General features: G+C 61.4%; 51 protein-coding genes (2 of these 51 running past the window's edge). 24 read left to right on the top strand and 27 right to left on the bottom strand.

Annotated elements, in window-relative coordinates:
• The 5 genes from QTL94_RS25685 to ubiA form a co-directional block, all read left to right on the top strand.
• A protein-coding gene (locus QTL94_RS25685) for a sensor domain-containing diguanylate cyclase (RefSeq protein ID WP_289803483.1) crosses the window boundary here: on the top strand, positions 1–464 show its 3' portion. It extends 1,114 nt beyond the left edge of the window; the window shows 464 of its 1,578 coding nt (coding positions 1,115–1,578); the start codon falls outside the window, past its left edge; its stop codon occupies positions 462–464.
• A gap of 161 nt (positions 465–625) precedes the next feature.
• Positions 626–2,935, top strand: a complete 2,310-nt coding sequence (locus QTL94_RS25680) for a Tex family protein (protein WP_289803482.1) — start codon at positions 626–628, stop codon at positions 2,933–2,935.
• Between the two features lie 135 nt (positions 2,936–3,070).
• Positions 3,071–4,330 (top strand): cyclopropane fatty acid synthase, encoded by a 1,260-nt coding sequence (locus QTL94_RS25675; protein ID WP_289803481.1) that lies wholly within the window; start codon positions 3,071–3,073, stop codon positions 4,328–4,330.
• Between the two features lie 55 nt (positions 4,331–4,385).
• The gene (locus QTL94_RS25670; protein WP_289803480.1) at positions 4,386–4,967 is read left to right on the top strand and encodes a histidine phosphatase family protein; all 582 of its coding nucleotides are present in this window, start codon (positions 4,386–4,388) and stop codon (positions 4,965–4,967) included.
• A 91-nt stretch (positions 4,968–5,058) separates the two neighbouring features.
• Positions 5,059–6,018 (top strand): 4-hydroxybenzoate octaprenyltransferase, encoded by a 960-nt coding sequence (gene ubiA / locus QTL94_RS25665; protein ID WP_289803479.1) that lies wholly within the window; start codon positions 5,059–5,061, stop codon positions 6,016–6,018.
• A gap of 57 nt (positions 6,019–6,075) precedes the next feature.
• Here ubiA and QTL94_RS25660 read toward each other — a convergent pair whose 3' ends face one another.
• Positions 6,076–6,642 (bottom strand): DUF6101 family protein, encoded by a 567-nt coding sequence (locus tag QTL94_RS25660; protein WP_289720170.1) that lies wholly within the window; start codon positions 6,640–6,642, stop codon positions 6,076–6,078.
• 300 nt (positions 6,643–6,942) lie between these two features.
• Here QTL94_RS25660 and QTL94_RS25655 point away from each other — a divergent pair, with 300 nt between their 5' ends.
• Positions 6,943–9,684: a DUF1217 domain-containing protein gene (locus QTL94_RS25655; RefSeq protein WP_289803478.1), complete on the top strand. Its 2,742-nt coding sequence runs from the start codon at positions 6,943–6,945 to the stop codon at positions 9,682–9,684.
• 44 nt (positions 9,685–9,728) lie between these two features.
• Here QTL94_RS25655 and QTL94_RS25650 read toward each other — a convergent pair whose 3' ends face one another.
• The 3 genes from QTL94_RS25650 to QTL94_RS25640 form a co-directional block, all read right to left on the bottom strand.
• Entirely contained in the window at positions 9,729–11,159 is a 1,431-nt protein-coding gene (locus QTL94_RS25650) for an FAD-binding oxidoreductase (protein WP_289803477.1), read from the bottom strand.
• Between the two features lie 19 nt (positions 11,160–11,178).
• Positions 11,179–12,153, bottom strand: coding sequence for an L-threonylcarbamoyladenylate synthase (locus QTL94_RS25645; RefSeq protein WP_289803476.1), 975 nt, complete (start codon positions 12,151–12,153; stop codon positions 11,179–11,181).
• Between the two features lie 126 nt (positions 12,154–12,279).
• Entirely contained in the window at positions 12,280–12,888 is a 609-nt protein-coding gene (locus tag QTL94_RS25640; RefSeq protein ID WP_289803475.1) for a DUF6656 family protein, read from the bottom strand.
• A gap of 414 nt (positions 12,889–13,302) precedes the next feature.
• Between QTL94_RS25640 and QTL94_RS25635 the strand changes: the two genes are divergently transcribed.
• A complete protein-coding gene (locus QTL94_RS25635) occupies positions 13,303–14,547 on the top strand; it encodes an aromatic ring-hydroxylating oxygenase subunit alpha (protein ID WP_065690234.1) in 1,245 nt (414 codons plus the stop codon).
• 658 nt (positions 14,548–15,205) lie between these two features.
• Here QTL94_RS25635 and QTL94_RS25630 read toward each other — a convergent pair.
• Complete coding sequence (locus tag QTL94_RS25630; RefSeq protein WP_289803474.1) at positions 15,206–16,213, bottom strand: glycoside hydrolase family 25 protein; 1,008 nt, start codon at positions 16,211–16,213, stop codon at positions 15,206–15,208.
• Positions 16,214–16,361: 148 nt separating this feature from the next.
• Here QTL94_RS25630 and QTL94_RS25625 point away from each other — a divergent pair, with 148 nt between their 5' ends.
• A complete protein-coding gene (locus QTL94_RS25625; RefSeq protein WP_289803473.1) occupies positions 16,362–16,874 on the top strand; it encodes a BA14K family protein in 513 nt (170 codons plus the stop codon).
• Positions 16,875–16,924: 50 nt separating this feature from the next.
• Here the strand turns inward: QTL94_RS25625 and QTL94_RS25620 are convergent, their stop codons facing one another.
• Positions 16,925–17,920 carry a transporter gene (locus QTL94_RS25620; protein ID WP_289803472.1) on the bottom strand — a complete coding sequence of 332 codons (996 nt, stop codon included), beginning with the start codon at positions 17,918–17,920 and terminating at the stop codon, positions 16,925–16,927.
• 215 nt (positions 17,921–18,135) lie between these two features.
• On the opposite strand from QTL94_RS25620, the gene QTL94_RS25615 reads away from it, so the two are divergent.
• The 4 genes from QTL94_RS25615 (at position 18,136) to QTL94_RS25600 (ending at position 25,050) form a co-directional block, all read left to right on the top strand.
• Positions 18,136–19,911 (top strand): acyl-CoA dehydrogenase family protein, encoded by a 1,776-nt coding sequence (locus tag QTL94_RS25615; RefSeq protein ID WP_289803471.1) that lies wholly within the window; start codon positions 18,136–18,138, stop codon positions 19,909–19,911.
• A gap of 9 nt (positions 19,912–19,920) precedes the next feature.
• Entirely contained in the window at positions 19,921–20,673 is a 753-nt protein-coding gene (locus QTL94_RS25610) for a crotonase/enoyl-CoA hydratase family protein (RefSeq protein WP_289803470.1), read from the top strand.
• Positions 20,674–20,871: 198 nt separating this feature from the next.
• Entirely contained in the window at positions 20,872–22,959 is a 2,088-nt protein-coding gene (gene mcpU, locus QTL94_RS25605) for a methyl-accepting chemotaxis protein McpU (RefSeq protein ID WP_289803469.1), read from the top strand.
• A 267-nt stretch (positions 22,960–23,226) separates the two neighbouring features.
• Entirely contained in the window at positions 23,227–25,050 is a 1,824-nt protein-coding gene (locus QTL94_RS25600; RefSeq protein ID WP_289803468.1) for a HAMP domain-containing methyl-accepting chemotaxis protein, read from the top strand.
• Positions 25,051–25,113: 63 nt separating this feature from the next.
• Here the strand turns inward: QTL94_RS25600 and QTL94_RS25595 are convergent, their stop codons facing one another.
• The 3 genes from QTL94_RS25595 to QTL94_RS25585 form a co-directional block, all read right to left on the bottom strand.
• On the bottom strand, positions 25,114–26,364 hold the full coding sequence (locus QTL94_RS25595) for a class I SAM-dependent RNA methyltransferase (protein WP_289803467.1): 1,251 nt from the start codon (positions 26,362–26,364) through the stop codon (positions 25,114–25,116).
• Positions 26,361–27,107 carry a TlyA family RNA methyltransferase gene (locus QTL94_RS25590; RefSeq protein WP_289803466.1) on the bottom strand — a complete coding sequence of 249 codons (747 nt, stop codon included), beginning with the start codon at positions 27,105–27,107 and terminating at the stop codon, positions 26,361–26,363. The genes QTL94_RS25595 and QTL94_RS25590 overlap by 4 nt, the downstream gene beginning before the upstream one ends.
• 72 nt (positions 27,108–27,179) lie before the next feature.
• Positions 27,180–27,566, bottom strand: coding sequence for a hypothetical protein (locus tag QTL94_RS25585; protein ID WP_289803465.1), 387 nt, complete (start codon positions 27,564–27,566; stop codon positions 27,180–27,182).
• A gap of 144 nt (positions 27,567–27,710) precedes the next feature.
• Between QTL94_RS25585 and QTL94_RS25580 the strand changes: the two genes are divergently transcribed.
• The 3 genes from QTL94_RS25580 to QTL94_RS25570 all read left to right on the top strand — a co-directional run bounded on the left by QTL94_RS25580 (position 27,711) and on the right by QTL94_RS25570 (position 30,863).
• A complete protein-coding gene (locus QTL94_RS25580) occupies positions 27,711–28,094 on the top strand; it encodes a VOC family protein (RefSeq protein WP_289803464.1) in 384 nt (127 codons plus the stop codon).
• Positions 28,095–28,340: 246 nt separating this feature from the next.
• Positions 28,341–30,281 carry a methyl-accepting chemotaxis protein gene (locus QTL94_RS25575; RefSeq protein WP_289803463.1) on the top strand — a complete coding sequence of 647 codons (1,941 nt, stop codon included), beginning with the start codon at positions 28,341–28,343 and terminating at the stop codon, positions 30,279–30,281.
• Positions 30,282–30,464: 183 nt separating this feature from the next.
• Positions 30,465–30,863 (top strand): VOC family protein, encoded by a 399-nt coding sequence (locus QTL94_RS25570; RefSeq protein WP_065689702.1) that lies wholly within the window; start codon positions 30,465–30,467, stop codon positions 30,861–30,863.
• Positions 30,864–30,920: 57 nt separating this feature from the next.
• Here QTL94_RS25570 and dxs read toward each other — a convergent pair whose 3' ends face one another.
• From dxs to QTL94_RS25550, 4 genes are all read right to left on the bottom strand, one after another.
• Positions 30,921–32,843 carry a 1-deoxy-D-xylulose-5-phosphate synthase gene (gene dxs / locus QTL94_RS25565; protein WP_289803462.1) on the bottom strand — a complete coding sequence of 641 codons (1,923 nt, stop codon included), beginning with the start codon at positions 32,841–32,843 and terminating at the stop codon, positions 30,921–30,923.
• 105 nt (positions 32,844–32,948) lie between these two features.
• Positions 32,949–33,872, bottom strand: a complete 924-nt coding sequence (locus tag QTL94_RS25560; RefSeq protein WP_289803461.1) for a pirin family protein — start codon at positions 33,870–33,872, stop codon at positions 32,949–32,951.
• A gap of 130 nt (positions 33,873–34,002) precedes the next feature.
• The gene (locus QTL94_RS25555; protein ID WP_289803460.1) at positions 34,003–34,254 is read right to left on the bottom strand and encodes an exodeoxyribonuclease VII small subunit; all 252 of its coding nucleotides are present in this window, start codon (positions 34,252–34,254) and stop codon (positions 34,003–34,005) included.
• 2 nt (positions 34,255–34,256) lie between these two features.
• Positions 34,257–35,192 (bottom strand): histone deacetylase family protein, encoded by a 936-nt coding sequence (locus QTL94_RS25550; RefSeq protein ID WP_289803459.1) that lies wholly within the window; start codon positions 35,190–35,192, stop codon positions 34,257–34,259.
• A 155-nt stretch (positions 35,193–35,347) separates the two neighbouring features.
• Between QTL94_RS25550 and QTL94_RS25545 the strand changes: the two genes are divergently transcribed.
• Positions 35,348–35,749 (top strand): acyl-CoA thioesterase, encoded by a 402-nt coding sequence (locus tag QTL94_RS25545; protein ID WP_065689706.1) that lies wholly within the window; start codon positions 35,348–35,350, stop codon positions 35,747–35,749.
• Here QTL94_RS25545 and QTL94_RS25540 read toward each other — a convergent pair.
• The 3 genes from QTL94_RS25540 to QTL94_RS25530 are packed head-to-tail and all read right to left on the bottom strand — an operon-like array spanning position 35,746 to position 37,616.
• A complete protein-coding gene (locus tag QTL94_RS25540) occupies positions 35,746–36,309 on the bottom strand; it encodes a biotin transporter BioY (RefSeq protein WP_289803458.1) in 564 nt (187 codons plus the stop codon). The genes QTL94_RS25545 and QTL94_RS25540 overlap by 4 nt on opposite strands.
• Before the next feature lie 24 nt (positions 36,310–36,333).
• Positions 36,334–36,942, bottom strand: a complete 609-nt coding sequence (locus tag QTL94_RS25535; protein ID WP_065689708.1) for an energy-coupling factor transporter transmembrane component T family protein — start codon at positions 36,940–36,942, stop codon at positions 36,334–36,336.
• A complete protein-coding gene (locus tag QTL94_RS25530) occupies positions 36,942–37,616 on the bottom strand; it encodes an energy-coupling factor ABC transporter ATP-binding protein (RefSeq protein ID WP_289803457.1) in 675 nt (224 codons plus the stop codon). Before QTL94_RS25530 ends, QTL94_RS25535 begins: the two co-directional genes overlap by 1 nt.
• Positions 37,617–37,774: 158 nt before the next feature.
• Between QTL94_RS25530 and QTL94_RS25525 the strand changes: the two genes are divergently transcribed.
• Both QTL94_RS25525 and QTL94_RS28510 read left to right on the top strand, forming a co-directional pair.
• The gene (locus tag QTL94_RS25525) at positions 37,775–38,965 is read left to right on the top strand and encodes a winged helix-turn-helix domain-containing protein (RefSeq protein ID WP_289803456.1); all 1,191 of its coding nucleotides are present in this window, start codon (positions 37,775–37,777) and stop codon (positions 38,963–38,965) included.
• Positions 38,966–39,087: 122 nt separating this feature from the next.
• Positions 39,088–39,432 carry a KTSC domain-containing protein gene (locus QTL94_RS28510; protein ID WP_083199255.1) on the top strand — a complete coding sequence of 115 codons (345 nt, stop codon included), beginning with the start codon at positions 39,088–39,090 and terminating at the stop codon, positions 39,430–39,432.
• A gap of 49 nt (positions 39,433–39,481) precedes the next feature.
• Here QTL94_RS28510 and ribB read toward each other — a convergent pair whose 3' ends face one another.
• The 3 genes from ribB to QTL94_RS25505 all read right to left on the bottom strand — a co-directional run bounded on the left by ribB (position 39,482) and on the right by QTL94_RS25505 (position 44,984).
• Positions 39,482–40,585: a 3,4-dihydroxy-2-butanone-4-phosphate synthase gene (gene ribB / locus QTL94_RS25515; RefSeq protein ID WP_065689711.1), complete on the bottom strand. Its 1,104-nt coding sequence runs from the start codon at positions 40,583–40,585 to the stop codon at positions 39,482–39,484.
• 10 nt (positions 40,586–40,595) lie between these two features.
• The gene (gene aroC / locus QTL94_RS25510; protein ID WP_289803455.1) at positions 40,596–41,693 is read right to left on the bottom strand and encodes a chorismate synthase; all 1,098 of its coding nucleotides are present in this window, start codon (positions 41,691–41,693) and stop codon (positions 40,596–40,598) included.
• A 156-nt stretch (positions 41,694–41,849) separates the two neighbouring features.
• Positions 41,850–44,984 (bottom strand): bifunctional diguanylate cyclase/phosphodiesterase, encoded by a 3,135-nt coding sequence (locus QTL94_RS25505; RefSeq protein ID WP_502944185.1) that lies wholly within the window; start codon positions 44,982–44,984, stop codon positions 41,850–41,852.
• A 282-nt stretch (positions 44,985–45,266) separates the two neighbouring features.
• Between QTL94_RS25505 and QTL94_RS25500 the strand changes: the two genes are divergently transcribed.
• Positions 45,267–45,527, top strand: a complete 261-nt coding sequence (locus QTL94_RS25500; RefSeq protein WP_065689714.1) for a DUF1344 domain-containing protein — start codon at positions 45,267–45,269, stop codon at positions 45,525–45,527.
• A 7-nt stretch (positions 45,528–45,534) separates the two neighbouring features.
• On the opposite strand, the gene QTL94_RS25495 is transcribed toward QTL94_RS25500, so the two are convergent.
• The 4 genes from QTL94_RS25495 to QTL94_RS25480 form a co-directional block, all read right to left on the bottom strand.
• Entirely contained in the window at positions 45,535–46,125 is a 591-nt protein-coding gene (locus QTL94_RS25495; protein ID WP_289803453.1) for a histidine phosphatase family protein, read from the bottom strand.
• An 84-nt stretch (positions 46,126–46,209) separates the two neighbouring features.
• Positions 46,210–47,028, bottom strand: a complete 819-nt coding sequence (gene fabI / locus QTL94_RS25490) for an enoyl-ACP reductase FabI (RefSeq protein ID WP_065689716.1) — start codon at positions 47,026–47,028, stop codon at positions 46,210–46,212.
• Between the two features lie 122 nt (positions 47,029–47,150).
• Positions 47,151–48,320: a DnaJ C-terminal domain-containing protein gene (locus QTL94_RS25485; RefSeq protein WP_289803452.1), complete on the bottom strand. Its 1,170-nt coding sequence runs from the start codon at positions 48,318–48,320 to the stop codon at positions 47,151–47,153.
• 255 nt (positions 48,321–48,575) lie between these two features.
• Positions 48,576–49,034 (bottom strand): RT0821/Lpp0805 family surface protein, encoded by a 459-nt coding sequence (locus tag QTL94_RS25480; RefSeq protein WP_289803451.1) that lies wholly within the window; start codon positions 49,032–49,034, stop codon positions 48,576–48,578.
• Between the two features lie 66 nt (positions 49,035–49,100).
• Here QTL94_RS25480 and pdxH point away from each other — a divergent pair, with 66 nt between their 5' ends.
• The gene (pdxH, locus tag QTL94_RS25475) at positions 49,101–49,721 is read left to right on the top strand and encodes a pyridoxamine 5'-phosphate oxidase (protein ID WP_113524304.1); all 621 of its coding nucleotides are present in this window, start codon (positions 49,101–49,103) and stop codon (positions 49,719–49,721) included.
• 28 nt (positions 49,722–49,749) lie between these two features.
• Here the strand turns inward: pdxH and QTL94_RS25470 are convergent, their stop codons facing one another.
• The gene (locus tag QTL94_RS25470; protein WP_502944184.1) at positions 49,750–50,802 is read right to left on the bottom strand and encodes a polysaccharide deacetylase family protein; all 1,053 of its coding nucleotides are present in this window, start codon (positions 50,800–50,802) and stop codon (positions 49,750–49,752) included.
• A 225-nt stretch (positions 50,803–51,027) separates the two neighbouring features.
• Between QTL94_RS25470 and QTL94_RS25465 the strand changes: the two genes are divergently transcribed.
• Together QTL94_RS25465 and QTL94_RS25460 are read left to right on the top strand one after the other, a co-directional pair.
• Positions 51,028–52,353: a D-alanyl-D-alanine carboxypeptidase family protein gene (locus QTL94_RS25465; protein ID WP_289803449.1), complete on the top strand. Its 1,326-nt coding sequence runs from the start codon at positions 51,028–51,030 to the stop codon at positions 52,351–52,353.
• Between the two features lie 70 nt (positions 52,354–52,423).
• A complete protein-coding gene (locus tag QTL94_RS25460) occupies positions 52,424–52,735 on the top strand; it encodes a nucleoside triphosphate pyrophosphohydrolase family protein (protein ID WP_289803448.1) in 312 nt (103 codons plus the stop codon).
• Positions 52,736–52,738: 3 nt separating this feature from the next.
• Here the strand turns inward: QTL94_RS25460 and QTL94_RS25455 are convergent, their stop codons facing one another.
• From QTL94_RS25455 to QTL94_RS25445, 3 genes are all read right to left on the bottom strand, one after another.
• Entirely contained in the window at positions 52,739–53,236 is a 498-nt protein-coding gene (locus QTL94_RS25455; RefSeq protein WP_289803447.1) for a GNAT family N-acetyltransferase, read from the bottom strand.
• Positions 53,237–53,251: 15 nt separating this feature from the next.
• Positions 53,252–54,667, bottom strand: a complete 1,416-nt coding sequence (gene tldD, locus QTL94_RS25450; protein ID WP_289803446.1) for a metalloprotease TldD — start codon at positions 54,665–54,667, stop codon at positions 53,252–53,254.
• 84 nt (positions 54,668–54,751) lie between these two features.
• Positions 54,752–55,339, bottom strand: coding sequence for an invasion associated locus B family protein (locus QTL94_RS25445; protein ID WP_065689725.1), 588 nt, complete (start codon positions 55,337–55,339; stop codon positions 54,752–54,754).
• Positions 55,340–55,676: 337 nt separating this feature from the next.
• On the opposite strand from QTL94_RS25445, the gene coxB reads away from it, so the two are divergent.
• Both coxB and ctaD read left to right on the top strand, forming a co-directional pair.
• On the top strand, positions 55,677–56,570 hold the full coding sequence (gene coxB / locus QTL94_RS25440; RefSeq protein ID WP_065689727.1) for a cytochrome c oxidase subunit II: 894 nt from the start codon (positions 55,677–55,679) through the stop codon (positions 56,568–56,570).
• 19 nt (positions 56,571–56,589) lie between these two features.
• On the top strand, positions 56,590–57,671 hold the 5' portion of the coding sequence (gene ctaD / locus QTL94_RS25435) for a cytochrome c oxidase subunit I (RefSeq protein WP_065689728.1). It continues 619 nt past the right edge of the window; 1,082 of the gene's 1,701 nt are visible here — the first part of the coding sequence; the start codon lies at positions 56,590–56,592; its stop codon lies beyond the right edge, outside the window.

The following is a 57,671-nucleotide window of genomic DNA, read 5'->3' as shown; positions in this document are numbered from 1 at the left end:
GGCAATTCGAGCAGCTTCGAACCGATGGCTTCGCCGCATTGGCTGTCATCGATATTGATCATTTCAAAACGATCAACGACGTAAACGGGCACAGCGTCGGAGACGAGGTGCTGAAGGCCGTGGCCGACGCGCTCCAAGCCGGCCCAAGTGTTCGCGCTTATCGCCTTGGCGGCGAAGAATTCGTGCTTCTTCTGCGCGGCGATGATGCGGACACCCAAGCCGAGCTTCGGCGCCAGGCGATTCCCGCGATTGTCGCCCGTACGGTGTCGGGCCTCGGGCGGCCCGTAACCGCCAGCATGGGCGTGACGGGTCTTTTCGGTAGCGAGGACTTCGTGACACTCTATGAACGGGCCGACAAGCTGCTGTACGAAGCCAAGAGCGCGGGGCGAAATCGAACTCGGAGCGCAATCAAGGCGACGTCGGCGCCGAAGCCCTTGCCGAGCGACCGCGCGATGATCGCCTAGCGAGGTAGGAAAGGTCGACAGAGGGGCGGAGTGCAACGTTCCGGCGCTAGACCGCCTATAACCCGATCGCTACTCTTCCGCTGTGGAAACCCGACTAGGGCATTGCCTTGCCGCTTTTCGCCGCTATGGTCCCGCAACTTTCGTGAAACGCAGGAACTCTCATGGCCGCTGATCTTCGTTCGCTTGCCGCTGTCATCTCCTCTGAAATCAACGCCCGGCCGGATCAGGCCAAGGCGGCGATCGAGCTGCTGGACGAAGGCGCGACGGTGCCTTTCATCGCGCGCTACCGCAAGGAAGTGACCGGTGGGCTTGATGATACGCAGCTGCGCAATCTGGCGGAACGACTGGTCTATCTGCGCGAGCTGGAAGCGCGCCGCGACACGATCGTGGAGTCGATCACCGGCCAGGGCAAGATGACAGACGAGCTCTCCGGCAAGATCGCCGGCGCGGCCACCAAGGCGGAGCTCGAGGATCTCTATCTCCCCTACAAACCGAAGCGCCGCACCCGCGCCGAGATCGCCCGCGAGCGCGGCCTCGGTCCCTTGGCCGAAGCCATCCTTGCCGATCGCTCCAAGGAACCCGCGACGCTGGCGGAGAGCTACATCACCGCCGATGTGCCCGACGTGAAGACCGCGCTCGAAGGAGCGCGCGACATCGTTGCCGAAGGCATCGCCGAAAATGCCGAACTGCTTGGCAAGCTGCGCGCCCACATGCGCAGCGCCGCCTTACTGAAGGCCAAGGTCGTCGATGGCAAGCAGGCCACGGGCGAGAAATTCTCCGACTATTTCGACCATTCCGAGCGCTGGGCAACCGCGCCCGGCCACCGCGCGCTGGCCATGTTGCGCGGCTGGAACGAGGAATTGCTGACGCTGACGATCGAGGCCGACGCCGAGACCGTATCGCCAAACAAGCCGGTCGAGCGGATGATCGCCGCTGCCTACGAGATCGGCAACAGCCGCCCTGCTGATCGCTGGCTGATGGAGGTCGCCAGCTGGACCTGGCGCGTGAAGCTATCCATGTCGCTGTCGCTCGACCTGATGCGCGAGCTTCGCGAACGCGCGGAGGAAGAGGCCATCCACGTCTTCGCCCGCAATCTCAAAGATTTGCTGCTGGCGGCCCCTGCCGGCTCGCGCCCCACCATGGGTCTTGATCCGGGCATCCGCACCGGCGTCAAGGTTGCCGTCACCGACGCCACCGGCAAGGTGATTGCGACATCCACCGTCTATCCGTTTCAACCGAGAAACGACGTGCGCGGCGCCCAGATCGAGCTCGCTTCGCTGATCCGCAAGCACAATGTCGAGCTGATCTCGATTGGCAACGGCACCGGCAGCCGCGAGACGGAGAAGCTGGTTGCCGACATGCTGGCCGACCTTCCGGCGCCGAAGCCGACGAAGGTCATCGTCTCGGAAGCAGGAGCATCTGTCTATTCCGCATCAGAGACCGCCGCGCTTGAGTTCCCAAATCTCGACGTGTCGCTGCGCGGTGCCGTCTCCATCGCCCGCCGCCTGCAGGATCCGCTGGCCGAACTCGTCAAGATCGAGCCGAAGTCGATCGGCGTCGGACAGTATCAGCACGACGTCGACCAGCAGAAGCTGTCGCGTTCGCTTGATGCCGTTGTCGAAGATGCGGTGAATGCCGTTGGCGTCGATCTTAACACCGCCTCCGCGCCATTGCTCTCGCGCGTTTCCGGCCTGGGTGCCTCGATTGCCGACGCGATCGTCAAGCACCGCGATAGCGAAGGCCGCTTCGAGACCCGTCGCGACCTGCTCAAGGTTGCCCGCCTCGGCCAGCGGACGTTCGAACAATGCGCCGGCTTCCTGCGCATTCGCGACGGCAAGGAGCCGCTCGATGCCTCTTCGGTTCACCCGGAAGCCTATGGCGTTGCCAAGAAGATCGTGGCTGCCTGCGGCCGTGACCTGCGCTCGCTGATGGGTGATAGCGCGGCTTTGAAGTCGGTTGATCCGCGCCAGTTCATCGACGAGAAGTTCGGCTTGCCGACGGTGAAGGACATTCTGGCGGAACTCGAAAAGCCCGGCCGCGACCCACGCCCAAGCTTCAAGACGGCGACGTTCGCCGAAGGCGTCAACGAGATCTCGGACCTGAAGCCGGGGATGATGCTCGAAGGCACCGTAACAAACGTCGCTGCCTTCGGCGCCTTCGTCGATATTGGCGTCCATCAGGACGGTTTGGTTCACGTCTCCCAGCTTGCCGATCGTTTCATCAAGGATCCTCACGAAGTTGTGAAAGCGGGAGATGTCGTCAAGGTTCGGGTCGTCGAGGTCGATGCGAAGCGCAAGCGCATTGGTCTGTCGATGCGCAAGGACGATGGCTCACAGGCTCCGGCGCCACGCGGCGAGTCGCGCGGAAATCCGCCGGTTCGCGGCCAGAATGACCGCCGTTCGGCGCCTTCGAAGCAGGAGAGCCAGGGTGCATTCGGTGCCGCCCTGGCCGAGGCCATGAAGCGGAAATAAGCGCTTAGCAGGCAGATTTGCAAAAATGTCACACTTCGGCGACCATGTTGCCGAGGTGCGAAATACGGCGCTTGTAAGGCGGGAGAGAGGTACTAAGTTGAGGGGACTATCCTGTCACATTGCGAGGCCTTATTCATGGCGTCGGCATTCTTATCGATTGTCCAAAAACTCATCCGCAAGGGTAATTTGAAGCTCACTCTCGCCAATGGCGAGACGCACAAGGTAGGGGACGGAACCGGTGAACTGGTGATCGTCCGCATCGCCGACGAGGAAGCGGAAAAACTGATCCGCCGCGACCCGACCCTCAAACTCGGCGAAATGTACATGGACGGCCGGTTCATTCTCGAACAGGGCAATATCTATGACTTTCTGGAGATGGTGAAACAGAACACCACCAACGAAATCTTCGATATCCCGATGGCGGCCCTGCTGATCGGCCGCATCGCCCTGCAGCAACTGAAGAGCCGGTTGCCGATCAATCACAATAAGCGCAACGTTGCCCACCACTACGACCTGTCAGAGCGTCTGTTCGAACTGTTTCTCGACGAGGACTGGCAGTATTCCTGTGCCTACTTCAACCCTCCGGGTATCAGCCTCGAGGAGGCGCAAGTCGCCAAGAAGCGCCACATCGCGGCCAAGCTGCTTCTGGAGCCCAACCAGCGCGTCCTGGAGATCGGTTCAGGCTGGGGTGGCATGGGCATGTACCTTGCCGAAGCGACCCCCGGTCTCGATCTCACCGGTATCACGCTCAGTGAAGAGCAGCTGAAGATCTCCCGGCAGCGTTCGGAAAAGCGGGGCCTTGCCGATCGCGTTCGCTTCGAACTGCAGGACTACCGGACGATGACCGGCCAGAAGTTCGACCGTATCGTCTCGGTCGGCATGTTCGAGCATGTCGGCATCGGTAACTTCGGCAGGTTCTTCAAGAAGGTACATGAGCTGCTTGCCGATGATGGCGTGATGGTCCTGCATTCGATCGCCCGCCCGAAACCGAGCTTTGGAACCAACGCCTTCATCGAAAAGTACATCTTCCCGCAAGGCTACGTTCCGTCGATCGGCGAGACGTTGCCGCCGATCGAGAGTGCTGGCCTGCTGGTCAGGGACGTCGAAGTCCTGCCGTTGCACTACGCCTACACGCTGCGCCATTGGCGCGAGCGCTTCGTGGCCCGCAAGGCCGACGCGGTCGCACTCTATGACGAACGCTTCTTCCGCATGTGGGAGTTCTATCTGGCGGGGTCCGAGATCGGCTTCCGCTGGGACGAACTGTTCATCATGCAGATCCAGATCTCCAAGAACCAGTTCTCCACCCCCGATAACCGCAACTACATCGCGGAGAACGAGACGAAGCTGAAGGAGTTCGAGGCAACGCGCCCGCCTTTGGAAAAGGTGATACTGTAAGCCACCGGGAAGGCGCGGCACGACCGCGCCTTTTCTTCTTGGAAAGGGCGAACGCATGAGCAGCGCATTTCCCGAGATCCATCTCGTCCGGCATGGCGAAACGGAATGGAGCCTTTCGGGAAGACATACCGGACGAAGCGATATTCCCCTCACGGCCAATGGCGAGGAGGCTGCGCGCAAGCTCGCCGCGCGCCTTGAAGGCCTCTCCGTCTCGGCGGTGTGGTCGAGCCCGTCGCAACGGGCAAGAAACACCTGCCGGCTTGCGGGGTACGATACCGATGCCGTCATCAAGCCGGATCTCGCTGAATGGGACTACGGCGCCTATGAGGGAATCACTACCAAGGAAATCCTTGCCGGACGGCCCGGCTGGCAGCTGTTCCGCGACGGCTGCCCGAATGGCGAGACCGTAGCCGATGTCGGCGCAAGGGCGGACAAGATCATTGCCGAGCTCCGCCAGGCCAACGCCCCGATTCTGATCTTCTCGAGTTCGCATTTCCTGCGTGTGCTCGCGGCCCGTTGGCTCGGGCTGCCCGCGCAGGATGGCTCGCGCTTCATCCTCGACACCACCAGCATCAGCATCCTCGGCTACGAACATGATTTGACCGAGCCGGTCATCAGACGGTGGAACCAGCGATAAAGCTTTCGCGGCTTTCTGCCGGGCGCGCGTATTGTCGCGGACCGTCGGGCTATACCTTGACCATCCGCTTCGCGCGTCGCTAGATGGCCGCATGCAACAGATCGGCGGAATCAACGGGCGCGTTGCGGACGCGCCTTCCAACAACTGGGTTTACAGGGTTTTGCCCCCGTGGCTCTGGCCCTATGCGCAGCTCGCGCGCTGGGACAGGCCGATCGGCTGGCAGCTGCTGATGTGGCCTTGCTTCTGGTCGGCGGCGATGGCGGCAAATGCCGCTGCTCATGTCGGCCTGTTTTCCGGTGGCCAGCTGATTTTCCATCTGATCCTCTATTTCATCGGCTCCGTTGCCATGCGCGGCGCCGGCTGCACCTACAACGATCTCGTCGATCACAAGATCGATATGGAAGTGGCGCGCACCCGCTCGCGACCCTTGCCGTCGGGCCGCGTGACGCGCGCGCAGGCCAAGCTGTTCATCGTGCTGCAGGCATTGGTCGGGTTACTGGTCGTCCTGCAGCTCAACTGGTTTTCCGTCATTCTCGGCATCGCGTCGCTGGCGATCGTCGCGCTCTATCCCTTCGCCAAGCGCTTCACCGACTGGCCGCAATTTTTCCTCGGGCTCGCCTTTTCCTGGGGCGCGCTGATGGGGTGGGCCGCCATTTTCGGCAGCCTCTCGCTTGCACCCATCCTGCTTTACATCGGCGCGGTGGTCTGGACGATCGGTTACGACACGATCTACGCCCATCAGGACAAGGAAGACGACGAGCTGATTGGCGTACGCTCCACCGCTCGACTGTTCGGTGACAAGACCAAGCAGTGGCTGGTCGGGCTTTATGGCCTGATGTTGATCCTCACCTTCGCGGCCTTCGTGCTCGCAGGCGTCGGCGTCATTGCCTATCTCGGCCTGCTGATCGCCGCCGGCATGTTCGCCTGGCAGATCGTCACGCTTGATATCAACGATGCCGATCAGTGCCTGGCTCTGTTCAAGTCGAACAATCGCGTCGGTCTGATCATCTTCGCTGGTCTGTTCCTGTCGTTGTTGTTCGTTCTGCCGTAGGCCACGAACGCAAAAGCCCGGCGCGATGGCCGGGCTTTTTGATCCGATCGGTACCGCCTAGCTGCGGGCGATGATTTCCTTGCCTTCGATCTTCATCGCGACGCCGAGCTTGCCGGTCGTGCGGCGCACAAGGAAGCGGGGGCGGCGGTTGGCGAAGTAGGAGTGGCGGCGGCGTGGCTTCAGCGTGTTGGTGCGCAGGTCGCCGAGGTGTTCTTCCAGCGGGCGGGCAACGCCATCGGCTTCGACCATCAGCATCGGGATGCGGAAGGCCTCGGACCAGCCGCGCCAGTCGGCGGCGATATCCGAAAGGTCGTGGGCGACCAGCAGCGGAACGCAGAGTTCCGGGTCTTCATGGTGCAGTTCAAGCGTCACGGTCACTTCGCCGTTGCCATGATCGATGGCGCGGGCGGCAACACCCTTGAAGGCGCGCTTCGGCAGGGCGATCGAAAGCGGCAGTCCGCTCGAGGGAAGGATCTTGCGCAGGATGGCGCCGCGTTCGTCGATCGTTATGCTGACGTCACTTGTGGAGTCGTGAATGGCGTAGCTCACCTGCTGAGGAAAGCGCGACGGATCGAGACGCAGTGTCGTTCCAGCCCATGCGGGCTTCATAACGGTGTTGTTCATGTTCATTTCTACCCTTGTCTTACCTGAGAGCCGGTTTCCGGTCTTCTCCTCGGGGCTTTTCGCCCTCTATGGCTGAACAATAGGCGCCGCCTGTTCGAGACAGCTTAAAAATCGCGGTTAAGAAAACTTTGCCTCCTTGGATGGTTATCAAAACCGAACGTGGCAAGGTTTCCGGAGGGTGAACGCGGCCTGTGCCGTTTTGCGACGGGCCGGGGGTAAGTCTCGGGTAAGGTTTTCATAGCAAAATGAGGCAGAACCTATGCGTCATTCTTTGAAGACTTTGCCGAAAAAGGGCGTCCCATGATTTCCGCTTCGATGGCCTACAATATTCTGTCAGGCGACATGCAGAAGAGCCTCGACCGTGTTGCCTCGCAGGCGACGGTCAAGCGGGATGCCGATTACTACAAAGAGAACATCAATAAAGTCAAAGACGTAGACGATTTTCTCGGCAATTACCGTCTTTATAGCTATGCAATGAAGGCCTATGGTCTGGAGGACATGACCTACGCCAAGGGCTTCATGAAGAAGGTGCTCGAAAGCGACCTGACGGATGCCAAGAGCTTCGCGAACAAGCTGACCGACACCCGCTACAAGGACTTCGCTGCTGCCTTCAACTTCAGCGATACGACGTCGGACGCGCAGAGCAGTGCGCAGGAAGATGACCTGATCGGTCTCTACACGCAGTCTTTCGCAGACGAGAGCAAGGCAGCGTCGACCGAGACGACCTACTACAGCAATGCGATCGACAAGGTGCAGACCGTCTCCGGTCTCGTCGGCGACAGTCGACTGCGCAACTATGTTCTCAAGGCCTACGGCATTGATCCGACCTATGTTTCAACGGACTTCCTGAAGCAGGTGCTGACCAGCGACGTCAGCGATCCGACGAGCTTTGTGAACGTCAACGGCAATGCCAAATACAAGGCGCTGGCGGCGCAGTTCAGCTTCAATGCTGATGGCACGGTCAACGGCACGGCCCAGACAGACACCCAGAAGAACGCCGTCATGGAACAGTATAACCTGACCGCGCCGTCGATCGTGACGCCCGCCGCTGCCGATTACAACAAGGCCTACTATCTGTCCAAGATCGGGACGATCACCAATGTGACCGATCTTTTGGCCGATAGCCGGCTGACGTCCTACATCAAGACAGCCTTCGGCATGGGCAGCAGCTTCAGCAATGCGGCGCTCAAACAGGTCCTCATCAGCCCCAGCTACGCGCATTCGCTCAACTTCGATGCGGTCAATCAGGCGTTCAATTTTAACTCGGACGGCACGATCGCAACCGGCACGTCGACCTACACGCCGCAGAGCTCCGAGCAGCTATCGGCCATGCAGAGCAAGGCTGATAGCAACGCTAGCTATTACCAGACGAATATCGCGAAGGTCACCAATGTCGATGACCTGATCTCCGACACCCGGCTGACGAGTTACATCAAGAATGCCTACGGGCTCTCACAGTCGCTGAGCGATGCGGATCTGAAAAGCATCCTGACGGATTCCACCTATGCCACTGCACACGGATACGATGCCGTACGCGCGGCGTTCAATTTCAACGCCGATGGCAGCGTAGCGGACAACACGTGGGCGCAAACGACCAGCCAGGCTCGCCAGACTGTGACGCGGGTCAGCGACAACGAGGACTACTACAAGGGCAAGATCAGCACGATCGCCAATGTCGATAGCCTGCTCGCCGACCAGAAGATGACGAGCTTCATCAGGGCCACCTATCAGGTGCCGTCCAGCCTGAGCGATGCGGATCTCAAGAGCGTTCTCACCGACCCGGATTTTGCGGCGAGCAACGGCCTCGACAGCCTCAACGCGGCATTCAGCTTTGCGGCTGACGGATCGGCGGCCGCCTCGTCCGGGCCGCAGAGCATCGGACAGCTGGCGACCATCACCACATTCTATAACGCCCGTTACGAGAACGTTCAGCAGCAGGCGATTGATGATGCTGTCTCCAACTACAAGGAGCGGCTGGCCGACGGCAAGGTCAACAAGATCGACGACTTCATGCGTACCAACGCAACGGCCGATCAGGACAAGTCGAACGACAGCCTTCCCGATCCCTATCAGATGGCGCTCCGCGCCTACGGTCTGACAGAGAATGATGTGTCGCGCACGATGATGCGCAAGCTGCTGGCGAGCGACCCGTACGATCCCAAGGGCTATGTCGCATCGCTGAAGGATGATCGCATCACCAACATGGTGCGCGCCTTTAACTTCGGCACCGACGGCAAGATTGCGCCGGAAGTCCAGGCGCTGTCGCCAGCCGTGATGGCCAAGTACGCGACCGACTACAAGTCTCGCGCGCTCATGGGCATGAGTGATGGCGCGCTGAAGGACAAGGCCTCGAAGGATGCCACGACGGCGGTCAACGATTTCGGCAACGGCATGGCCGAGGTGCGATCGCTCGATGACTTCCTGTCCAACGACAAGCTCACCAGCCTTGTTCTGAAGGCAAACGGCCTCGACCCAAAAAAGTACGACAAGGATACGCTGAAGAAGATCTTCACGTCCGATCCCACCGATCCGAAGAGCTACCTCAACACCAAGGCGGCATCCATCTTCAAGGAGATCGTATCGGACTTCAACTTCGATACCGATGGCAACCTGACGCGCGCGAAGATCGGCAAGATCCAGAACACCGGCGCGGAAGATCGCACACAGCAAAGCTATGTGCAGCAGACGCTTGAAACGCAGGAAGGCGAAACGAACGACGGCGTCCGTCTGGCGCTCTATTTCGCCCGCAAGGCGCCGGATATCACCTCGCTTTACACCCTGCTGGGCGACAAGGCGCTGTTCCAGGTGATCACGACGACCTTCAGCCTGCCGAGCCAGATCTCCAGCATGGACGTCGACAAGCAGGCAACCATGCTGAAGAAGTTCGTCAATCTCGACGATCTCCAGGACCCCAAGAAGGTCGACAAGCTGATGAAGCGCTTCACCGCGATGTACGATCTCGCAAACAACACGAGTTCGTCTCCGGCTCTGACCATCCTCACCAATGGCGGCACGACGACCAGCAAGGGCCTGTTGGGCTAAGCCGGGCAGGCCGAGATCCGCGCGCCGGGCGGATCGTCGTGTGATCAGTCGATATTGATGACCTTGCCCGGGTTCATGATATTGGCCGGGTCGAAGGCACGCTTGATCCTGCGCATGAGATCGATCTCGATGCCGGGCCGGATCGACGCAAGTTCGTCACGCTTCAGCTGGCCGATGCCGTGCTCTGCCGAAATCGAGCCGCCGTGGGTCAGCACCAGCCCGTGCACGATATGGTTCATCTCGCGCCAGCGTGCGAGGAACGCCGCCTTGTCGGCTCCGATCGGCTGGGAAATGTTGTAGTGGATATTGCCGTCGCCCATATGGCCAAAGGCGCAGATCCGGGCGCCGGGCATCGCCGCCATGACGGCTTCGCCGGCTTCTCGCATGAACAGGGGGATGGTCGAGACGGGCACCGAAACATCGTGCTTGATCGATCCGCCTTCCGGCTTCTGGGCATCCGACATGCTCTCGCGCATGTGCCAAAGGGCTTTCTGCTGCGCGACCGATGCGGCGATCGTCGCATCCTGGACGAGGCCAGCTTCGAAACCCTGCTCGAGCAGCGCGTTCATCATGCGTTCGGCGGTTTCTGCTGAATCGGATGTCGAGATGTCGATCAGCACATACCATGGATGCACGGATTCCAGCGGATCGCGCACGCCGTCGATGTGGCGGGCGGTGATCTCGACGCCGAAGCGGGGCATCAGCTCGAAGCCGGTCAGAGAGGTGCCGCAGAGACTGGAGGCGAGATTGAACAGCGCCAATGCGTCCCCGACGGAACTCAGGCCGGTGAAGGCCACCTGCTTGCCGAGCGGCTGCGGGAAGAGCTTGAGCACCGCGCCGGTGATGATGCCGAGCGTGCCTTCCGCGCCGACGAAGAGATCGCGCAGATCATAGCCGGTGTTGTCTTTCTTCAGACGGCGCAGCCCGTTCCAGATCTCGCCCGTCGGCAGCACGACTTCCAGCCCGAGGCAGAGATGACGCATGTTGCCATAGGCGAGCACTGCGGTACCGCCGGCATTGGTCGAGAGATTGCCGCCGATGCGGCATGAGCCTTCCGAACCGAGCGACAGCGGGAAAAGCCGACCATGCACCTCGGCGGCCTTCTGTACGTCAGCAAGGATCGCGCCGCCATCGGCGACCAGAACGTTCGCGACCGGATCGACATCGCGCACCTTGTTCATGCGCTCGAGCGAGATGATGATGTCCGCCTTGCCTTCGCGTGGCGTTTGACCGCCGACGAGGCCGGTGTTGCCGGTCTGCGGCACGACCGCGGTGCCCGTTTCGGTGGCGAGCTTGAGGATCGCCGATACTTCCTCGACGTTGGCCGGTTTCAGCAGGAGAGGGGAGGAGCCGTGGTAGAGACCGCGGTTCTCGATCAGGTGCGGGGCCAGATCTGCCTCGCTGCGCAATGCGTATTTGTCACCGACGATGGCCGTGAAACGGTCGAGAAGTTCGGGGGTAACGGTTGCGCTCATCGAGCCTTGATCCTCTTGGTTATTCTCTCGGAGCCGCGGCACGCCGCAGCCGGTCATTAATGGCCTCGCCCAGCCCTTCATCGGGGATGGTGGAAAACGCAATGGTCGCCGCGCCGCTGGCGTCGGCCTTCTTCATGTAGTCGAACAGGTTGGCGGCCGCTTCCGCAAGGTCGCCGTCACGACTGAGGTTGAGGACGATCCTGGCGTCGTCGGAGCCCGGCACCTTGGTCGTGCCGAAAGCGATGAGGGCTTCTCCAGCCACAATCTGCGTTGCGTCGAGGCGGACGGCCGCACCCGGTGCATAATGCGAGGCGAGCATTCCGGGCGCCTCGATTGCGGCGGACGCCTTCTTCGAGCGCAGCAGCTTCTGTCCGGCGACGCGTTCGATCTCGGAGGCCGGCAGCCCGCCGGGACGCAGCAGCCTGAGCTTGCCATCCTCGACCTTTACGATCGTCGACTCGACGCCCACGGCGCTTGCGCCTGCATCGAGGATGAGCTTGATCCTGCCGCCGAGGTCCGCCTCGACATGATCGGCGCTGGTGGCGCTGATCTTGCCCGAGGTATTGGCGCTTGGCGCGGCGAGCGGTCGGCCGAAGGCGCGGATGAGCTCGCCAGCAAAGCCCTTGGGTACGCGGATGCCGACGGTATCGAGGCCGGCTGTTGCCAGCGCGTGAATGTGGCTCTCGGCCTTCAGCGGCAGAACGATTGTCAGCGGGCCAGGCCAGAACGCTTCCGCAAGCGCGCGAGAGACAGGGTCGAACACCGCATGCTCTTCGGCCATCGCGAGATCGGACATGTGGCAGATCAGCGGGTTGAAGCGCGGGCGGCCCTTGGTCTCGTAGATCCGGGTGATGGCGGCGGGATTGGTGGCGTCGGCGGCAAGGCCGTAGACGGTCTCCGTCGGGATCGCGATCGGGAAGCCTTCGCCGAGCACCGCGCAGCCGGCATCAATGGCCTGCTGCCTGTCTGTTGTGATGTCGATGATATCAGCCATGTGCCGCCCGGATTTCCATCCGGCAGTCCATAGGCCTTCCGCGCGCTGCGATCAATATCAGAGCTGGCGGATGATCCCGATCAGAGCGGGCGAATGATCCCGATCAGAGCGGGCGAATGATCCCGGTCAGAGCTGGCGAATGATCTCGCGGAGCTGTTCGTTGCGGGCACCGAGCAGCAGCACGTTCTTGATGGCGATCTGCGGATCGTGGGTGCGGAAAAGCAGGCCGTTGCCGCGCACCGTGCGATCGATCGTCATCTTCTCCGCGGTGTGCTCGCCCGGCCGGATGGCGACGGCGAAGTACATGCGGGAATACTGGACATCGATACGCTCGAAGAAGTTGTCGTTGTCGCCGATGTCGGCATAGAAATTGGCGATGTAGAATGCCCAGCTGACATCTTCGTATTGGGCAAACTTCGTCCGCGCCGCCGTTACGTGACAGTAGCCGAGATGCGGACTGTCCTTCAGTGTGCGATGGAACACCATCTTTGGAAACTGGATCGAACGGTGAAAGCCGTTGATGTTCTGGTGCGTCTTCACGCCGGCGGTCTGCAGCTTGCGGCCGGTTGCCTCCGCCACTTCGTCATGCGTGAGATAGCGGCGCTCGGCGGCGAGCCAGTGTGCCCGGTGTCGCGTGATCTTGCCTGTGCGCAGGAATTCGGAATGCGCGACAACAGGCGATTTGTCCTGCTCGGTCGTATCGTTGTTGACGTCGAAGTAACGAAGTTTCGCCATGGTCCGCATTCCGCATGCTGCTGCTATGGCGGCAAGGATAGGCAATCATGCTTAACGGCCTGTTAAGCGCCCCGTGTGCCTGTCCCGGAGTAAGAAATCACAGTACACCATGTCGCAAACAGGATGCCCTATGCTGAGCAGCCGACGCTTCGCCATCAAGCTCAGTGGTTTTGCCATGTCGCAATTGCCAATAACTGCTTTATTCTCCGCGTGGATGCCGGATCTGCGTGGCGATCCCGCGATACCTTGCTGCCTGTCGTCATTTTCGAAGCCGATGTCGCTTTACAGCCACGAGCCCGGCATACGCGATGATTAAATGTAACTCATGAAGAAGGTCTCCTGGCGGAGAGGGAGGACGTGCTTCCTGCCTCTTCGTCCTCGACAGGAACAGTTCGACCAGACGAGGATATGCAGATGGATATTCGCAGCAACGCGTTGCGGCAGCTCAAGAACCGGCGCGAAGGTTTCAGCCTGGAGCAGCCTTTCTATATCGACGAAGACTACTTCAAGCTCGATATGGAGATGATCTACTACCGCGACTGGCTGTTCATGGGCCATGATTGCGAGCTGCCGAAGCCTGGCGCCTATTTCACGGTGCAGATCGGTCAGTATCCGGTGGTGATCGTTCGCGGTCGCGACAACGTCATTCGCGCTTTCCACAACAGCTGTCGTCATCGCGGTTCGCGCGTCTGCACCAAGGAGCACGGCTCGTCTGTCCGTCTCGTCTGCCCCTATCACCAGTGGACCTACGACCTGGATGGCACGCTCGCCTTTGCCCGGCACATGGGCGACGACTTCGACAAGACCGGCTACGGTCTGAAGCCCGTCCACTGCGAAAACTTCGCGGGCTACATCTTCATCTGTCTCGCCGAAAAGGCGCCGGACTTCCAGCCGGTCCGCGACATGGTCGCCCCCTACATGCTGCCGCATCATCTCAAGGACGCGAAGATCGCGTTCCAGAGCACGATCATCGAAAAGGGCAACTGGAAGTTGGTCTGGGAAAACAACCGCGAGTGCTATCACTGCGCCGCCAACCACCCGGAACTCTGCCGCACCTATCCCGAGGCGCCGAGCGTTACGGGTACGGACGGTGGTGCCGATGATCCTGAAATCGCCGGCCACTGGGCGCGTTGCGAGGCGGCGGGCCTGCCGAGCAAGTTCCAGATCTCGCCCGACGGCCAGTTCCGTACAGCCCGCATGCCGCTGATCGAGGATGCCGAAAGCTACACCATGTCGGGCAAGCGCGCCGTCAGCCGTCCGCTGTCGGAGGACGTCACGATTGACCGGATCGGCACCATGCTGCTCTTCCACTACCCGACGACGTGGAACCATATTCTCGGCGATCACGCGATCTCCTTCCGCGTCCTGCCGCTGAGCGCCAACGAGACGGCGGTCACGACCAAGTGGCTGGTCCACAAGGATGCGGTCGAAGGCGTCGACTACAACCTCGAAGAACTGACTCACGTCTGGACGGAAACCAACGACCAGGACCGCCGCATCGTGGAAGAGAATGCCTTCGGCATCCACTCGCCAGCATACGAGCCTGGCCCTTACTCGATGCTGCACGAAGGCGGCGTCATGCAGTTCCTCGAATGGTATGGGAACTTCATGATCAATCGCCTGCAGGGCGATCAGGCAAAACTGTCGGTCGTCGCCTGACGAAACGCCGGGACCGGCTCCGCTCTCCAGCGGAGCCGCCGTCGCGCCAAGTTCTGGCGCGGGAGCAGTCGTGTCGACTTGACGTTAGGGCGTCGGTGCTAGTCGGTTATCGGATTATTGTCAAAATGATTGCCCAGTAGCAGCATTGTTTGCTGTTCGGCTTCAGTCAACTTGGCGACGTCGGGCCCAGTGCCCAAACGATATCGTCTATCAAGACCAAGGAGGACATTATGGATTTCAACCGGAAATGGTTCTACCGAACAGATGAAGCCTCCTGTTGGTTTGCCATTCAGTAGTTCTACTCCTGTATCGCGATCAAATACGCAGTTTTCTTGGGTCGTTATCCGCCTAGCCTTGATGAACGTGCGGGAAACGGACGTTACCAAACACATTAATAGCGCCCCGCTCGGTCGGGTCCCCCCGAAAAAGTCACCTGGCTCCAATTTTCTCAGTTTGCCGATGCGTTTATTCTGCATACTTGCCTCTATTGCGCATATTGGCGGAATACTTCCGCCTTCCCGAAGGGCAGGCAGGCGACCGAGGGCATCACAGGTATAGTCGATTTTGGCCAGACATCCGCTTGCGGCGGCGTCGGTCTTACAATGCTGCGTAGTGGCTGTAGGTGGTCGTCCCGATGCTATCGGCTATCGACGTTAATTTAGAAATCCTGATAATTCAATGCATTAACTTCCGGTTTTTGCACCGACGACGTAGCGATCGGGTCGGTTGTGGTGACCGGCGGGGCGGTGGCCGCAACCACTGGTTCTGGCTCTTCGCGCGACATGAACTCAATCTTCGCGAGAATCAGCGGCGGATCGGGCTCTCGGGCGGGCAGCAGGTTTCCTTGTGCCCAGACCTTCGCCAGATCGGCCTTGGCCATCGGCGCGACGTTGACGTCGATATCGGTCAGCGTCCCGGGAATGCGATAGGGACAGCGGCGTTTGCTGCAGTTGAGGCCGGACGAGAACTGCCAGAGGAGGTAGTTGTCCCAGTTTCCCATCGGAAACACGCCTTTGATCTCCGGCTTGTAGCGGGCATACCACAGCGGCAGCCGCGCCAGGACAGGATAGTCGTTGCGGTAGGCGGCGATGTAGCTGGCCGTGTCGTGATTGGTGTAGAGCACGGGATAACGCCCCGTCCTCGCTTTGATATGGCCGACAAAGATCTGCGCATCTTCCAGCGACATGAATTTCTGCGGGTCGATACCCTCCAGGTCGAGGATCATCATCTCGTCCGGTTTCGGATCGGCATAGTCGAGGAAGTGGTTGGCCTGCTCGATCGGATTGCCGGGGCGGGCCAGGTGATAGGCGCCCCAGAGCAGCCCGGCAGCCCGCGCGACCAGCCGTCGGGTCTGGAAAAGCTCGCGGCTCACCGCATACTTGCGCCACATCGTCTTGCAGTGGGCGACGGTATCGCCGGCGTGATCGCCCGTGCAGGAGAAGCTTTCGGGCAATCCATCGGAGGCTTTCGAGATGAAGGCCGCGACACGCTTGTCTGACAGCAGCGTTTCCCAGTCGATTGTGTTGAGCTCGTAGGCATCGACGACGATCGAATTCGATGTGGAGGTCCACGGCAGCGTGTCGTCGGCGGCGGCGCGCTGCGGGGCTCCGGCCGCGAGCGCCAGAAGCAGGATGCGGAGAAGGAAATTTCCACCGGAGCGCTTCATGGAACGAGCGTGGTGAAAACTGGTTAATGTTCGGTTAATCCGATGTCTCTTATAAAGAAAATGCCGGCGAAATGCGAAGGCGGGACAGCCGGGAACATGTTTGCGCGGCGCGCGTTACGCTACGCGTAGGTTCTGAATCGGAGGTCTTATGCTCAGCTCATTTAAGAAGGCTGCTATTGGCATTATCTCGTCCATCATGCTCGTGGCGGGCTTTACGCCGTCACAGGCGATGCCAATGCCCACCGCAGTGCAGGCCGAGAAGGCCGGCGATGTCCAGAATGTGCAATATTGCCGCTACGGTCGCTGCTCTTATCGTCCCGGTTACCCCGGCTACCGTCCGGGCTACTATCCAGGTTACCGTCCAGGCTACTATCCCGGATACCGTCCCGCCTATCGCCCCGGTTGGTATGGCGGGTATCAAGGCTATCCCTATTATCGCAGCGGGTACCGCTACTATAACGGCTACTGGTTCCCGCTTGCAGCCTTTGGTGCCGGCGCAGTGATCGGCGGTGCAATTGCCTCCGAGCCGCGTTACGCTGCGCCGCCTGCAGGCTCTGGCCATGTCGATTGGTGCTACGGCCGCTATCGCTCGTATCGTGCCTATGACAACACCTACCAGCCGAACAGTGGTCCGCGCAGGCAGTGCGTCTCGCCGTATTGATCCGGCCTTTTGTCACAACGCGAGCCCGGCAGTGATGCCGGGCTTTTGTTTTAAAGGATGTCGACCCGCTTGAGCAGCCACCAGGCAAGCACGATGGAGGCGATGATCAGGCCGACGGCATACTCGGTGCCGCCAGAGCCCTGCGCGAAGGGCAGGTTTGCCGTGTTCATACCGAAGAAGCCGGTTACCAGCGTCGGCGGCAGCAGGAAGGCCGTCATGATCGACAGAATGTAGAGGTGGCGGTTCGTCTCCGATGACAGCTTGGAGTCGATTTCTTCGTGCAGTAGCCGCGCCCGGTCCTGCAGGGCGTAGATGTCGTGATCGACAGTTTCGAGGCGGCTGGTCAGGCGCCCGGCGACGTCCTCGAAGCCGAATGGCATCTCGTCATCATGGGAGGCCGCAGCGCGCCGCATATGCGCAAGGACCGTTCTCAGGTGCCGATGGAGCCTGACAACGGTGCGGCGCACCGGAGCCAGCCGGCGGCGCTCGTCGCGTGGCGTGTTGTCGTAGACGTAGTCCTCGATCACATTCAGCTCTTCCGTCATTTCCATGACGATCGCGATCAGTGTGCGCTGGAATTCGATGACCAGCGTCTCGAACAGGTCCACAGGCCGTTCGAACTTCCCCGGGTTCTTCTCCACGAGCGCGCGCGCCCGCTCGACGCTACGCAGGGGTTGCAGACGCGTCGTGATGATGAAGCGGTCGGAGATCGCAAAATGCAGCCACCCGAGATCGGCAGTCTCCTGATCGAACTCGCGCTGGCAGTCGACGAGCGTGCCGTACAGCATCTGTTCGTCGACGGTGATAGCGGCGTGCGTGTCGCGGGTTGTCAGCGCCGCCTTGGCGTCGTCGTTGAGGCCGTCGATCGTGTCGAGCAATGCGGGGACACGGGCATCGGCGAGATTGAGATGCAGCCAGTAGAAACCGCCTTCCGCCGTCAGGTCCGCTTGCATCGCACTGTTCGGTAGCCGCACCGCCTTGCCTTCCTCCGGCGAGAACCGGTAGGCCCAGACAAGTCCCGGTATTTTGGCGGGCAGTGTATCCATATTCGCCGGTCCCCTTGTGATGGCGGCATGTGTCTTTAGATAATTTCCATGACGATAGTTTGTGCGGCGGCGCAAGAGCGAATGCAAATGTCATCATGCCGCAAGGCCAAGAGCGAAGAGTTTAAAATTGACGTTTACGTAAAAATCAATTAGCCCTGCCACTGGAGGAAGCCTGAGGCGACGCGCACTCCAGGCGGTCATGCGAGGAGACTACCATGTACAAGGCACCTGTCGAAGACATCGCATTTACGCTGAAGCACGTTGCCGGGATGGGACAGGCGATCGAAAGCGGCCTGCTCGGTGATCTCGGTGAAGACCTGGTCGATGCCATTCTCGCTGAAGCCGGGCGCTTTGCGACGGACGAGGTTGCCCCGCTCGCGGAGATTGGCGATCGGCAGGGCGCCCGTCTAATAAACGGCGAGGTGACGACACCGGACGGTTGGCGCGATCTCTACAAGAACTGGATCGCCGGCGGCTGGAACGGGCTCACCGCGCCCGAGGAGTTCGGGGGGCAGGCGCTGCCGCACATGCTCAATGTTGCGGCTCTTGAAATGTGGAACTCCGGCTCGACCGCCTTCGCGCTCTGCCCGACACTCACCATGGGGTCCGTCGAGGCCATTTATACGCATGGTTCCGACGCCCTGAAGAACCTCTATCTCGCCAAGCTCGTCTCCGGTGAGTGGACCGGCACGATGAACCTGACCGAGCCGCACGCAGGCTCCGATCTCGGCGCACTCAAGACACGCGCCGAACGTCGCAACGACGGCACCTACCGCATCTTCGGACAGAAGATCTTCATCACCTGGGGCGAACACGACGCCGCCGAGAATATCATCCACCTCGTGCTCGCCCGCCTGCCGGACGCTCCGGCCGGAACCCGCGGGATCTCCCTGTTCCTCGTCCCGAAGTTCCTCGTGAATGCGGATGGCTCGCTCGGCGCCCGCAACGATCTCTTTGCCCACTCGCTGGAGCACAAGCTCGGCATCCACGGTTCCCCGACCTGCACCATGATCTACGGCGACGGTCGGTTCGGCGAAGACAAGGGCGCGGTCGCATGGCTTGTCGGCGAGGAAAACAAGGGCCTCGCCTGCATGTTCACGATGATGAACAATGCCCGCCTGGCTGTCGGCATGGAAGGCGTGGCGATTGCGGAAGCCGCCACCCAGAAGGCGATCGCCTACGCCAGAGAGCGCACGCAGGGCAAGGCGCCGGGCTGGACCGGAACCGGCATGAGCCCGATCATCGAGCATCCCGATATCGCACGCATGCTGCTGACGATGAAGGCGCTGACGCAAGGCGCGCGCGCCATCTCCTACAGCTGCGCCCACGCCACCGACATGGCACATCGCGCCGACGACAATACCCAGCATTGGCAGGAGCGGGCAGCGCTTCTGACACCGATCGCAAAGTCCTTCTCCACCGATGTCGGCGTCGATGTCGCGTCGCTCGGCATCCAGGTCCATGGCGGCATGGGCTTCATCGAGGAGACCGGTGCCGCGCGTTATCTGCGCGACGCACGTATCGCTCCCATCTACGAAGGCACCAACGGCATACAGGCGATCGACCTCGTCACGCGGAAGCTGCCATTGTCGGGTGGCGCGCAGGTGCATGGCTTCATCGATGAGCTGAAGGGCATCGCTGACACAGTGCGAGCCGTCAATCTGCCGGGCTTCGCTTCGACGGCAAACCGTTTGGACGCTGCCATCACCGATCTGGGCGAGGCAACCGACTGGCTGCTGACACAGCTGGCCGACGGCAACACCGCGGCCGCCCTGAGCGGCGCCACGCCATATCAGCGTCTCTTCGGTCTCGTGCTCACGGGCTGCTACCTCGCCAAGGGAGGCCTTGCCGCCGTTGATAGCGGCGCGGAAGCGCGCGTGGCCCTCTGCCGCTTTGCCGCCGAGAACCTCTTGCCCGAGGTGACGGCCCTGAAGGATGCCGTGATAAGCGGCGCGCCGAGCCTGGCCGCCGCCAGAATTGCTCTTGCCTGAGGAATGCAGATGACCGAGCACATTCTCATCGAACGGCATGCCAGCCATCCCGATGTCCAGATCATTCGCTTCAATCGGCCGGAAAAGAAGAACGCGATCACCCGCGCTATGTATTTGACGATGGCGGAGGCCCTGACCGCCGCCAACGACGACGCCACGATCCGGGTAACGGCATTCCTCGGCACCGAAGGCTGCTTCTCCGCCGGCAACGACCTTGGTGACTTCGTGGCCGTTGCCATGGGTGGCGGAATGCCGCGCGAGATCATCGATTTTCTCTACGCGCTTGTCCGCTCCGAGAAGCCGTTGGTCTCCGGTGTCGACGGCCTGGCCATCGGCATCGGCACGACGATGAACCTGCATTGCGATCTCACGATCGCTTCAACCCGCAGCCAGTTCCGGACGCCATTCGTCGATCTCGCGCTGGTGCCGGAAGCCGCATCCAGCCTGATCGCGCCGCGTATCATGGGCCATCAGCGTGCCTTTGCCTTGCTTGCCGCCGGCGAGCCGTTCTCGGCTGAGGAGGCAAGGGACGCCGGGCTGGTCTGGAAGGTCTGCGCGCCCGACGAAGTCGAGGCCGCAACGCTGTCGGCAGCCGCGAAACTCGCGGCCAAGCCGCCGGAGGCACTGCGCATCGCCCGCGAACTCATTCGCGGCGATCAGGCGGAAATCATCGCCCGCATCGACGAAGAGGCCCGCCAGTTCTCGGCGCGGCTACACAGCGCCGAAGCGCGGGCCGCGTTCGAGGCCTTCATGCGGCGTTAAGGTTAGAAAAATCTGATTTTCGTCAAATTTTAAGCGTGTCTTAAATTTCATTCTAATATGAGGATGTGACGGCTTGCATTTGCCGCAGCCGTCCGGGCGCATGAGGCGCCTTGCTTCGCTTTGCCCCAGCATTCTGCCGCATTGAGTGGCCCGCGTTCCGCCTTGAGCGACGCGGACCGTTCCCGAAAGGAAATTTCCTTGAAGAAGAAGACGAACCTGATGACGCGCATCCTGTTTGCCGCGTCTGCCGTTGTTCTCGCGGCTTTTGCCGCTTTCTCCTACTACATCAACTCAGTCGAACGGGATTCCGCGACCACCGCGATCGAGGCGAACATCCGCTCCTCGGGCGAGCAGGCCGCGCATAGCCTTGCCAACTGGATGAACGGCCGCGTCACGCTGACCGCCATGGCCGCGAACGCCATCGGCCGCGCCGCAGACCAGAAGGGCGTCGAGGGCGTTCTTCAGAACGACGTTCTCACCAGCCAGTTCGTTAGCACCTATTTCGGCGATGAGCAGGGCGTCTTCACCATGTGGCCGAAGCTGCCGATGCCGGACGGTTATGATCCGCGCAAGCGTCCATGGTATCAGGATGCCGTGAAGGCCAACGCCAGCATCATGACCGAACCCTATACCGACGCATCGAGCGGCGACCTTATCATCAGCGCTGCCGTCCCGGTCAGCCACGATGGCAAGCTTGCAGGCGTCGTCGGCAGCGACTTTTCGCTGAAATCGATGGTCGACATGATCAAGGAAATCGATCTTGGCGGCAAGGGAACGGCGTTCCTCGTCAACAAGAGCGGCCAAATCCTCATTCACCCGGATGCAAAGCTGGTGACGAAGACGCTCACCGACGCATTCCCGACGGCCACCCCGTCGATCGCCAGCGGCCTCGTCGAGACCGAGTTTGCGGGCAAGGACGTCCTCGTCAGCTTCATGCCGGTTGCCGGCCTCCCGACCGTTGAATGGTACCTCGGCTTCGTCGTCGATAGCGATGCGGCATTTGCCTCGCTGAACGAGTTCCGGATTGCCGCGACCATTGCCACGATCCTGGCCGTTGGCCTGATGATCGCTGCGATGGCCTGGCTGCTGCACGGCCTCATTATTCGCCCGGTCACCGACATGACGGCCGCCATGCAGAGGCTTGCTGCCGGCGACCTTTCTGTTGCCATTCCCGGCGAAGAGCGCCGCGACCAGATCGGTTCGATGGCCGAGGCCGTTGCCGTCTTCAAGAAGAACGCCGTCGACCGCGAGCGGCTGGAAGGCGAAGCCGAATCCGGCCGCGCGCTGACCGAGCGCGAGCGTCAGGACCGTGAGGTCCAGAAGAACCGCGAGGCAACCGAAATCCGCCATGCGGTGGATGCGCTCGCCGGCGCCCTGGGTGCGCTCTCCGACGGTAACCTCGCCCACCGCATCGACACGCCCTTCGCGTCGCACCTCGACCGCCTGCGCACCGACTACAACTCGGCCGTCGGCAAGCTTCATGGCGCGCTGCAGATGGTCGGCAACAACGCCCATGCCATCGATGCCGGTGCCACGGAAATCCGCACCGCTGCCGACGGTCTGGCACGCCGCACCGAACAGCAGGCCGCTTCCGTCGAACAGACGGCGGCAGCGCTCGAGGAAATCACGACGACGGTCAAGGATACCGCCCGTCGTGCGGAGGATGCCGGCAAGCTCGTCTCGCGGACCCGCGCGGGCGCCGAGGAATCCGGCAACATCGTCAGCAAGGCTGTTTCTGCGATGACGGAAATCGAGCAGTCCTCGCAGAAGATCGGCAATATCATCAGCGTGATCGACGATATCGCCTTCCAGACAAACCTTCTCGCACTCAACGCCGGTGTCGAAGCTGCGCGTGCCGGTGAAGCCGGCAAGGGCTTCGCCGTCGTCGCGCAGGAAGTTCGTGAACTGGCTCAGCGCTCGGCCAATGCCGCCAAGGAAATCGAGAGCCTGATCACCGCCTCGAACGCTCAGGTCCGCTCCGGCGTGACGCTGGTGGGCGATACCGGCAAGGCACTCGAAGCCATCGTCGGCCAGGTGCAGGAGATCAGCCGCCACGTCGACGCGATCGTGACCGCAACCCGCGAGCAGTCGACGGGCCTCGCCGAAATCAACACGGCCGTCAACACCATGGACCAGGGGACACAGCAGAACGCTGCCATGGTCGAGGAGCAGACGGCTGCCAGCCACGGACTGGCGCAGGAAGCGGCCAAGCTCATGCAGCTTCTCGGCCAGTTCAACCTGCAGGCTTCGCATCAGAGCATGGCATATAGCCGCCACGCCGCCTGATCGAAGCAGAGATCGAACAATCGAAACGCCCGCGCTCGTCGCGGGCGTTTTGCTTTGCGGGGAGCGCATCGTCCGCGGTTGGCCGACGCTGATTAAAAAGTCATACTTTTAATCAAATCTTACAGATATTTGGCTTTAGTGACATGCAATGCATGACGCAGGCCGGATGTCATCCGGATACCCCCGCAACCCCATCAGAACGAGTGACCGTACGGACGATCGATCGCGATCGGCTGTGCGAGATCCTCCGCAGTATGAGACCGCCGCATGTCCAAACTGAAGATCAAAACGCTCCTTCCGCTTCTCTTCCTGTCGCTCGTTGCCATTGCGCTGGTGCAGGGTGCGATCGCGGCCTTCTCGCTGACCAATCTCGAAGCCAACACCCGGCAGATCGGCGCGCAGAACATTCCGAACACCGAGCGGCTCTATGCGATCGTCACGACGCTGAACGACGTTCGCCGCAGCTATGCCGACTATCTGCTCGCGACCGGCAAGACGGACTTCCGTAATGCCGAGACGACCCTGAAGACCCGCCGCCAGCGTCTCAACACCGCAATCGACGCTTTCGACAAGCAGCCGAAGAGCGATTACATGAGCCAGAATTTCGGCCGCCTGCAAAAGGCGCTCGCCAACGATGCGGCGCTTGCCGACAAGATCATTGCGCTCGCGCTCGACAACAAGCGCAGTCTGGCGAACAGCCTGTATCGCGGCGAACTCTCGATGTCCGCCAACAACATCCAGACCCTCGTCGACGGAATGCTCGCCAAGGATCGGCAGTCGACCGACGCCGCGCTTTCTGCAGCCGCTGGCAACTATAGTGCAGGCATCCTGTCGATCGTCGGTGGTCTTGCGGTCGCCCTGGCCGTTGCCGTCGCTGCCGCCTTCCTGGCATGGAAGCGGATTTCGCAGCCGATCTCGACGATTGCCGCCCGCATGGCCCGTCTCGCGGATGGCGATCTCGACGCTGCTGTTCCCTATGCCGGTCGCAAGGATGAGATCGGCGATATGGCCGCAGCCGTCGCGGTCTTCCGCGACAACTCCTTCGCGCGCCTCGATCTCGAACGCAACGCCGAGCACACCCGCGAACAGGCGCAGGAGGAACGGTCGCGCAACGAAGCCTCGAAGGCCCGCGAAGCCGCCGAAATCCAGCACGCCGTCGCAGCCCTTGCCGACGCCTTGGGCGCACTCTCGGAAGGCGACCTGACGCGGACGATCGAGACGCCGTTTGCCGATCACCTCGATCGCCTGCGTAGCGATTTCAACGCTTCCGTCGCGAAACTGCGGGCTGTTCTTCAAGAAGTTGGTGAGAACGCGCACGCGATCGACGCCGGTGCCGGAGAAATCCGCACCGCTGCCGATGGCCTCGCACGCCGCACCGAGCAGCAGGCCGCCTCCATCGAGGAAACGGCGGCAGCGCTCGAGGAGATCACCACGACCGTCAAGGACACCGCGCGTCGCGCCGAGGAAGCCGGCACGCTGGTCACCCGGACGCGCAACGGCGCGGAAGAATCCGGCAACATCGTCCGCAAGGCGGTTTCGGCGATGACGGAGATCGAGAGCTCGTCCGAAAAGATCTCCAACATCATCAGCGTCATCGACGACATCGCCTTCCAGACCAACCTTCTGGCGCTGAACGCCGGCGTCGAGGCGGCCCGCGCGGGTGAGGCCGGCAAGGGCTTTGCCGTTGTCGCCCAGGAAGTCCGCGAACTGGCGCAGCGCTCCGCGCACGCCGCCAAGGAAATCGAAAGCCTGATCACCGCCTCGAACAGCCAGGTTCGCTCCGGCGTGATGCTCGTCGGCGACACCGGCAAGGCATTGGAAGCGATCGTCGGGCAGGTCCAGGAAATCAGCCGCCACGTCGACGCGATCGTGACAGCAACCCGAGAGCAGTCGACCGGGTTGGCCGAGATCAATACGGCAGTGAACACGATGGATCAGGGTACGCAGCAGAACGCCGCGATGGTCGAAGAGCAGACAGCTGCCAGCCACGGGCTGGCGCAGGAAGCCGCCAAGCTGATGCAGCTGCTGAGCCAGTTCAATCTGCAGGCCGCATCCTACGGCACGGGATCATACGGCCGCTACGCCGCCTGATCGAGGCAGAGACCGAACAATCGAAACGCCCGCGCTCGTCGCGGGCGTTTTCGCGTTCAGGCCTTATTTCTCCAGCGTCGCCACGACCTCAACATGCGATGTCCAGAGAAACTGATCGATCGGCGTGACGCTGGTGATGCGATAGCCACCCTCGACCAGAATCGCGAGGTCACGGGCGAGCGTCAGCGGGTTGCAGCTGACCGCCACGACCTTCTTGACGCTGGAGCGGGCTAGCTCCTTGCACTGGAACTCGGCGCCGGCGCGCGGCGGATCGAAGACGACAGCGTCGTAGACCTTGAGCTCGGATGTCATCAACGGCCGGCGGAAGAGATCGCGTTTTTCGGCGGTAACTGGCTTCAGGCCCTGCGCGTTGCGCGCCGCGTGGTCGAGCGCGGCGATCGCCTTGTCGTCTGATTCCGCGGCATGCACGCGCCCGATGCGCGCGAGCCGGAGCGAGAACGTGCCGGCGCCGGCAAAGAGATCAGCGATCCGCTTCGCCTTGCCGACGTGAGCAACGACAAGCTCCGCCATCGCGTCTTCGGCCTGCTTCGTCGCCTGCGTGAAACCGCCGGGTGGCGGCGAGACATTGACGCCGCCGAATTCGACGATCGGCTTCACCGGTTCGACGAGGATCTCGCCATTCAGCGAAACGCGAGCGATGCCGCGAAGGGTCAGGATCGTTTCAATCGCCTTGCGACGCTGCTGGTCGGAAAGCTTCTTGACGCCATCGACCGCAAGGTCAAGACCGGACAGTGTTTCGAGAACGGAAATGCGGAAGGCTTCGGCGCTGGTCGCCAGCGCCGCACCGATGGCCTTGATCGCCGGCAGCCTGGCGATAACCGCTGCCGACGAGATGGGACATTCCTCGATCGCGACAATATGGTGGCTTTCAGCCTGGTTGAAGCCGATCAGCATGTCCTTTTCGGTCCGCCGGGCGGCGAAAACGACACGCCGGCGCTCGCCGGGACGGGCCGCCACGAGTTCGCCGACGTCAGGCGTCAGGCCCTTCGACTTCAGGGCATCTATGACGAGTTGGCGCTTGAAAGCGCGGTACGGGGCATCCGTCAGATGTTGCAGCGTACAGCCGCCACAGGTGCCGTTCACCCCATCGGGGCCGAAATGGCGGCAGGACGGTTCCTGCCGATCGGGCGATGCCGTCGCAATCGACATGATGGTGCCATGGCTTTTGACGCGCGCGATCGCGACCGTCTCGCCAGGCAGAGCGAAGGGGACATAGATCGGGCCATCTGGGCTGTTGGCGATGCCATCGCCCAAGGCGCCGAGCTTCTGGATCGTAACGGTTTCTGCGCTCACGGCTTCGTTCCTGCGAGAAGAAATTCCAGATTGCCGTCGCCACCGGCGATCGGCGAGGGGATGAGGCCAAGGCTCTTCCAGCCCATGTCTTCGACGAACCAGCGTTCCAGCTCGGCAGCGACAGCGGGAGCGGAGGAGGGGTCCTTGAGCAGTCCGCCCTTGCCGATCGCATCGCGCCCGGCCTCGAACTGCGGCTTGACCAGCAGCACGGCAGCGGTGCCGGCCTCGGCGAGATCGAGCGCCGGCGCAAGCGCCAGCTTCAGCGAAATGAAGGAAACGTCGGAGACGATGAACGAGACCGCATGGCCGATATCGTCCGCGACGAGGTTGCGGGCATTAAGGCCCTCGATATTCGTCACGCGCGGATCGGCGGTCAGGCGAGGATGCATCTGGCCATGGCCGACGTCGATCGCCGTCACATGCGTGGCACCGCGCTCCAGCAGAACCTCCGTGAAGCCGCCGGTCGAGGCGCCGACGTCAAGACAGTGCTGACCCGCGGGATCGAGCTTGAAATGGTCGAGGGCGGCCGTCAGCTTCAGAGCGGCGCGCGAGACGTAATCCTGCGCCGGATCGTCGATTTCGATGACCGCATCATTGGAGAAAAGCGCGCCGGCCTTGACGACGACCTTGCCGCCCACCTTTACCGTGCCGCGTTGCACGGCATCGCGCGCACGCGAGCGGCTCGCGAAAAGGCCGAGGCTGACGAGAAGCTGGTCGAGACGTTGTGTGTTCTGTTCTGACATCGGCTGTCCATGACGGTCAAAGCCGTCAGTTGCAAGCCTTTTGTTGGTTCTCACACCACGCGGACGTCGCTATCAGCTCCAGGAATTCGTTCCGAGGTCCTTTTTGCCAACCATGACTTCGACCGATTTGTCGCCGGTCTTCACCCAGGTCTCGCAGATTTCCTTTCCGGCGTCCCGGCCGCCCTTCCACGTGCGGCAGAACTTGTCCTTCTTGATGGCCCACACGCCTTCTATCGGGATGACCTGCCCGTTGTCGAGCTTCACCTGGCCCTTTCCCTTGCCGTCCGCGCCAAGCGAGAGGGTGCCGGCATATCCCTTTCCGGGACCGCCGAGGATCAGCTCTTTGTCTTGGCCGAGCAGGGCCGTCAGCTCCTGGCCGGTCATCTTCTGCTTTTCAGCTGCGGCTGCGGCTCCGCCGATAAGCAAAGTGGCAGCCAGAACCCCGATGACGACACGCATGCCGATCCCCTCCGTGATTTATGGATCGCTAATATACATTCATCGAGTGAAGCCGGAAGAGAGATTCTTCACTGCTGAGTTGAAGTGGCCTATAGCGACCACACTAGCGCCACAGGCTCCTGATTCACCGAAAAGAGCGTTGTCATGAGTTTTGTAACGGCCGTCCTCGTTCATGTCGCCTCGATGTCCGAAGGCATGGCGTGGTATCGGCGGGCGTTTCCTGAGGCGGTCGTCGAGATCAGCGAGCCATCCGGCTTCGAATTCCTGAAGATCGGCCAGACGCAGCTGGAGATCGTGCCGGCTGACGAAAAGGTCGCCAGCGGCGCAGCCGGCTCTGTCGTCTACTGGTGGGTGGATGATTTCGATCAGGTCCTCGCGCATCTGCAGAGCGTCGGCGCCATTCTCTATCGAGGTCCCATGAAGATCGATGGAGAGCTCTGGATGTGTCAGGTCCGCGATCCCTGGGGCAACTGCATCGGCATCCGCGGACCGCTGGCCAAACCCAAAAACAGCGAAGTCTCACGATAACGCAATAGTGACTGGCGCGGTCGCCACCCGCGGCCGTGCCTGATCACCCGGCGTGTTGCACCGCACAATTTTTTAAATAAATCGAAAGCCTTGCCACCTATGGTTTGGCTGATTGCAGCGGTCCGTGGCCGCTTTTGCCATGATGGCCCTCAATCAGATCTGCCGATCATGTTCGCCGAATTACCAAAGTATGCCTTCGCATGCTCTGGCTTTGCCATGCCTGTGCGCTTCAAGAGAGATTGACTGATGTTGGCCAAGAACATGTCCCTGAACGGTAAGCTCGCCGCGACTTTCGCTGCGCTGATCCTTATCTTTCTATCCGTTTCCAGCTTTGTTTACTTCAAGGCGAATGTGGTTGCCGAAGCTGCCGTTCAGCAGAAGAAGTCGGAACTGCTCGTCAACCAGATCGACGATGCGCTGCAGGCGATGCTCGAGCAGGCCGTCAACCTGCGCGGCTTCCTGCTGTTTCGCAGTGACAGCACCTATGGCGATATTTTCGCGAACCGCGAGCGCATGCTGAAGGCGATCGATGCCGCACGGACGACGGCTGCCGGCAACGGTGATTTCGTCGGCCAGATCGACGCCATGCAGAAGGCCGCAGATCTCTATTTCCACCAGCTTGCCGAGCCGCAGTCGAAGGCGCGCAAGGAAACCGACATGCCGATCGACCAGATCGTCAAGATCGGCGTCAACGAGACCAAGGGTCAGCTCGACGGCTTCCGTCAGGCTTCCGCCAAGATCAAAGCCGCAGCCCGCGACGAATCGAATGCGCTTGCCGACAGCAAGGCGCAGGCGAGCCGGGCGCTGAACATCAGCCTGCTCACCGGCGGTATCGCCGCTGCCGCTGCTGCCGTCCTGCTTGCCTGGATGCTGTCGCGCAGCATCGTTCGCCCGATCGTCGGCATGACCTCCGCCATGGGCCGTCTTGCTGGTGGCCAGCACGACATCGACGTTCCGGCGCTTGATCGTCAGGACGAAGTCGGCCGCATGGCCCAGTCGGTTCTAGTCTTCAAGGATGCGGCGATCGAGAAGTTGCGCCTTTCGGGCGAAGCCGATCGCATGCGCAGCGATGCCGAGCGCCAGCGCCAGATGAGCGACGAGCAGAAGGCACGCGAGGAAGCGGAGCTCCGCTTCGCCATCGAAGGCCTTGCCGGCGGTCTGTCCGATCTTGCCAACGGCAATGTCGCCGTCCGCATCACGACGCCTTTCGCATCGCAGTTCGATCGTCTCCGCAACGACTTCAACAACGCCGTCGAGAAGCTGCAGGCTGCTCTTCAGTCGGTCGGCCGCAATGCGTCCGCCATCAACGCCGGCGCCGGTGAAATCCGTTCCGCTGCCGATGATCTCGCCCGCCGCACCGAGCAGCAGGCTGCGGCCGTCGAGGAAACAGCAGCCGCGCTCGAGGAAGTCACCACCACCGTTCGCGACTCCGCCAAGCGTGCCGAGGATGTCGGCCAACTCGTCGAGCGCACGCGCCTCGGTGCCGAAAAGTCCGGCGATGTCGTCCGCAAGGCCGTTGCCGCCATGCAGGAAATCGAGAAGTCGTCAGACGCGATCAGCAACATCATCGGCGTGATCGACGACATCGCGTTCCAGACCAACCTTCTCGCCTTGAACGCCGGCGTCGAAGCCGCGCGTGCGGGCGAAGCAGGCAAGGGCTTTGCCGTCGTCGCGCAGGAAGTGCGCGAGCTCGCGCAGCGCTCGGCAAATGCCGCCAAGGAGATCAAGGCGCTGATCAACACCTCGGGCACGCAGGTTAATGCCGGCGTCTCGCTGGTTGACGAAACCGGCAAGGCGCTTGCCGAAATCGTCGGTGCGGTCCAGGAGATCAACAAGCACGTCAGCGCCATCGTCACCGCAACGCGCGAGCAGTCGGTCGGCCTGCAGGAGATCAACACCGCCGTCAACAACATGGACCAGGGCACGCAGCAGAATGCCGCCATGGTCGAGGAGCAGACGGCGGCGAGCCATTCGCTGGCACAGGAAGCAGGCGCTCTCGACGATCTGCTCGGTCAGTTCAATCTCGGTCATGCCCGCGCTGAAGCGCCAAGGGCGGCGGTCGCCAGCCCCGCGTCCCGCCCGGTCGCATCGCCGGCCCGCGCACTGACCCGCACGGTCGCCAAGGCCTTCGGCGGCGGCAGGGCTGCAACGGCAGCCGCGGTTCAAGAAGACTGGACGGAGTTCTGAGCTGAAAAGCAGTGACTGAGAAAGAGAAGCCACCTTCTCTAATTCGCCAGTGACTTGAACGCGGAAATCTGTACCTACGAGAAACGGGAAACGCTCGCAGCAAGCCGCTGCGAGCGTTTTCGTTTTCCGAAACCTGTTCTACGGTGTGATGGAGAAACCTACGGAATAGGAGATTGCGGACGCATGCTTCATCACATCTCTTTCGGCGTCTCGGACATCGAACGCTCAGCGGCGTTCTACGACGCCGCTCTAGCGCCTCTCGGCTATATTCGTGTCTGGGAGGATCTGAGGCCCGGAGAAGCGGATCAGGCCGTCGGTTACGGAATTGGTGGCGGCGGCGATAAGTTCGCGATCAAATTTCGTCCGGAGGGCCAGCGCCCGCCGGGGCCCGGCTTTCATCTGGCCTTCGCCTCCACGAGCAGACGAGCGGTCGCCGATTTTCATGAGGCCGCGATCGCACATGGAGGCATCGATAACGGGTCGCCTGGTCTTCGTGCCCATTACGGACCACATTACTTTGCGGCCTTCGTGGTCGACCCGGATGGTCACCATATCGAAGCCGTTTTCAATTCTCCTGACTAGCCGCAAGAAAGGTCAAAGGGCAGCGGGAGCTTTTCTCCGGTTGATGACGACGCCGGACTAGCCGGCGGCGCCGACGCCGAACGCTGCAGGGCGTCCAAGCACCCGGAAGACGGTCGAGACGATCCCGGCGCGGTCGAGACCGGCATGGGCGTTCATCACCTCGGGCTTTGCCTGCTCCATCCAGATGTCGGGCATCACAAGCGAGCGGATTTTCAGGCCGTTGTCGAGCAGCCCGTCAGCCGACAGGAACTGCATGACCTGGCTGCCGAAGCCGCCGACAGATCCTTCCTCGACGGTGATCAGGATTTCGTGGTGGCGGGCAAGCTGGCGGATCAGGTCGTGATCGAGCGGCTTGGCGAAGCGCGCATCGGCAACCGTCGTGGAAAGACCGGCCGCATCCAGATCCTCGGCGGCAAGCAAACAGTCGGCAAGGCGGGTGCCGAACGACAGCAGCGCCACCTTTGCGCCTTCCTTGACGACGCGGCCCTTGCCGATCTGCAGGATCTCGCCGCGAACGGGCATTTCGATGCCGACACCTTCACCGCGTGGATAGCGGAACGAGATCGGGCCGGCATCATAAGCGGCGGCAGTGCGCACCATGTGCTTCAGCTCGGCCTCATCGGATGCCGCCATGACGACGAAGCCGGGCAGGGTGGCGAGGAACGCCGTATCGAACGAGCCCGCATGCGTCGGACCATCGGCACCGACGAAACCGGCGCGATCGATCGGGAAGCGAACCGGCAGGCCCTGGATCGCCACATCGTGGACAACCTGGTCGTAGGCGCGCTGCAGGAAGGTCGAGTAAAGCGCGGCAAACGGCTTGAAGCCCTCGGCGGCAAGGCCGGCCGCGAACGTCACCGCATGCTGCTCGGCAATGCCGACATCGAAGCAACGGGATGGGAAGATGCTGGCGAGCTTGTCGAGCCCGGTACCATTCGGCATGGCGGCGGTGATGCCGACGATCTTGTCGTCAAGCTCGGCTTCCTGCACCAGTGCTTCGGCGAAGACGCTCGTGTAGCTCGGTGCATTCGGCTTCACCTTCGCCTGCGCGCCGGTGATGACGTCGAACTTGTTGACGCCGTGATACTTGTCGGCTGCGGCTTCCGCCGGCGCATAGCCTTTGCCCTTCTGCGTCACGACATGGATCAGCACAGGGCCTTCCGCATGGTCGCGCACATTGCGCAGCACCGGCAGCAGGTGTTCGAAGGAGTGACCGTCGATCGGGCCGATGTGGTAAAAACCCATCTCCTCGAACATGGTGCCGCCGGTCACATAGCCCCGTGCATGCTCGACGGCGCGGGTGATGGCACGGTCGACTTTCTTGCCGAGATAGGCCGTCAGTTTCTTGCCGAAATCGCGGAAGCCCATGTAGGTGCGCCCGGAGGCAAGACGTGCCAGATAGGCGCTCATCGCGCCGGTCGGAGGCGCGATCGACATGTCGTTGTCGTTGAGGATGACGATCAGCCGGGCGTCGAGCGCGCCAGCATTGTTCAGCGCCTCATACGCCATGCCTGCCGACATCGCGCCATCGCCGATCACGGCGATCACGCGGCGGTCGGTCTTGTCGAGATCGGAGGCAACGGCCATGCCGAGGCCGGCGGAGATCGACGTCGAGGAGTGAGCAGCGCCGAAGGGGTCGTATTCGCTTTCGGCGCGACGGGTGAAGCCCGAGAGGCCGTCTTCCTGGCGCAGCGTGCGGATACGGTCGCGACGACCGGTGAGGATCTTGTGCGGATAGCACTGATGCCCGACGTCGAAGATCAGCCGGTCTTCGGGCGTGTTGAAGACGTTGTGGATGGCGATCGTCAGTTCGACGACGCCGAGGCCGGCCCCCAGATGTCCGCCGGTCTTGGATACCGCGTCGATCATTTCATCCCGGACTTCGCGCGCCAGCTGCGGCAGATCGCGATCCTCCAGCTTTCGGAGGTCGGCTGGATAGGTAACCTTATCCAACAGCGGCGTCTTCGGCGGTTGTGTCACGGGTGGGTGCTCTTTCTTGTCATTCTTGGGCAGGAAGCCTTTAAGGCATAAATTGCGGTGAAAAAAGTCGATTTCAAGAACCGCAGACTCCCTTTCTAAAGGAGATCAGCCTTCGGGCAAAGGTATGAATTCTTCCTCATCCCCTGGAACGATGTCGAACTTGCCGGTCCGCCACTCTTCCTTCGCCTTCTCGATGCGCTCCTTCGAGGAGGAAACGAAGTTCCACCAGATGTACCGCTTCGAGTTCAGGGCGGCACCCCCGAACAGCATCAGGTGACAGCCCTGACTGCCGGCTTCGAGCGTGATCTGGTCGCCGGGACGGAAGACGAGCAACTGATCGGCGGCAAACTTGTCGCCGGCGACGATGAGGTCGCCTGACAGGACATAGGCAGCCCGCTCTTCATGTCCGGCGCCGAAAGGAAACTTCACGCCGGCCTCGAGGCTGATGTCCGCATAGAGCGTATCCGAAAACACCTTCACCGGAGATTTCATCCCCTCGAAGTCGCCGATCACGACGCGCCCGCGGATCCCGCGTTCGTCGATGACAGGCATGTCGCTTTTTTCGGTATGCGTGAAGGAAGGATCGATCTCTTCCTTGTCGTCGGGCAGCGCCAGCCATGTCTGCAGGCCGGACATCAGCAGTGGGTGACCGCGCAGGTTATCGGGTGTCCGCTCCGAATGCACGATGCCGCGTCCAGCCGTCATCAGGTTGATATCGCCGGGACGGATGACCTTCTCGGTGCCCAGGCTGTCGAGGTGGCGGATTTCGCCGTCGAAGAGATAGGTGACCGTCGAAAGCCCGATATGCGGATGCGGCCGCACGTCGAGCGCCTCGTTCGGCTTCAGGATCGCCGGCCCCATGCGGTCGAAGAAGATGAATGGCCCGACCAGACGGCGATCGCGCGTGGGCAGCGCTCGGCGCACCTGGAAGCCGCCAAGGTCGCTGGTACGGGGAATGATGAGGTTTTCGATGGCGTCACACGCGAAGGCGTCGCCGGGCAGGGGGTCTTTACCAGGGAAGAAAGACATCGCAGGTCTCCGATGAGCGTTGCGCTTACGCTAACCCTAATGATCGCGTCGAACTAGGAAAACTTGTCGCGCGGGAAAGGACGCTGCGTTCACCGCAGCGACGTCGTCACATCCGGTGCAGGGAAATGGCTTACGCGCCGTCCAGTGGATCGACGCCCTGCGGCTTGCCAGCGCGGTCGAGGCGAATCTTTTCGATGCGGTTTTCGGCGGCCGAAAGCAATGTTTCGCAATGCTTCTTCAGCGCTTCGCCACGCTCGTAGATCTCGATGGATTCATCCAGCGCCACGTCGCCGCGTTCCAGGCGGGCCACGATGCTTTCAAGTTCGGCAACCGCCTTCTCGAAGGAAAGACCGGAAACCTCCGGCTTGACGCTGTCAGTCATACTCAACCCTTCATCATTCTGAGAATATGCAGGCCAGCCGATTCGGCGAGGCCTTCGAGATCATAGCCACCTTCCAGCAGGCTGACGACCCGGTTTCCGGCACTTTTGTCTGCGACCTCGAGCAATCGCCCGGTCGCCCAGTCGAAATCCTCGCCGACGAGATTGATCTGCGCCAGCGGGTCGCGGTGATGCGCATCGAAGCCTGCCGAGATGATGATCAGGTCGGGCCTGAAGTCGAAAAGCGCCGGCAGTACCCGCGACTTGAACGCCTCGCGAAAATGATCGCTGCCGACATTGGGCGAGAGCGGCGCATTGACGATCGTTCCGTGCTTGCCGCTTTCGTCCTTCGCCCCGCTGCCGGGATAAAGCGGCATCTGGTGCGTCGAGCAGAAGAGAACCGAGGGGTCGTCCCAGAAGATGTCCTGCGTGCCGTTGCCGTGGTGTACGTCCCAGTCAACGATGGCGACACGCTCGGCCCCGTACACTTTTTGCGCATGGCGGGCGGCGATCGCGGCATTGTTGAAGAAGCAGAAGCCCATCGCCTTCGATTTCTCGGCGTGGTGGCCGGGCGGTCGCGATGCGACGAAGACGTTGTCGGCTTTTCCGGTGAAGACGTCATCCACCGCGGCCATCGCCGCACCGACGCCCGTCAAGGCCGCCTGCAGGCTCTTCGGGCTGGCATAGGTATCGGCTTCGAGCTGATTGATCTCGCCGTCTTCCTCGGGAATCTGACGCATGACCGCCAGCAGATGCTCCTCCGGGTGCGCGAGGAGAACGGCATCCTCGTTCGCCTGCGGGGCCTGCTTGCGATCGAGCGGCGCGAAATTCGGATGTTCAAGCGCGACGTTGATCGCGCGCAAACGGTCGGACCGCTCCGGATGACCGTCGGGCGTGATGTGATCGAGGAAGATAGAGTGCTCGTAAAGGCGGGTGCTCATATTTCTACTGTATCGATCGGTCCCGTCGCGTTCTACAGCAGATGGCGCGGCACCGCAGGATTTCAACAGTCGCGCGATCCCGCCTACCTCGTATCGTCGCGTTTACTTCACCTTATCCCGGCATTACTGTCGCGGCAGGGGGAGATTTCGGCAACATGAACTCGACGACGCGCTCGAATACCGTGCACATGCATGTTCCGTTTCGCGATGTGGATATGAACGGCCAGATGTTTCTGGGGTCCTATATCTCGCATGCGGAGTCTGTGCTGGCGATTTTCTGGTTGTCCCGCCCCAAGCTGGCGGACGAGCCGCTCTACGTTGCCAGCAAGGTGACCTGTATCCTTCACCGTCCACTGCACTATGACGAAAAGGTCGTCTTCACCGCCTCCGTCGACAAGATCGGCGTCCGTTCCGCCGGCTTCAAGATCGCGGCCGATGCAGGCGGCGAGCGCGCCGCCGAGGTCGAAATCATCTGGCAGGCGCAGGCGCCGGAAGATCGCTCCCCGGTTCCTATTCCCGAGGAGACGCGCGACTGGCTTTATAGCTTCATCGATTAGCTTCTGACCGGCAGCAGTGGATAGCCTGCCAATACCGCGCGACCGACGAGGGCGGCGACGAAGGCCTTGAGGACGTCACCCGGGATGAAGGCCATCGAGCCGAAGAAGGCGGCGCTGAAGCCGATCTTTGCCACAAGCGCGAGATAGATGATGCCGCAGGCATAGAGAACGACGATGCCGCCGATCATTGCGGCCAGGAAGAAGCCGACAGTCTGGCGCGTCGCACCCTGTTCGGCCTGCACGAGCCGTTCGCTGAGGTAGCCGGTGGTGAAAGCCGCCAGGACCCATCCGATCAGGAAGCCGGTCGTCGGCGCGGCAAAGGCGGCCAGACCGCCGCGACCGCCGGACAGAACGGGCAGCCCGATCGCCACCAGAACCAGCACGATCAGCACGGCGATCGTACCCCGGCGCGCGCCCAGCACCACGCCGGCCATCATCACGCCGAGCGATTGGGCGGTGATCGGTACGGGAATGAAGCCGAGCGTGATCGGCGGCAACATGCCGAGAGCCACGATGATCGCGGCGAAGAGGGCGCTGAGGACGAGGTCGCGAGTGCTCATGAACGACTCCAAATTGACGAACTGCTAATTGACATGCCGCCGAACGCCGCGGGCGTCAATCGCCGCCGCGATGTTATCCGCATCTCGCAGCGTCAGAATGATCAGCGGGACCAGTATGGTTGTCGGCTTCATCTTGATGCCGCGCGCTGCATGCGCCTCGCGGATCGCCTGGTAGCGGTTGACGATATCGGGCACGAACCGGACAACTAGGCCGACGGCCAGACCCACGTCATCGGCGCGGACCAGACGCACACGCTCGAGAGGACGGGCGAGCGCGGTGATCTCGTCGATGAACTGGGTGATGGTCGTGGTTGCGGTCACGCTGGCCGCAAAGAGCATCAGCGACGTCAGCCGCAACAGGGAAACGATCGCGGCGTGCCATGGGTTGAAGGCAAGGCTGAAGACCGCGACGATGAGGATCGTCAGGAACACCGGCTTCAACCGTGCAAGCGCCTGGCGAAGCGGGCCGCCGGCACTGAAGTAGATCGCAGCCGTCGCGATGACCGCGAGAACGAGCGGCGGAATGCTCGTCGTCGTAAAGAGAACGACGCCAAGGGCTGCAAGCACAATCAGCTTCAATCGTGCTGGAAGCCGATGCATGACGCTGCTGCCTTCGACGAAAAGCGATTGCATCAGCCGACGATCTCCCTGTACCGGCGGATCGCGGCGGCAGCCGGCTCGTCGGCCACGAGCCTTGCCTCGTGGAACACCAGCACGCGTGGATAGGTCGCCACGAGATCGAGATCGTGGGTGATGACAATCGCGCTCTCGGGCAGGCTGTCGATCAGGTTTTGCACCAGACCGCGATTCCTGAGATCGAGCTGATTGGTGGGTTCGTCGAGAATGAGGATCTCAGGGCCGGTTGCCAGGACGGAGCAGAGCGCGGCGATCTGCAGTTCGCCGCCGGACAGCTCGTGCGCGCGCCGATCGGCAAGGTGCGTCGCGCTGAAACGCTGCAGCACGCTTTCGACCCTGGCCTCGATCTCGGCTTTCGGGAAGCCACGGCTTTTCAGCCCGAACGCGATGTCATCACGCACGATCGGCAGAATGATCTGGTTCTGGGGTGACTGGAAGATGAAGCCGACATCGGTGAGGACGGCTTTTTCATCCGCCGTATAGCGCCCGTTGACGCAGACGCGCCCGGCAGTCGGCTTGGTCAGGCCATTGACGAGACGCGCAAACGTCGTCTTGCCGGAGCCGTTGAGCCCGATGATGCCAATGCGGCTTTCGGTCAATTCAAGCGTCAGCGGATGCAGTGCAACGCGCGCGCCATAGGTGACGCCAGCGCCTTCGAAGCGGATATTCAAGCCTGCCCCCTTACATTCAAGGCCGTTCTATAAATGAAAGGGGCGCATTGAAAGCCGAAAAATGCGGTTGACGGCAGCACCTGATCCATCTTTCCTCTCGCAACGGCCATCGTACATAACGGGTGGCTAGGAACATTTTCCGGATTAATGTGCTTGGTATGACGAAACTCATTTCGAATTCCGATGCCCGCCGTGTCTTTCTCGCCAAACAGGGATTGAGCGCGCCACCGAAGACGGCCTTGACCAAACCAGGGCTGTTGAAACTGATCGAGGATATCGGTTTCGTGCAGGTCGACAGTATCCAGACGGTCGAACGCGCGCACCACCAGATCCTGTTTTCCCGCAATCAGACCTACAAGCGCGAGCATCTGACGGCGCTTCTGGAAAAGGACGGCGCGCTGTTCGAGCACTGGACGCACGACGCCTCGATCCTGCCGAGCGCATTCTTCAAGTATTGGAAGCACAAGTTCCGGCGACAGGAGAAGGTGCTGATCGAGCGCTGGCGCAAATGGCAGGGTGAAGGCTTCGAGCACGCGTTCGACGAAACCTACGAGCGCGTTGTCGCAAACGGCGCCATCCTTGCCCGCGACATCAAGGCGGACGGACACGTTTCCGGCGGTTGGTGGAACTGGCATCCCAACAAGACCGCGCTCGAATATTACTGGCACACCGGTAAGTTCGCGATCGCCGGTCGGTCGAACTTCCAAAAGATCTACGACCTCGTCGAGCGCGTCATACCGGCCGAATTCCATGAGCCAGAGGTGAGCAGCGAGGAGTTCATCGATTGGGCTTGTCGGAGCGCGTTGGCGCGGCTGGGCTTTGCAACGCATGGCGAGATCGCGGCCTTCTGGGATCTGCTCTCCTCTGACGAAGCGAAAGCCTGGGTCGCGGCACATCGCGACGAATTGACGGAGGTGCTGATCGAGCCTGCCTTGGGCGGCAAGCCGCGGCCATCCTGGGCATTCACAGACCTGCATGCGGAGCTGGAGGCTGCGCCAGCCGCACCGCCGCGTATCCGCGTCCTCAGCCCGTTCGATCCGATGATCCGCGACCGCAATCGCACCGAGCGCCTCTTCGGCTTCTTTTACCGTATCGAGATTTTCGTACCGGAGCCGAAGCGCGAATACGGCTACTACGTCTTTCCGCTGCTGGAAGGCGATCGTCTGATTGGCCGCATCGACATGAAGGCGGACCGCAAGCGCGGCGTCCTAGACGTCAAGCGGTTGTGGCTGGAACCGGGCGTGCGGCCGTCGACAGGCCGTATCGAAAAGCTGCATGCCGAGCTCGACCGATTGGCCAGGTTCGCCGGCGTCAATGAGGTCGTGCTGATGGACGGCTGGCAGGGCTGATCGAGGCCTGAAGCTAGACGGCATTTTACGAAATATCAACGCAATTACAGAGCGTTAACGTTGAGACGGGTTTACTATGCTTGTCTTGAACTTCTTAAGGCCCGGCTGCGTACGATGGCGTCATGAACACACGAGCCATCAAATTCGCCGTTCGGACGGCGCTAAACAGCCTTCGCCGTGAAGTGAGGGCCTTGCTGCGCAAGCGGCGCGATGCGCGCGCCGCCACGATCATCACCCGCGCTGGACGTGAGGCAAAGATGGAGCCGTTGACGGTGAAATCGACGCTGATCGACGCCGTCTATTTCAGCCAGGAGGATGGCCGGCTTCGCGTCTGCCTGAGCAATGGCCAGGAGCGGCAGTTCGAAGGCGTTGCCGAATCCGAGGTGATCGCCATGGTCACCTCGCAATCGCCGGGGCAATACTACCTCGAAAACGTCCGCGGACGCTTCAAGCGAATCGCGGCCTGATAGACCGGAGCCGGCTGCTTGTCGGCACCGCCGGTCCGAGTGTCTCGCCTCAATAAATCTCGGTCTTGGCGATCTTGATGCCAAAGCCTTCGAGGCCGACGTAGTGGCGTTCGCGGCTGGTGAGCAGCTTGATCGACGAGACGCCAAGATCCTTGAGGATCTGTGCGCCGAGACCGATTTCCAGCCATTCGCTTTCGCGGCTCTGGGCTTCGGCGTGCTCTTCGCGACCCTGCGAGCGCGCCTTCCGGCCGTTGTCGTGGTGACCGACGCCAACCGAGCCTTCGCGGAGATAGACGATGATGCCGCGACCTTCCTCGGCAATTCGCTTCATGTAGTGATCGACAGGACGACGGTTGCCGAAGATGTCTTCGGCAACGCTTTCAGGATGCAGGCGCACGGGAATGTCGATCCCGTCCCGGATGTCGCCGAAGACGACGGCGAGATGCTGCATCGGATCCCAGGGCAGGGAATAGGTATGTGCCTTGGCCTTGCCGAACGGGGTTTCGATGTCGAAGCTCGTTCCGAGTTCGATCAGCGTCTCCTTGCGCTGGCGATAGGCGATGAGGTCGGCAACCGAAACGAGCTTCAGCCCGTGCTGTGCGGCGAAATCGACGACTTGCGGGCCACGCGTGACCGTACCGTCGTCGTTGACCAGCTCGCTGATGACGCCGACCGGGGGCAGACCGGCCAGCCGGCAGAGATCGACGGCGGCCTCGGTGTGGCCGGAGCGCATGAGAACACCGCCTTCGCGGGACACGAGCGGGAAGATGTGCCCGGGGCGGACAAAATCGGCGGCGCCGACATTCGGGTTGGCGAGGTTGCGAACCGTAAGCGTCCGATCATCGGCGGAGATGCCGGTCGTCGTTCCATGCTTGAAATCGACGCTGACGGTGAATGCCGTGGTGTGCGCGGAGTCGTTCTCCGCCACCATGGCATTGAGGTTCAGGCGCTTTGCCTCTTCCTTCGGCATCGGCGTGCAGACGATACCGGAGGTGTGGCGAACGATGAAAGCCATCTTCTCAGGCGTGCAATGCACCGCCGCGACGATGAGGTCGCCTTCGTTTTCACGATCATTATCGTCCATGACAACGACGATCTCACCGGCTTCGAAGGCTCTGATCGCGTCCACGACGCGCTTCTGATCGTAGGACATTGATCGGTTCCTATTTCAAGCGGCCGGTCTGGCCGCGGTCACGAAGGTAGTGGTCGGCGATGGCGCAGGCGACCATGGCCTCGCCGATCGGCACGGCGCGAATGCCGACGCACGGGTCATGACGACCCTTGGTGCGAATATCGACGTTCTTGCCGTCCGCATCGATCGACTGGCGTTCCGTCAGGATCGATGATGTCGGCTTGATGGCAAAACGGGCAATGACCGGCTGCCCGGTCGAAATGCCTCCGAGAATGCCGCCGGCATGGTTGGACAGGAACAACGGCTTGCCGTCGTTGCCCATGCGCATTTCGTCGGCATTTTCCTCGCCGGTGATTTCGGCGGCTTCAAAGCCGTTGCCGATTTCCACGCCCTTGACGGCGTTGATCGACATCAGAAGCGAGGCGATATCCTGGTCGAGCTTGCCGTAGATCGGCGCGCCGAGACCTGCGGGAACGCCTTCGGCCACAACCTCGACGACGGCGCCGATCGAGGAGCCGTTCTTGCGGATACCATCGAGATACTCTTCCCAGACCGGAACGATGTCGGCATCCGGCGCGAAGAACGGGTTCTTGCCGACCTGTTCCCAATCCCAGTTCTGGCGATTGATCTTGTGCTTGCCGATCTGTACCAGCGCGCCGCGCACTGTCACTCCGGGCACGACCAGGCGGGCAATACCGCCGGCGGCGACGCGGGCGGCCGTCTCGCGGGCGGACGAGCGACCGCCACCACGATAGTCGCGGATGCCGTACTTTACGTCGTACGTATAGTCGGCATGGCCGGGGCGGTACTGGCGGGCGATTTCGCCGTAATCCTTGGAGCGCTGGTCCGTGTTCTCGATCATCATCGAGATCGGTGTGCCGGTCGTGATCATCGTCTCGCCGTTTGCATCCAGCATCACGCCGGAGAGAACCTTGACGAGATCGTCCTCGCGCCGCTGCGTCACGAAACGGGACTGGCCGGGCTTGCGCTTGTCCAGCCATACCTGCAGCTCTTCGAGCTTGAAACGGAGTCCGGGAGGGCAGCCGTCGACAACGCAGCCGAGGGCAGGGCCGTGGCTTTCGCCCCAGGTGGTTACGCGGAAAAGGTGACCGAATGTATTGTGCGACATATGTTCCGACCGGATCGCGCGCCGGCCGTCACCGGGCGCGCCTTTCTTTGAAAAGCGCGACACTCATAGGCCAAAAAGCCGCGACGGCAAACGGCTTTCTTTGCGCAAAACGGCTGTCCGGGGGAAATGCTGTCTCCTCGGATTGCGAACGACGGGTTACGACGCAAGCCGCCAGGAGGTTGCGGTGGCCGCGGCCGTGAAGTCTTCGAAGGACAAGGGCCGCGAGAATGCATAACCCTGCAGCAGGTCGCAGCCGAGCTCAAGCAGCAGGTTCGCATGTCCCGCCGTCTCGACCCCTTCGGCAATCGTTTCAACGCCGAGCGAACGGGCGATGTCGATGATGGAACTGACGAGGGCGCGCTCCTGCGGGGAACTCATGATCGGCTGTACGAGCTGCCGGTCGATCTTCAGCCGCTTCGGCTTCAGTTTCAGAAGGCTGACGATCGAGGTATGGCCGGTGCCGAAATCGTCGATCTCGATATCGATGCCCAGCGCCTTGATGCGTTCGAGATTGTCGGCAGCGACGTCCTCGCTCTCGTCGAGGAAGATCGATTCCACGAGTTCGAAGGAAATCTCGCCGGGCTGGATCTGCAGGCTTCGCAGGGAGTGTACGAGGTTCTCGTCGTGCAGCCGCCGCGCCGAGACGTTGACCGATACCTTAGGAATGACGATGCCGCGTGCGGCCCACAGCATCTTGTCGTGAAGCGCCTTCTCCAGCACGATGCGGTCAAGCGCCTGCACGACATTGATCTCGTCGGCGATCTTCAGGAACTTGTCGGGCGTCAGGATGCCCTTGGTCGGATGGTGCCAGCGTACCAGCGCCTCGACGCCGGTCAGGCGCATCGTGCGTGCGCAGAACTGCGGCTGGTACCAGGCCGTGAATTCGTGATTCTCGATACCGGACAGGATCTCGTCGGCCATCCGCTTGTTGTTGATGATATCGGCCTGGAGATTGTGGTTGAAGAACTCGTAGCGGTTCCTGCCCTGGCTCTTGGCTCGATAGAGCGCGATGTCGGCATTGATGAGCACCTTGCGCGCATCGACATGGAGGCCGTTGGCGAGCGCGATACCGATCGAAACGCCGCAACGGCAGGCGAAGCCCTGGAAATCGATCGGCTGGCGCATCTCCTCGATGATCCGTCCCGCGAGTGCGGCCATTTCCATGTCGCTGGTGTTCTGCGCAAGGATGACGAACTCGTCGCCGCCGATACGGGCAACGATGTCGTCTGCCCTCAGGTTTCTCGATAGAACCCTGGATGCGTGAATAAGCATCGCATCGCCCGCTGCGTGGCCAAGGGTATCGTTGATCTCCTTGAAGCGATCCAGGTCGATGTGAAGGATGGCGAACTTCTGGCGCGTGCCCCGGCCATCGGCGGTCAGCCCTTCGAGCGCGATATCGAGCTTGCGACGATTGGCCAGCGCGGTCAGGGGATCGTGAAGCGAATTGTGCTCGATCCGGCTCTTGGCGAGCTCCAGTTCCCGGTTTTTGGCGATGGCGTCGTCTTTCGCCGCCTTCAGCTGTGCCGTCATCAAGGCGTCTTCGGTCACGTCGAAGGCGACGCCGATGATCTTCAGCTGCCCGCTCGGCGTCTGGTGGACCTTGCCGGTGGAGCGGACGTAGCGGACACCGCCATCTTCTGTCGGCACGCGGCAGATAAGCGTGTGGGTATCGCCCAGTTGCCGGAAGTGACGCGCACTCTCGATCGCCAGTTCCCGATCTTCGGGCAGGATGCACGAAAGCCACGTCGGTTCGAGCATGAAGCCGGTGCGCGGCTCCAGGCCATACAGCTCATGCATGCGCTCATCCCAGAGGGAGCCTTCCTCGCCAAGCGTGGCTTCCCAGATGCCGCATTGATAGGAATCCAGCGCGAGATCGAGCTTGCCCGACAGCTCCGCCAACTCCGCCTCGCGGTGCGAAAGCTCGTCCAGCGCAAGTTCCAGCTCAGCGTTCTTGATGTCGCTGGTGTCCTTGGCGCGGCGCAGGATCTCTGCGGCCTCGGCGTCAACAGTGACATCCCACACGATGCCGATCGTTTTGCCGGCGCCGTCGCCGTCGGTATAGGACGAGCCGACCGAGCGCAGGTGGCGGACGCTGCCATCCTCGAGGACGACGCGGTATTGCGCCGTGTAGGAGGAGCCGTTGGCGTAGTCGTTGAGCAGGTGAACTTCCGCAATGCTCCGATCTTCCGGTGAGATCGCGTCGAGCCATTCCTGCAACGAGTGGCTCCCATCCTGCGGCGCCTTGCCGTGAAGGGCGGAAGCCTGGGCATCCCAGTAGAGGGCGCGACCCTGGTCGTGCAGCTCCCAGATGCCGATGTTCGACGTTTCCAGCGCCAGGTTGAGCCGCTGTGACAGCTCCAGCAAGGTTGCCTCTCGGGTCTCGAGCTGCCTGATGTTGCGATTGCGCTCACCCAGCAGCAATGTCGCGAAGAAGACCGGAATTATGGTGGCGCAACCGGCGACAAGGATGATCACGCGGAGCGAAAACTGGTTGTCGGGTACCGCGTTCCAGCCGTCCTTCGGCACCGCGGCGATCTCCCAGCGCCCGCCGGCAAAGCTGATCTTGCGGGTCATCGGCTGCTTCGCGAAGATATCCGGCGAGCCGAAGAATGGCGCTTGCCCCGCGTATGGAAGCCCGAGGTCCCGTACGGCGAGAGAAAGATGGTCGAGATGCGGATACTTTTCCTGGTTCTCGCTGTTGCGTGCCGGTCGGAGACCGGTGTTCTCGTAGAACATGTTCTGGTCGATCACGACCTCGACGGCTCCCCAGACGCGGCGAGTGCCGTTTTCCTTGACGAAGACCGGGAAGAATATCGCAAAGGCATCCGTGCCTTCCGAATCCTTGAAAGGACCGTAGAACCGTGCCTGCTGGTCGCCGGTATTGCGCGCCACCGATTGGCGGGCGAACATGAATTCACGCACGTCCTTTCCAACGCGCGCTTTCGCGAACGTGGCGGGAAAGACCGAGCTGACTGTGAAGTCCGGTGCGATGGCGATCTGCAGGAAATGGGGGTTCTGGATGAGTAGCCAGTTTGTCTGGCGCTCCAGTTCCTCGAGATTCACGCCGGAATTGATCGCCACCATATTGGCGAGGTCGCGCACGACAGTAACGTCCATGTTGATCTGCGCGGAGATACGGGCGCGAATCAGACTTGTTTCGCTTTCTGTACGGATACTCAGTTCGCGCAAATGCGCCTCAGTATTGGCTCGGTCGAGAGCAATGCCGACAATGACGACGATGGCCGCCACGATGCCCGAAACCAGAAGGGATATGCGAGTTTTCCTGAACATGCTCCGCAACATGTTGCCGTCGGCCTGGCGGAATAACAAAACACAGTCTCCCATTTGCTGAAGAGACTTTAGGTAGAAGGAGTTAATTTACGATTTCGTTGAAAATGACTTTGGCTTTGCGCCGACGCATTTTGGGGTGGTTAAGCATTGCTATTGAATATTGTTAAAATGCGATTCACCAATGAGGCGTTGAAGGTCACTCTTCAGGGCAACTTTCGCCATATTCGGGAGATTATCTGTGAGCCGTTGGATGTTTGAGTCGTGCTTTCGAGGAATGCTGTCATGCGGTTTGTAGTTGCTACGCTTTTGGCCACAGCGAGTTTTCTGTCGCCGATCAGTTCCTTTGCCGAGAGCGCCGATGTCGAGGCGACGATCAAGACGGTCGACATGACCAATCTCAGCCTGACGCTGGACGACGGGAAGACCTACCAGGCGCCCGAGGAGTTCAATTTCGAGGGGTTGAAGGCAGGCGTGAAGGTCATCGTCTTCTACACCGAGGTCGACGGCAAGCGCGTCATCAACGACCTCGATATCGTTCAATAACTGCCGCTCAGATCCAGCCGATCAGCTTGTCGGCTGTCTCTATCTTCAGGATACGGTCCTGCGGGATTTCGCCTTCCGCCGCTTCGTCCTTCGGGACATCGGCAATCGTGCGGAAGAGACTGCGAATGACGCCGCCATGCGTCACGCACACCGTCGGACGGTCGACGGAATTCAGCCAGGACGCAACGCGCCACGACATGATTTCGTAGCTTTCGGCATCGTCTCCGGGCGGAATGAAATCCCACTTGTTGAGATTGCGCTCCGTGATCCGGTCGCGCGACGTGGCCTTCAATTCCTTGATCGTGTGGCCTTCCCAGTCCCCGAAGGAGACCTCCACCAGTCGTTCGTCGGTGCGGTAGTCCGCGGGCGCTAGGTTCATCGCGCCGCGCATGATTTCCATGGTGGTGCGCGTGCGCCCGAGCGGGCTGGCAACGAAATCGAAGGGAATTGCTTCGACCTTCAGGATTTCGGCAAGGTCGATGCCGTTCTGTCGGGCCTGTTCGCGACCGATGGCATTGAGCGGAATGTCCTTCTGCCCCTGGAGGCGGCGTTCCGCGTTCCAATCGGTCTGGCCATGTCGAATAACGTAGATAAGCAAAGATCGGCTCCGTATTGCGCACGGCCCCTGATCGCTAGCGCGAAACAGAAGGGGCCGCGAGCACGACGCAGTAAAGGAGTGCGATCAATCCTTTATGACGGAAATATCCGGCGCGTCCACCGCCTTCATGCCGATAACATGATAACCGCTGTCGGCGTGGTGCACTTCACCGGTAACCGAGCGCGAGAGATCCGAGAGCATGTAAAGGCCGACATCGCCCACTTCTTCGATGGTCACGGTACGGCGCAGCGGCGCGTTGTACTCGTTCCACTTCAGGATATAGCGGAAATCGCCGATGCCGGACGCAGCAAGCGTCTTGATCGGGCCTGCCGAAATGGCGTTGACGCGAATGTTCTTCGGTCCGAGGTCGACGGCCAGATACTTGACGCTCGCCTCGAGCGCTGCCTTGGCGACACCCATGACGTTGTAGTTCGGCATGACCTTCTCGGCACCGTAATAGGTCAGCGTCAGCATCGAGCCGCCGTCCGTCATCAGCTTCTCGGCGCGACGTGCAACCGAGGTGAAGGAGAAGACGGAGATCTGCATGGTCTTGGCGAAGTTGTCCGCCGACGTATCGATGTAACGGCCGGTCAGTTCGTCCTTGTCGGAGAAGCCGATGGCGTGCACGATGAAGTCGATCTTGCCCCATACCTTTTCGATATTGTCGAAAACGGCGTCGATCGATGCTTCATCGCTGACATCACAGTGGCCTGCGAGAATGCCGCCAAGCTCTGCTGCAAGCGGCTCGACGCGCTTCTTCAGGGCGTCGCCCTGGTATGTAAAGGCAACTTCGCCGCCCTGCGCATGAATAGCTTTGGCAATACCCCACGCAATCGAGCGATTGTTGGCAACGCCCATGATGACGCCGCGTTTGCCTGACATGAGGCCTGATGCCTGAGCCATATTTTGCCCCCTAAGGAAATTGATCGATCCTGCCTATGGCATAGGCTGCTAAGCGGTTCAAGATTGGCCGCAATCATCAACTGTTAGGGAGCGTAATAAAGGGTGCTCTTGTCACCGAAATTTCATAAAAACAGCCCGTTCTTCATGCTGCGCATGAGATCGGTGACCTTGTCGTCCGGCTTTTCCCACAGGATTATGCGCAACTCGACGACGAGATCACCCTTGCCGCCTTCGCCATTTGCGAGCCCCTGACCGGTGATTCTAATCGTTTTATCCGATCCCGACCATGCGGGCACGGTGACGGTCAACGCACCATTCGGGCCGTCGATGCGAGCTTCGGTGCCGAGCACCGCGTTCTCTATCGTGACCGGCAGGACCGTGTGAAGGTCGAAGCCGTCCACCGTAAAGCGGGGGTCGGTGGCGATATGGATGTTCACCACCGCGTCGCCGCGTTGCATGCCGACGAGCTTGTGGCCGTGGCCCTTGAGCCGCACCTGGTGTCCTTCGGTCGTACCCGCCGCCAGCGAGAAACCGGCTTCCCGGCCTTCGCCGAGGTCGACATTCACCCAGTTGCCTTTCAGGATGTCGTCGATGGTCACCGTCGCGGTCACGATCTGATCGGGCGCCTTTTCGGGGGCAGGGGCGGCGCCGCTGCTGCCGGTGAAGCGGCGAACCAATGATGTCAGCAGGCTGAGCGGCTGCAGAATTGCCGAAGTGGCGGCTGCTGCCTCTTCCGCCGTCTGTTCGGCCTCGGTTGGCTTCGCGGCATCGGCAGGCTTCTCGGTGGTTGTCGTCCCGGGCTCCGGGCGCTTTCCTGCGGTGAAGCCCTGGGCTCGAGCACCGCCACCTGCGGCGCGAGCCTGCGTTCCGAAAATTCGTTCGATCATCTCTTCGGCAGGTTCGGCAGCGCCGGCCTGCTGTTGTTGCTTCGCCGCATCGGCTGCAGCCTTCTGGGCGGCAGCGCGGGCAAGCTCTTCCATCACGCGCTCGGCGTTTTCCTGCGCCGCCTTGGCGCGAGCCGCAGCTTCGCGAGCGGCCTGCCGCTGCTGCATGATGGTGTTTTCGTTGCTCTTGGCTTCGGCCATGCGCGCGGCATTGTCGAAGAGGCTCCGCTTCTTGGGATCCTTCAAGGTGTCGTAGGCGCGGCCGATTTCGGCAAAGCGCGCGCCCGCCGTCGGGTCACCCTGATTGTGGTCGGGATGAACCGCCTTGGCCATGTTGCGCCAGGCCGCCTTGATTTCATCCTGTCCCGCGTCGCGCCTGACGCCCAAGATCTTATAAGGATCGCGCATGTTTAAACCGCCGGTGTCCGATACGGTGCGCCCTGTTCTTGCCGGGCACCCGAAGCCTATACAACTCATCTGGTGTGCCACCTCCTGCTTTCCCAGCAGAAAATGAACGCGCCAATTGAGATGATCGTCGGGTAAAGTTGCTAATCAGTCCTTATTTCGCCGATTGCCGTTCGACGGATTTGCGCCGAATGGTTAGCCTTTTGCTAAATCTTGAAGCAAAGTGGCGCCTGCGCCCGTCCCGCAGGACGCGGGAAATCAGCTTTCCGGCTGGAAGCTCAGGAGCTGCCAGTTGCCGCCGCCGACGAGGCATGTCTTGCCGTAGAACTTGGCAATTCCGACATAGGAATGTCGCGTGGTGCGAAACTGCCGGCAAACCTGACCGGCATCATTGTTCTCGACGATCGTGTCGATCACGCCGGCGCTGCCGGTCGAGGCGTTGGCCCAGGCGAGCGGGCGGCCTTCCAGGCGTTGGATGTCCGCGGAGGTCACGGCGTTTCCGACGGTCATTTCGTCGGAAATCGAATCGCTCGTGGGTGCAGGCTGCGGCACCGTTCCGGTGGCGACCGAACGGTCGACCTTGGCGCTGCTGAACATGTCGAACCCGCTCGACACGCAGCCGCAGAGAGAGAGCACCGTCATGCCGACAATGCAGAAGGCCGCGCTTCTACGCAGCAAGCCCTTTGTATGACGAACTGACTTTGCTATGACTTCCACCCTGCGTCCTGTCCAGTTGTAAAGATCTGGGCAAATCTCGAATAAACCCGGGGCATTTGAGCTAATATGTCGGCAAATGAGTTAATAAGCAGTGACTTCACGGAACGAAACGAACCGTTCGATCTTTTTGCCGACTGGCTGAAAGAGGCGGAAGCATCGGAGATCAATGACCCGAATGCGGTTGCGCTTGCGACGGTCGATAACGACGGCCTTCCCAATGTCCGCATGGTTCTCCTTAAGGGATTCGATCAGGACGGTTTTGTCTTTTACACGAATTTCGAGAGCCAGAAAGGCCAGGAAATTCTCGGACAGAAGAAAGCCGCCATGTGCTTCCACTGGAAGACGTTACGCCGGCAGGTAAGGCTGCGTGGCCCTGTGGAAATCGTAACGGACGACGAAGCCGATGCCTATTTCAAGACCCGCGCGCGCGGCAGCCGCATCGGCGCATGGGCCTCGAAGCAGTCGCGACCGCTCGAAAGTCGATTCGCTTTGGAGAAGGCGGTAGCCGAATACACCGCCCGATATGCGATCGGCGAGATTCCCCGCCCGGCGCACTGGTCCGGCTTCCGGATCCGGCCGGTCTCCATCGAATTCTGGAAGGACCAGAAGTTCCGTCTGCACGACCGCATCGAATTTCGTCGCTCCTCGCCGGATGGCGATTGGGCAAAGGTGCGGATGTATCCTTAAGGTCGACGCATAGCCGACCACCTGGCCTCTATCCCCGATTGCCCATGAGCTTCAGCGGGATGCCCGAGGCAAGGCCGGAGATATAACGCGTCTTCTGATAAAGACCGTTGATGGACAGCCTCGGAAGGTAGGCGATGTTTTGCAGCGATCGCTGCGTCACGACACCGGGCTGTGTCGTGACGGCGACCGCGAAGCCGAGGTCGCGGGCGATCATGGCCTGGCGCTCGCCGACGGCCTCGCGGGTGCCATAGGGATAGGCCAGTGACAGTGGCCGCTTGCCGGTGATCGTTTCGACGTAGTCGCACGAAACCGCCATCTCGTCCCGAACATCAGCATCGGACAGACGCGAGACCGCCCTGTGGCTGACGGTGTGGGCGCCGAGCGAGGCAAGCGGGCTCGCCTCCAGCAGATTGAGTTCGGGTGGTCCCATCACGAGGTCGTCGACGATCTCGCGGGCATCGATCTCGTGTCTCTCGGCCAGTGCATCGATCGCGGTGACCACTGCCGCTTCATCATTGCGATGCAGATACTCCGCAAAGCGCGCAAAGGCGCTGGCCTTCGCCACCGACGTGGCGAGATCGATCATCTCGCTGCCATTGCCGAAGTCGAAGGGAAGCTTGTCTTCCTTGCGCAGCAGTGCTGCCAGGGTTTCCCACCAGATCGTGTGGGTTCGCTCGGCCAGGCCTTTCGCGACAAAGATGGTAAAAGGCGCCTGATGTCGCTCGAAGACGGGTAGGGCATAGACGAGATTGTTGCGATAGCCGTCATCAAGCGTAAAGGCCGCGAATGGCTGGCCCGGTTTTGCGTCAGCCAACAACGCAGGCACGTCGTCCAGCGCGACGAACCGATAGCCTTCGCTCTTCAGCTGCCGCAACACGGCATCGAGGAAGGCAGGGGTGATTTCCAGATGCGCGTTCGGCGCAAACGCATGGTCTTCGCACGGGCGGACATGGTGCAGCGTGAAGATGGCGCCACGGCCACGCGCGTCGCGCATCAGCCCCGCCGCACGCAACAGGTTGGCTGCCTCGAGCCCGCCTGTAATGGCGATTCGTTTGGCAAGCATTCCCGCGCTCGCTCTCATCTTTGTCGCCTGCCTCCCGTTTTGAGGGCGAAACTACCAATCCCCAGGTTAAGTCTTACTGAACGCCGATATTTCGTGTGTGGGCTTTACGGTTTTTTCACCATGAAGGATAAAACTTGACAAAAATGGTATCAGTTGCCGCAAAGTCGCTCCAAATAGGCGCCTTCTGTAGCGGAACGGGACAATCCGAATGGCGCCGGTCGTTCGATCTTTGAGGGGAAGTGCATGAATAAGCTGTTGGCCGCGATTATGACCGCGACGCTCGTCGTCGTGGCGCCTCTGTCGGCGATGGCAGGCAGCGCCTCCCTGATCCTCGATGCCAGAACCGGCAAGGTTCTCTCCGCTGAAAATGCCGACGTGCTGAACCATCCTGCGTCGCTGACGAAGATGATGACAATCTACATGGCCTTCGAAGCGATCAACCGCGGAAAGATGACCTGGGATACACCGATCGTCATGTCGAAGTATGCCGCTTCACGGCCGCCGACCAAGCTCGGCGCGCGGGCAGGCACGTCGATCACCGTGCGTGAAGCGATCCTCGGCATGATCACCAAGTCCGCCAACGATGCGGCCGCGGCGATGGGCGAGAAGCTTGGTGGATCGGAAAGCAATTTCGCACGCATGATGACCGCGAAGGCACGCCAGCTCGGAATGAGCCGCACCGTCTTCGTCAACGCCTCCGGCCTGCCTGACAACCGGCAGATCACGACGGCCCGTGACATGTCCACGCTCGCCGTTGCATTGATGAAGAACTACCCGAACGAATACCGTCTCTTCTCGACCGTGAGCTTCAATTTCCGTGGTCGGACGATCCGGGGCCACAACAATCTCATGTATCGCTACCAGGGCATGGACGGCATCAAGACCGGCTATACCAACGCCTCCGGCTTCAATCTGGTCAGCGCCGTCAAGGACGGCAACCGGCGTGTCGTCGGCGTAGTGCTCGGCGGTCGCACCGCCCGCAGCCGCGACGACAAGATGGCTGGCCTTCTCGACAAGTATCTCGGCCGCGCTTCCTCTGCCGGCAGCGCCAAGCTGGTGGCCAGCGTCAATGCGCGCCAGCCGGTGGAAGTCGCATCCGCCGCTGATGACAGCGATTTGCCGTTGCCTGCCACGGCGCCGCGCGTCGCGAATGTCGCCCCGGCCGCGCCGGAGATTGCCCGCAGCGAGCTTGCACCGCAGGCGCTCGGCTATCTCGGCGACACCGTTCCGCAGGAGCGTCCGTCGGCACTTGACGCCGTGACACCGTCTGCCAAGCGTGCCCCCTCCGCAAAGTCGCTCGGATCAGTCGCATCGACCGGCGACTGGCAGATCCAGATCTCCGCCGCCCCGAGCGACGAAGCCGCCCGCGCGCTTCTTGCCCAGGCCAAGTCCGAAGGCGGCGCCGCGCTGAAGTCGGCCAACCCCTTCACGGAAGCCGTCGGCAAGGGCGCCAACAAGGTTTATCGCGCCCGCTTTATCGGCTTCCCGAGCCGCGACGCGGCGACCTCGGCCTGCGATGCACTGAAGAAGCGCTCCTACGACTGCATGCTGCTGCCCGACCACGGCTGAACCGCTAACCCATCCGACTGGACATTGCCGCTGAATCAGGGTTCTCCTACGTAAACGAAAGGAGAACATGATGCTGGATGATCTTACCCTAAAGTTCGAACGGGCCTCGAGTGCCTATGCCGGAGAAAACGGCATCACCCGCGATGCCGACTGGTTCCTGCTGAAGCTTCAGGAAGAGATGGGGGAACTGACCCAGGCCTGGAACCGGGTAAGAGGACGAGGGCGGCCCAAGGGGCGTTCCGGCGAGGACATGGCCCGCGACCTCGAAGATGAAGCCGCCGATGTGCTCGGCCATATCCTGCTCTTCGCGCACCGCAACGATCTCGATCTCGCCGCGGCGATCAAGCGCAAGTGGCGGTTTTCCCTGGATGAATCTCTCTGATCTTCAGGTGGAGCGGATGCGCAGCCTGTAGAATTTGCTGTCGACGGCCATGATAGGGAAGCTTGGCGGCAGTGCGCTCTTCTCGACTTCTACGAAGCCGTTCTTCTCGTAGAAGCGATGCGCGGCGAGAAACTTGTCTGTCGTCCCGAGATAGATGTCGGCAAGCCCCTGCGTCTCGGCGTGCCGCACCAGCGCGGCCAAGAGCGCCGTGGCCACCCCGCGTTCGCGGCCGCGAAAATCCGCCGCCACGAACATCTTGCGAAGTGCTGCCTGGTCGTTGCCGATATCCTTGAGGCCGATCGTGCCGACCACGGTCTCGCCTGAGGTCGCCACCCAGAACTGGCCCTTGCCCGACTGGTAGAAATCAGGAATGGCCGCGAGGTCCGGCTGGTCGGCGGCCGTGATCGCGATCCCGAACTCCTCGCTCTGGATCGGAAGAATTGTCGAGATCACGCCGTCCTTGTCTGACGGCACGAAGGGGCGAACGCGAATATCTGTCATCAGGGGAGGGCCGTCTTACGCCTTAGTACCACCGACGGTGACCTGATCCATCCTGAGGTGCGGCTGTCCGACGCCGACAGGAACCCACTGGCCGGCCTTGCCGCAATTGCCGATGCCGGTGTCGAGCTTGGTATCGTTGCCGATCATGGAAATGCGCTTCATCGCGTCCGGGCCGTTGCCGATAAGCATCGCGCCCTTGACCGCGGGGCCGATCTTGCCATTTTCGATCAGATAGGCCTCGGTGCAGCCGAACACGAACTTGCCGGACGTAATGTCGACCTGGCCGCCGCCGAAGGAAACGGCATAGATGCCCTTCTTCACCGACGAGATGATTTCGTCCGGCGATTTGTCGCCGCCGAGCATGTAGGTGTTCGTCATGCGTGGCATCGGGACGTGGGCGTAGCCCTGGCGACGACCGTTGCCGGTTGGTCTCATACCCATCAGGCGCGCATTCTGCCGGTCCTGCATGTAGCCGACCAGCTTGCCGTCCTCGATCAGCACGTTGTAGGCCGAGGGCGTGCCTTCATCATCGATGGTGATGGAGCCGCGGCGATTGTCGATCGTGCCGTCGTCAACGACGGTCACTCCAGGAGCCGCAACCATCTGGCCGAGCAGGCCGGCAAAAGCCGACGTCTTCTTGCGATTGAAGTCACCTTCCAGGCCGTGGCCGACCGCTTCGTGCAGCATGACGCCGGGCCAGCCCGAGCCAAGCACAACGTCCATCGTGCCGGCCGGGGCTTCGATGGCCTCGAGGTTCACGAGCGCCTGGCGCAGCGCCTCGTCGGCGCCGTACTGCCAGCTGCCCTCGGCGATGAAATCACCGAAACCGATGCGACCGCCGCTGCCATAGGAGCCGGTTTCCTGCCGATCGCCTTCGCCAACCATGACGGAGATGTTGATGCGCGTCATTGGGCGGATATCGCGGACGCGATGACCATCGGCGCGCAGGATGTCGACGACCTGCCAGCTGGCGGCGACCGAGGCCGTGACCTGCCGCACCTTGTCGTCCTTGCCGCGCAGGTATGCGTCGATGTCCTGCAGGACCTTGACCTTCTCCTCGAAGGTCGGGGAGCCGATCGGGTTCTCGTCGCTGTAGAGCTTCTTGTTTGTGCCTTGCGGTGCCGCGGCATAGCTGCCGGAATAGCCGCGCGTCACCGCGCCGACCGCGTCGGCTGCGCGCTTCAGCGCCGAAACGGAAAGATCGCCCGCATGCGCGTAGCCGACCGCTTCGCCGGCCACCGCGCGCAGGCCAAAACCCTGCTCGGTGTTGAAGCTGCCGCCCTTGAGGCGACCGTTGTCGAACATCAGCGATTCCGCTTGGGCATGCTCGATGAAGAGTTCCCCGTCGTCAGCGCCGGACAATGCTTCGGCCACGAGCGAACGCATCTTCGCTTCGTCGGCGTCGAAAAGCGTCAGGAGATCGGTATTCATGTCTTTATGCTCCGCTGCAGCAGGAATGCTTTCAGCCGATGTAGGTCCGGTGGACGGTTCGAGCAAGTCCCGAAATCGAGAGGATCAGGGGAGGGCGTCGTAGCCTTCGGCAAAACCCTTGAGATCGACGGGGATGCCGATTCCTTCTTCGGGCGTCTGGAAGACGATGAAGGTGGCGCTGGCGCCGCTGCGGAAGGTTTTCAGCAGTTCGTCCTCGAGCACGACTTCGGCATAGCAGCCGTCAGCGAAGCAGCGGACGAAATAGGCGCGACCGATATCCTTGCCATCGACATTGAGGCCTAGGCCGTTCGGCAACAGCACTCCGAGGGGTGCGAGCACGCGCAGGATCTTCGACTTGCGGTCGGCGGTCTTTAGCACGACGACGGAAAGGCCGACTTCCGGCCGGTCTTCGGCGATCACGTTCTGCATCAGCGCGCACTGCTCGGTCGAAGCGCCGGCCGGCTTGTCGCACACGACAGACCATGCACCGTGGTTGGACTTCACAGTGCCAGGCGCCTGCGGTTGCGTCTGCCCGGGTGCGGCCTGCGTCGCAGGTGCGGCGGGGGCAGGCTGCGCGGGCGCAGGTTGCTGTTGGGCGAAAGCGGGAGCAATCGCTGCTGCCGCAATGCACGCTGTCAGCACAACCGGCCGTGCGAGGGAACGGAAACCCATGAAAACCTCTGCAATTCGAATCAGTGCCGCTAAGTTGGGGCCCGCCATGCAAAATGAAAAGCCCCACCCGCTGAAAAGCCGGGGACTACGGCGGAAATGGGACGTTTGTCGAAGAATGTTGGTGCCGCTGGATGGTCTGTCACAGCATTTTCCGTATCATTGCCAAAAAGATGGAACGTTTCGGTATGCTTGGGGGAATTCGTCTTCAGGCAAAAATGCCGCATAGACAAATGCTTTGGCCTGTTGCGGCGGATGCCAAACTGTGGTTTGAAGCGCAGAAGATGGCAAGGATTCTGCGCGTATTTTGCGCAGATCAGCGCTCGAGGGAGATATTAACGTGATTAAGAAGGCTTATGCAGCTCTGACCGCGCTGGTCTGTCTGCTTTTTGCTTCCGGCAGTTATGCCGACCAGCCACAGCCGTGGCAGGCAACATTGCAGCCGGCGGCCACGCCCATCATGCGGGACATTCATTGGTTTGAGCAATATACCCTGTGGTTTATCGTTCCGATCACGCTCTTTGTTTTGCTCCTTCTTATCGTCGTCTGTCTGAAGTTTCGCGCTAGCGCGAACCCGGTACCTTCCAAGACGAGCCACAACACGCTGATCGAAATTGCATGGACCGTGGGACCGGTCCTCGTATTGCTGTTTCTCGCCGTGCCGTCGTTCAACCTGCTCACCGCGCAGCTGACGCTGCCGGAAAATCCTGACGTCACGATCAAGGCGACCGCGACGCAGTGGCAGTGGAACTACGAATACGAAGGAACGGGCGAAAACCCGCTGGCATTCGATTCCTTCCTGCTCAAGGATGCCGACCGCGCAGCCGCCGGCAAGGAAGACAAGGCGATCTATCCGCGCCTCCTGACTGTCGACAACGAACTGGTTCTGCCTGTCAACAAGACGGTCCGCGTCCTCGTGACCGCGGCTCCGACCGACGTTATCCACGCATTCGCCATGCCGTCCTTCGGCGTGAAGATCGACGCCGTCCCCGGCCGTCTGAACGAAACCTGGTTCAAGGCAGAGCGCGAAGGCCTGTTCTACGGCCAGTGTTCCGAACTCTGCGGCAAGGATCATGCGTTCATGCCGATCGCCATCCGCGTCGTCTCCGAGGACAAGTACAAGCAGTGGCTGACAGCAGCCGCCGCTGATCTACCCGGAGCCTACAAGGCACTCATGGCCGCAACCGATGGTCCTGCAAAGACCGTTGATGTTGCCGAAAACGTCGCACAGTAAGGGAAGAGGGAACGGGACTATGGCTGGACCTTCCGCACACGATCATTCGCATGATCACGATCACGGCGCACACGCCCATGACGATCATCACCACGACCACTCGCACAAGCCGAGCTTCATCAATCGCTGGTTCTTTTCGACGAACCACAAGGATATCGGCACGCTCTACCTGATCTTCGCGATCATCGCCGGCATCATCGGCGGCGCGCTCTCCGTTGCCATGCGCATGGAGCTGCAGGAGCCGGGCATCCAGATCTTCCACGGTCTGGCAGCCATGGTTTACGGCTATGAAGGCGACGCCGCCATCGACGGCGCCAAGCAGATGTTCAACATGTTCACCACAGCGCACGCGCTGATCATGATCTTCTTCATGGTCATGCCGGCGATGATCGGTGGCTTCGCCAACTGGATGGTGCCGATCATGATCGGTGCGCCTGACATGGCGTTCCCGCGTCTGAACAACATTTCCTTCTGGCTGATCGTTCCGGCCTTCCTTCTGCTCATCATGTCGATGTTCGTCGAAGGTCCTGCCGGTGCTTACGGCGCAGGTGGCGGCTGGACGATGTATCCGCCGCTGTCGAGTTCCGGTACGCCAGGCCCGGCTGTCGACCTTGCGATCTTCGCGCTCCACATTGCGGGTGCGTCCTCGATCCTCGGTGCGATCAACTTCATCACCACGATCCTGAACATGCGCGCTCCTGGCATGACGCTGCACAAGATGCCGCTGTTTGCCTGGTCGGTTCTGATCACCGCCTTCCTGCTCCTGCTGTCGCTCCCGGTTCTCGCCGGCGCCATCACCATGATGCTGACCGACCGCAACTTCGGTACGTCCTTCTTCGTGCCGGAAGGCGGCGGCGACCCGATCCTCTACCAGCACCTGTTCTGGTTCTTCGGTCACCCTGAAGTGTACATCCTGATCCTGCCCGGCTTTGGCATCGTCAGCCACATCATCTCGACGTTCTCGCGCAAGCCGATCTTCGGCTACCTCGGCATGGCTTACGCCATGGTCGCGATCGGTGCCGTCGGCTTCGTCGTCTGGGCTCACCACATGTACACGGTCGGTCTGTCGCTCGACGCACAGCGCTACTTCGTGTTCGCAAC

The sequence above is a fragment of the Rhizobium sp. S96 genome (assembly GCF_030382195.1).
Lineage (GTDB): Bacteria > Pseudomonadota > Alphaproteobacteria > Rhizobiales > Rhizobiaceae > Rhizobium.
Note: the sequence above shows the minus strand (reverse complement) of the source record. Positions and strands in the feature narration are given on the sequence as shown.

Coding starts and splice junctions, on each gene's coding strand:
- QTL94_RS25680 (WP_289803482.1), top strand. CDS start 626: ATGGCCGCTGATCTTCGTTCGCTTGCCGCTGTCATCTCCTCTGAAATC.
- QTL94_RS25675 (WP_289803481.1), top strand. CDS start 3,071: ATGGCGTCGGCATTCTTATCGATTGTCCAAAAACTCATCCGCAAGGGT.
- QTL94_RS25670 (WP_289803480.1), top strand. CDS start 4,386: ATGAGCAGCGCATTTCCCGAGATCCATCTCGTCCGGCATGGCGAAACG.
- ubiA (WP_289803479.1), top strand. CDS start 5,059: ATGCAACAGATCGGCGGAATCAACGGGCGCGTTGCGGACGCGCCTTCC.
- QTL94_RS25660 (WP_289720170.1), bottom strand. CDS start 6,642: ATGAACAACACCGTTATGAAGCCCGCATGGGCTGGAACGACACTGCGT.
- QTL94_RS25655 (WP_289803478.1), top strand. CDS start 6,943: ATGATTTCCGCTTCGATGGCCTACAATATTCTGTCAGGCGACATGCAG.
- QTL94_RS25650 (WP_289803477.1), bottom strand. CDS start 11,159: ATGAGCGCAACCGTTACCCCCGAACTTCTCGACCGTTTCACGGCCATC.
- QTL94_RS25645 (WP_289803476.1), bottom strand. CDS start 12,153: ATGGCTGATATCATCGACATCACAACAGACAGGCAGCAGGCCATTGAT.
- QTL94_RS25640 (WP_289803475.1), bottom strand. CDS start 12,888: ATGGCGAAACTTCGTTACTTCGACGTCAACAACGATACGACCGAGCAG.
- QTL94_RS25635 (WP_065690234.1), top strand. CDS start 13,303: ATGGATATTCGCAGCAACGCGTTGCGGCAGCTCAAGAACCGGCGCGAA.
- QTL94_RS25630 (WP_289803474.1), bottom strand. CDS start 16,213: ATGAAGCGCTCCGGTGGAAATTTCCTTCTCCGCATCCTGCTTCTGGCG.
- QTL94_RS25625 (WP_289803473.1), top strand. CDS start 16,362: ATGCTCAGCTCATTTAAGAAGGCTGCTATTGGCATTATCTCGTCCATC.
- QTL94_RS25620 (WP_289803472.1), bottom strand. CDS start 17,920: ATGGATACACTGCCCGCCAAAATACCGGGACTTGTCTGGGCCTACCGG.
- QTL94_RS25615 (WP_289803471.1), top strand. CDS start 18,136: ATGTACAAGGCACCTGTCGAAGACATCGCATTTACGCTGAAGCACGTT.
- QTL94_RS25610 (WP_289803470.1), top strand. CDS start 19,921: ATGACCGAGCACATTCTCATCGAACGGCATGCCAGCCATCCCGATGTC.
- QTL94_RS25600 (WP_289803468.1), top strand. CDS start 23,227: ATGTCCAAACTGAAGATCAAAACGCTCCTTCCGCTTCTCTTCCTGTCG.
- QTL94_RS25590 (WP_289803466.1), bottom strand. CDS start 27,107: ATGTCAGAACAGAACACACAACGTCTCGACCAGCTTCTCGTCAGCCTC.
- QTL94_RS25585 (WP_289803465.1), bottom strand. CDS start 27,566: ATGCGTGTCGTCATCGGGGTTCTGGCTGCCACTTTGCTTATCGGCGGA.
- QTL94_RS25580 (WP_289803464.1), top strand. CDS start 27,711: ATGAGTTTTGTAACGGCCGTCCTCGTTCATGTCGCCTCGATGTCCGAA.
- QTL94_RS25575 (WP_289803463.1), top strand. CDS start 28,341: ATGTTGGCCAAGAACATGTCCCTGAACGGTAAGCTCGCCGCGACTTTC.
- QTL94_RS25570 (WP_065689702.1), top strand. CDS start 30,465: ATGCTTCATCACATCTCTTTCGGCGTCTCGGACATCGAACGCTCAGCG.
- QTL94_RS25560 (WP_289803461.1), bottom strand. CDS start 33,872: ATGTCTTTCTTCCCTGGTAAAGACCCCCTGCCCGGCGACGCCTTCGCG.
- QTL94_RS25555 (WP_289803460.1), bottom strand. CDS start 34,254: ATGACTGACAGCGTCAAGCCGGAGGTTTCCGGTCTTTCCTTCGAGAAG.
- QTL94_RS25550 (WP_289803459.1), bottom strand. CDS start 35,192: ATGAGCACCCGCCTTTACGAGCACTCTATCTTCCTCGATCACATCACG.
- QTL94_RS25545 (WP_065689706.1), top strand. CDS start 35,348: ATGAACTCGACGACGCGCTCGAATACCGTGCACATGCATGTTCCGTTT.
- QTL94_RS25540 (WP_289803458.1), bottom strand. CDS start 36,309: ATGAGCACTCGCGACCTCGTCCTCAGCGCCCTCTTCGCCGCGATCATC.
- QTL94_RS25535 (WP_065689708.1), bottom strand. CDS start 36,942: ATGCAATCGCTTTTCGTCGAAGGCAGCAGCGTCATGCATCGGCTTCCA.
- QTL94_RS25525 (WP_289803456.1), top strand. CDS start 37,775: ATGACGAAACTCATTTCGAATTCCGATGCCCGCCGTGTCTTTCTCGCC.
- QTL94_RS28510 (WP_083199255.1), top strand. CDS start 39,088: ATGAACACACGAGCCATCAAATTCGCCGTTCGGACGGCGCTAAACAGC.
- ribB (WP_065689711.1), bottom strand. CDS start 40,585: ATGTCCTACGATCAGAAGCGCGTCGTGGACGCGATCAGAGCCTTCGAA.
- aroC (WP_289803455.1), bottom strand. CDS start 41,693: ATGTCGCACAATACATTCGGTCACCTTTTCCGCGTAACCACCTGGGGC.
- QTL94_RS25505 (WP_502944185.1), bottom strand. CDS start 44,984: ATGTTCAGGAAAACTCGCATATCCCTTCTGGTTTCGGGCATCGTGGCG.
- QTL94_RS25500 (WP_065689714.1), top strand. CDS start 45,267: ATGCGGTTTGTAGTTGCTACGCTTTTGGCCACAGCGAGTTTTCTGTCG.
- fabI (WP_065689716.1), bottom strand. CDS start 47,028: ATGGCTCAGGCATCAGGCCTCATGTCAGGCAAACGCGGCGTCATCATG.
- QTL94_RS25485 (WP_289803452.1), bottom strand. CDS start 48,320: ATGCGCGATCCTTATAAGATCTTGGGCGTCAGGCGCGACGCGGGACAG.
- pdxH (WP_113524304.1), top strand. CDS start 49,101: ATGTCGGCAAATGAGTTAATAAGCAGTGACTTCACGGAACGAAACGAA.
- QTL94_RS25470 (WP_502944184.1), bottom strand. CDS start 50,802: ATGAGAGCGAGCGCGGGAATGCTTGCCAAACGAATCGCCATTACAGGC.
- QTL94_RS25465 (WP_289803449.1), top strand. CDS start 51,028: ATGAATAAGCTGTTGGCCGCGATTATGACCGCGACGCTCGTCGTCGTG.
- QTL94_RS25460 (WP_289803448.1), top strand. CDS start 52,424: ATGCTGGATGATCTTACCCTAAAGTTCGAACGGGCCTCGAGTGCCTAT.
- QTL94_RS25455 (WP_289803447.1), bottom strand. CDS start 53,236: ATGACAGATATTCGCGTTCGCCCCTTCGTGCCGTCAGACAAGGACGGC.
- tldD (WP_289803446.1), bottom strand. CDS start 54,667: ATGAATACCGATCTCCTGACGCTTTTCGACGCCGACGAAGCGAAGATG.
- QTL94_RS25445 (WP_065689725.1), bottom strand. CDS start 55,339: ATGGGTTTCCGTTCCCTCGCACGGCCGGTTGTGCTGACAGCGTGCATT.